Origin of the sequence: Shinella granuli (assembly GCF_004341885.1) — a bacterium.
Lineage (GTDB): Bacteria > Pseudomonadota > Alphaproteobacteria > Rhizobiales > Rhizobiaceae > Shinella > Shinella granuli.
This window is the reverse complement of the sequence record NZ_SLVX01000022.1, coordinates 1-57671: the sequence shown is the minus strand read 5'-3', so window position 1 is coordinate 57671 and position 57671 is coordinate 1. Positions and strand designations below refer to the sequence as shown.

The 57671-nt window shown below is 65.8% G+C and carries 50 protein-coding genes and 1 pseudogene (1 of these 51 running past the window's edge); 22 read left to right on the top strand and 29 right to left on the bottom strand.

Annotation, left to right across the window (positions count from 1 at the left end):
- Together EV665_RS25255 and EV665_RS25250 are read right to left on the bottom strand one after the other, a co-directional pair.
- On the bottom strand, positions 1-204 hold the start of the coding sequence (locus EV665_RS25255) for a pentapeptide repeat-containing protein (protein ID WP_133036214.1). It extends 486 nt beyond the left edge of the window; only the first 204 of its 690 coding nucleotides appear in the window; its start codon is at positions 202-204; its stop codon lies off the left edge, out of view.
- A 217-nt stretch (positions 205-421) separates the two neighbouring features.
- The gene (locus EV665_RS25250) at positions 422-730 is read right to left on the bottom strand and encodes a ribbon-helix-helix domain-containing protein (protein WP_133036166.1); all 309 of its coding nucleotides are present in this window, start codon (positions 728-730) and stop codon (positions 422-424) included.
- Between the two features lie 212 nt (positions 731-942).
- Here EV665_RS25250 and EV665_RS25245 point away from each other — a divergent pair, with 212 nt between their 5' ends.
- From EV665_RS25245 to EV665_RS25230, 4 genes are all read left to right on the top strand, one after another.
- Positions 943-1338 carry a VOC family protein gene (locus EV665_RS25245; protein ID WP_133036165.1) on the top strand — a complete coding sequence of 132 codons (396 nt, stop codon included), beginning with the start codon at positions 943-945 and terminating at the stop codon, positions 1336-1338.
- Positions 1339-1395: 57 nt separating this feature from the next.
- Positions 1396-1926, top strand: a complete 531-nt coding sequence (locus EV665_RS25240; protein ID WP_133036164.1) for a gluconate 2-dehydrogenase subunit 3 family protein — start codon at positions 1396-1398, stop codon at positions 1924-1926.
- A gap of 80 nt (positions 1927-2006) precedes the next feature.
- The gene (locus EV665_RS25235) at positions 2007-3578 is read left to right on the top strand and encodes a GMC family oxidoreductase (RefSeq protein ID WP_133036163.1); all 1572 of its coding nucleotides are present in this window, start codon (positions 2007-2009) and stop codon (positions 3576-3578) included.
- Positions 3579-3698: 120 nt separating this feature from the next.
- The gene (locus tag EV665_RS25230) at positions 3699-4079 is read left to right on the top strand and encodes a c-type cytochrome (RefSeq protein WP_133036162.1); all 381 of its coding nucleotides are present in this window, start codon (positions 3699-3701) and stop codon (positions 4077-4079) included.
- Positions 4080-4198: 119 nt separating this feature from the next.
- On the opposite strand, the gene EV665_RS25225 is transcribed toward EV665_RS25230, so the two are convergent.
- The 14 genes from EV665_RS25225 to EV665_RS25160 all read right to left on the bottom strand — a co-directional run bounded on the left by EV665_RS25225 (position 4199) and on the right by EV665_RS25160 (position 21620).
- Positions 4199-5272 (bottom strand): branched-chain amino acid ABC transporter substrate-binding protein, encoded by a 1074-nt coding sequence (locus EV665_RS25225; protein WP_371328643.1) that lies wholly within the window; start codon positions 5270-5272, stop codon positions 4199-4201.
- A gap of 100 nt (positions 5273-5372) precedes the next feature.
- Positions 5373-5921, bottom strand: coding sequence for an aminomethyltransferase family protein (locus EV665_RS25220; protein WP_133036161.1), 549 nt, complete (start codon positions 5919-5921; stop codon positions 5373-5375).
- Positions 5914-8721, bottom strand: a complete 2808-nt coding sequence (locus tag EV665_RS25215) for a 2Fe-2S iron-sulfur cluster-binding protein (RefSeq protein WP_133036160.1) — start codon at positions 8719-8721, stop codon at positions 5914-5916. The genes EV665_RS25220 and EV665_RS25215 overlap by 8 nt, the downstream gene beginning before the upstream one ends.
- Positions 8702-8986 (bottom strand): sarcosine oxidase subunit delta, encoded by a 285-nt coding sequence (locus EV665_RS25210; RefSeq protein WP_064334589.1) that lies wholly within the window; start codon positions 8984-8986, stop codon positions 8702-8704. The genes EV665_RS25215 and EV665_RS25210 overlap by 20 nt, the downstream gene beginning before the upstream one ends.
- A 9-nt stretch (positions 8987-8995) precedes the next feature.
- Complete coding sequence (locus EV665_RS25205) at positions 8996-10249, bottom strand: sarcosine oxidase subunit beta family protein (protein WP_133036159.1); 1254 nt, start codon at positions 10247-10249, stop codon at positions 8996-8998.
- 235 nt (positions 10250-10484) lie between these two features.
- Entirely contained in the window at positions 10485-11147 is a 663-nt protein-coding gene (locus tag EV665_RS25200) for a TetR/AcrR family transcriptional regulator (RefSeq protein ID WP_245507825.1), read from the bottom strand.
- Between the two features lie 171 nt (positions 11148-11318).
- Positions 11319-12758 carry a CYTH and CHAD domain-containing protein gene (locus tag EV665_RS25195; RefSeq protein WP_133036158.1) on the bottom strand — a complete coding sequence of 480 codons (1440 nt, stop codon included), beginning with the start codon at positions 12756-12758 and terminating at the stop codon, positions 11319-11321.
- A 273-nt stretch (positions 12759-13031) separates the two neighbouring features.
- A complete protein-coding gene (locus EV665_RS25190; protein WP_133036157.1) occupies positions 13032-14468 on the bottom strand; it encodes an NAD-dependent succinate-semialdehyde dehydrogenase in 1437 nt (478 codons plus the stop codon).
- 19 nt (positions 14469-14487) lie between these two features.
- A complete protein-coding gene (locus EV665_RS25185) occupies positions 14488-16440 on the bottom strand; it encodes a 3-hydroxyacyl-CoA dehydrogenase NAD-binding domain-containing protein (protein WP_133036156.1) in 1953 nt (650 codons plus the stop codon).
- Positions 16441-16483: 43 nt separating this feature from the next.
- Entirely contained in the window at positions 16484-17743 is a 1260-nt protein-coding gene (locus EV665_RS25180; protein WP_133036155.1) for a CaiB/BaiF CoA transferase family protein, read from the bottom strand.
- The gene (locus tag EV665_RS25175) at positions 17740-18774 is read right to left on the bottom strand and encodes an ABC transporter ATP-binding protein (RefSeq protein WP_133036154.1); all 1035 of its coding nucleotides are present in this window, start codon (positions 18772-18774) and stop codon (positions 17740-17742) included. Before EV665_RS25175 ends, EV665_RS25180 begins: the two co-directional genes overlap by 4 nt.
- The gene (locus tag EV665_RS25170) at positions 18771-19769 is read right to left on the bottom strand and encodes an ABC transporter ATP-binding protein (protein ID WP_133036153.1); all 999 of its coding nucleotides are present in this window, start codon (positions 19767-19769) and stop codon (positions 18771-18773) included. Before EV665_RS25170 ends, EV665_RS25175 begins: the two co-directional genes overlap by 4 nt.
- The gene (locus EV665_RS25165) at positions 19766-20602 is read right to left on the bottom strand and encodes an ABC transporter permease (protein ID WP_133036152.1); all 837 of its coding nucleotides are present in this window, start codon (positions 20600-20602) and stop codon (positions 19766-19768) included. Before EV665_RS25165 ends, EV665_RS25170 begins: the two co-directional genes overlap by 4 nt.
- Before the next feature lie 4 nt (positions 20603-20606).
- Positions 20607-21620 (bottom strand): ABC transporter permease, encoded by a 1014-nt coding sequence (locus tag EV665_RS25160; RefSeq protein WP_133036151.1) that lies wholly within the window; start codon positions 21618-21620, stop codon positions 20607-20609.
- A gap of 183 nt (positions 21621-21803) precedes the next feature.
- On the opposite strand from EV665_RS25160, the gene EV665_RS25155 reads away from it, so the two are divergent.
- Both EV665_RS25155 and EV665_RS25150 read left to right on the top strand, forming a co-directional pair.
- Positions 21804-22661: an IclR family transcriptional regulator gene (locus EV665_RS25155; RefSeq protein ID WP_133036150.1), complete on the top strand. Its 858-nt coding sequence runs from the start codon at positions 21804-21806 to the stop codon at positions 22659-22661.
- Between the two features lie 23 nt (positions 22662-22684).
- On the top strand, positions 22685-23983 hold the full coding sequence (locus tag EV665_RS25150) for an acetoin dehydrogenase dihydrolipoyllysine-residue acetyltransferase subunit (RefSeq protein WP_133036149.1): 1299 nt from the start codon (positions 22685-22687) through the stop codon (positions 23981-23983).
- A 3-nt stretch (positions 23984-23986) separates the two neighbouring features.
- Here the strand turns inward: EV665_RS25150 and EV665_RS25145 are convergent, their stop codons facing one another.
- From EV665_RS25145 to EV665_RS25135, 3 genes are read right to left on the bottom strand one after another with little or no spacing between them, the layout of a single operon-like run.
- A complete protein-coding gene (locus EV665_RS25145) occupies positions 23987-24646 on the bottom strand; it encodes a class II aldolase/adducin family protein (RefSeq protein ID WP_245507823.1) in 660 nt (219 codons plus the stop codon).
- Entirely contained in the window at positions 24631-25899 is a 1269-nt protein-coding gene (locus EV665_RS25140; RefSeq protein ID WP_133036148.1) for a four-carbon acid sugar kinase family protein, read from the bottom strand. The genes EV665_RS25145 and EV665_RS25140 overlap by 16 nt, the downstream gene beginning before the upstream one ends.
- A gap of 10 nt (positions 25900-25909) precedes the next feature.
- Positions 25910-27049, bottom strand: a complete 1140-nt coding sequence (locus tag EV665_RS25135) for an acyl-CoA dehydrogenase family protein (RefSeq protein ID WP_133036147.1) — start codon at positions 27047-27049, stop codon at positions 25910-25912.
- Between the two features lie 148 nt (positions 27050-27197).
- Between EV665_RS25135 and EV665_RS25130 the strand changes: the two genes are divergently transcribed.
- The 4 genes from EV665_RS25130 (at position 27198) to EV665_RS25115 (ending at position 33375) form a co-directional block, all read left to right on the top strand.
- Positions 27198-29372, top strand: coding sequence for a dehydrogenase E1 component subunit alpha/beta (locus EV665_RS25130; RefSeq protein WP_133036146.1), 2175 nt, complete (start codon positions 27198-27200; stop codon positions 29370-29372).
- Positions 29373-29417: 45 nt separating this feature from the next.
- Entirely contained in the window at positions 29418-31016 is a 1599-nt protein-coding gene (locus tag EV665_RS25125) for an ABC transporter substrate-binding protein (protein WP_133036145.1), read from the top strand.
- 52 nt (positions 31017-31068) lie between these two features.
- Entirely contained in the window at positions 31069-32313 is a 1245-nt protein-coding gene (locus EV665_RS25120) for an aminotransferase class III-fold pyridoxal phosphate-dependent enzyme (RefSeq protein ID WP_133036144.1), read from the top strand.
- 84 nt (positions 32314-32397) lie between these two features.
- Positions 32398-33375: an aminotransferase class IV gene (locus EV665_RS25115; protein WP_133036143.1), complete on the top strand. Its 978-nt coding sequence runs from the start codon at positions 32398-32400 to the stop codon at positions 33373-33375.
- A gap of 36 nt (positions 33376-33411) precedes the next feature.
- Here the strand turns inward: EV665_RS25115 and EV665_RS25110 are convergent, their stop codons facing one another.
- Positions 33412-34494, bottom strand: a complete 1083-nt coding sequence (locus EV665_RS25110) for a sensor histidine kinase (RefSeq protein WP_210234672.1) — start codon at positions 34492-34494, stop codon at positions 33412-33414.
- A 92-nt stretch (positions 34495-34586) separates the two neighbouring features.
- A complete protein-coding gene (locus tag EV665_RS25105; protein WP_133036142.1) occupies positions 34587-35831 on the bottom strand; it encodes an ROK family transcriptional regulator in 1245 nt (414 codons plus the stop codon).
- A gap of 161 nt (positions 35832-35992) precedes the next feature.
- Between EV665_RS25105 and EV665_RS25100 the strand changes: the two genes are divergently transcribed.
- From EV665_RS25100 to repC, 10 genes are all read left to right on the top strand, one after another.
- Entirely contained in the window at positions 35993-37558 is a 1566-nt protein-coding gene (locus tag EV665_RS25100) for an FGGY-family carbohydrate kinase (protein ID WP_245507822.1), read from the top strand.
- A 157-nt stretch (positions 37559-37715) separates the two neighbouring features.
- Positions 37716-38705 (top strand): substrate-binding domain-containing protein, encoded by a 990-nt coding sequence (locus tag EV665_RS25095; protein ID WP_064334568.1) that lies wholly within the window; start codon positions 37716-37718, stop codon positions 38703-38705.
- Positions 38706-38798: 93 nt separating this feature from the next.
- Positions 38799-39785, top strand: a complete 987-nt coding sequence (locus EV665_RS25090; RefSeq protein WP_245507821.1) for an ABC transporter permease — start codon at positions 38799-38801, stop codon at positions 39783-39785.
- A complete protein-coding gene (locus EV665_RS25085; RefSeq protein WP_084438725.1) occupies positions 39785-40552 on the top strand; it encodes an ATP-binding cassette domain-containing protein in 768 nt (255 codons plus the stop codon). Before EV665_RS25090 ends, EV665_RS25085 begins: the two co-directional genes overlap by 1 nt.
- 23 nt (positions 40553-40575) lie before the next feature.
- Positions 40576-41607: a beta/alpha barrel domain-containing protein gene (locus EV665_RS25080; protein WP_064334566.1), complete on the top strand. Its 1032-nt coding sequence runs from the start codon at positions 40576-40578 to the stop codon at positions 41605-41607.
- Positions 41604-42626, top strand: a complete 1023-nt coding sequence (locus tag EV665_RS25075) for a carbohydrate kinase family protein (protein WP_133036139.1) — start codon at positions 41604-41606, stop codon at positions 42624-42626. The genes EV665_RS25080 and EV665_RS25075 overlap by 4 nt, the downstream gene beginning before the upstream one ends.
- 226 nt (positions 42627-42852) lie before the next feature.
- A complete protein-coding gene (locus EV665_RS25070) occupies positions 42853-44106 on the top strand; it encodes an ATP-binding protein (protein WP_133036138.1) in 1254 nt (417 codons plus the stop codon).
- A 251-nt stretch (positions 44107-44357) separates the two neighbouring features.
- A complete protein-coding gene (gene repA, locus EV665_RS25065; protein ID WP_133036137.1) occupies positions 44358-45581 on the top strand; it encodes a plasmid partitioning protein RepA in 1224 nt (407 codons plus the stop codon).
- Positions 45578-46600: a plasmid partitioning protein RepB gene (gene repB, locus EV665_RS25060; RefSeq protein ID WP_133036136.1), complete on the top strand. Its 1023-nt coding sequence runs from the start codon at positions 45578-45580 to the stop codon at positions 46598-46600. The genes repA and repB overlap by 4 nt, the downstream gene beginning before the upstream one ends.
- 199 nt (positions 46601-46799) lie before the next feature.
- Positions 46800-48014: a plasmid replication protein RepC gene (gene repC, locus EV665_RS25055; RefSeq protein ID WP_133036135.1), complete on the top strand. Its 1215-nt coding sequence runs from the start codon at positions 46800-46802 to the stop codon at positions 48012-48014.
- A gap of 112 nt (positions 48015-48126) precedes the next feature.
- Here repC and EV665_RS25050 read toward each other — a convergent pair whose 3' ends face one another.
- From EV665_RS25050 to EV665_RS25020, 7 genes are all read right to left on the bottom strand, one after another.
- A complete protein-coding gene (locus tag EV665_RS25050; protein WP_133036134.1) occupies positions 48127-48444 on the bottom strand; it encodes a hypothetical protein in 318 nt (105 codons plus the stop codon).
- Positions 48445-48720: 276 nt separating this feature from the next.
- Positions 48721-49761, bottom strand: coding sequence for a tyrosine-type recombinase/integrase (locus tag EV665_RS25045; protein WP_245507820.1), 1041 nt, complete (start codon positions 49759-49761; stop codon positions 48721-48723).
- Positions 49762-50460: 699 nt separating this feature from the next.
- Positions 50461-51075 (bottom strand): hypothetical protein, encoded by a 615-nt coding sequence (locus EV665_RS25040; protein WP_133036132.1) that lies wholly within the window; start codon positions 51073-51075, stop codon positions 50461-50463.
- A 70-nt stretch (positions 51076-51145) separates the two neighbouring features.
- Entirely contained in the window at positions 51146-52855 is a 1710-nt protein-coding gene (locus EV665_RS25035) for a flotillin family protein (protein ID WP_064334558.1), read from the bottom strand.
- A gap of 6 nt (positions 52856-52861) precedes the next feature.
- On the bottom strand, positions 52862-53518 hold the full coding sequence (locus tag EV665_RS25030; protein ID WP_133036131.1) for an OB-fold-containig protein: 657 nt from the start codon (positions 53516-53518) through the stop codon (positions 52862-52864).
- Positions 53518-54627, bottom strand: coding sequence for a PspA/IM30 family protein (locus EV665_RS25025; protein WP_064334636.1), 1110 nt, complete (start codon positions 54625-54627; stop codon positions 53518-53520). Before EV665_RS25025 ends, EV665_RS25030 begins: the two co-directional genes overlap by 1 nt.
- 308 nt (positions 54628-54935) lie before the next feature.
- Positions 54936-56015, bottom strand: a complete 1080-nt coding sequence (locus EV665_RS25020; RefSeq protein WP_133036130.1) for an ROK family protein — start codon at positions 56013-56015, stop codon at positions 54936-54938.
- Between the two features lie 112 nt (positions 56016-56127).
- Between EV665_RS25020 and otsB the strand changes: the two genes are divergently transcribed.
- Entirely contained in the window at positions 56128-56940 is an 813-nt protein-coding gene (otsB, locus tag EV665_RS25015) for a trehalose-phosphatase (RefSeq protein WP_133036210.1), read from the top strand.
- A gap of 56 nt (positions 56941-56996) precedes the next feature.
- Complete coding sequence (locus tag EV665_RS25010) at positions 56997-57443, top strand: PPC domain-containing DNA-binding protein (protein ID WP_133036129.1); 447 nt, start codon at positions 56997-56999, stop codon at positions 57441-57443.
- Between the two features lie 129 nt (positions 57444-57572).
- Here EV665_RS25010 and EV665_RS25005 read toward each other — a convergent pair.
- Positions 57573-57671 (bottom strand): annotated as a pseudogene (locus EV665_RS25005) (amino acid ABC transporter ATP-binding protein); the annotation flags it as partial.

The window sequence follows — 57671 nt, the reverse complement described above, 5'->3', positions numbered from 1 at the left end:
CTCGCGCATGTCTGTGTAGCTGAGGTCGGCATCCCGGAAATTCGCACCGGTGAAATTGCTGCCGCCCAGCATCAGGTTCTTCTTGCTGCAGGCGCTCCAATCCACTTCGGGCTCGGGGTCCGCCCGGCAATCCGCGGCATCGGCTTGGCGGAAGGGAAGACCTGCGGCCATCACCAGGCATGCCGCGAAGAAGCCAAGAAGCATACCCTTCTGCAGTCCGCTCACTGATGTAACTCCCGTTGCAAAGGCCATGTCCAATCCGACAGTCCCTTAAATATGGCAATCAGGAGCCGAATGTCATCAGCTAACCGTATATCCGCGCGCCAAATCGGCCACCCGCTTGTGACGGATCGTCAAGCATCTCCAGGCCGGCTGCGTGCGGCGCATCGCGGCGGAGGCATCGATGATGTCGATGGCGGGGCTATTCCGCCGCGACGATATGGAATTGGCGCGCGCCGTCACATTTTCCCGTGCCGGCCATGATGTAGATGAGACAGCTCGTCCTCAGCAGCGAGGCGAAATTCGACACCGAGCCGTTGATCTCAAGCGCCTCGTCATAGAGCGTCGAGAGGAAGCGGGACGTCGACAGGCCCTGGCCTGCGGCCATCTCGTCGATCAGGTCCCAGAACGCGGCTTCGATCTGGATACTGGTCGAATGTCCGCCGATCCGCACGGAACGGTTGACAGGCCGATAGCGTTGCGGGTCCTGGCCCGCAAAGACCTCACACATGGTTTATCCTCCAGTCTTGTTCTTATGGCCGTGATTATGCGGCGGCCCCCGGCTTTGGTCAAATCATCCCAGTGGCGCCGGATCGGCGAAAAATCCTTCGCATGAAACTCCGGAAATGAAAATCTGCGTGCGGTAACGGGCTGCTACCCATGGCCGTGATTCCGGGCGCAAAATCTCCTCACAACGCGAATTGCAGACGGGAGAAGAACAGCGTGGCGAAGTCGATCCACTCCATGATCCGGGTTCTGGACGAGGACCGGTCCGTGGATTTCTACAACAAGGCGTTTGGGCTCGACGTGGCCGACCGGCTCGACTTCGAGACCTTCACGCTCGTCTATATGAGCAATGCCGAAAGCGAATTCGAGCTCGAGCTGACGATCAACAAGGGCCGCAGCGAAGCCTATAATCTGGGCGACGGCTACGGCCATTTCGCCGTCTCCGTCTCCGACCTCGACGGCGAGCACGCCCGCATATCGGCGCTCGGCTTCACGACGGGCAAGATCGTCGAGTTCAATCGCGACGGCGGCCTGCTCGCCCGCTTCTTCTTCGTCACCGATCCTGACGGCTACAAGATCGAGGTCCTGCAACGGCACGGCCGCTTCAAATGAACGGACGGGCGGCCGGAGGAGGGCCGCCCGTTCCAGATGCAACGGGAGGAATGCGACATGACGACCATCTACGAGCAGCGCCCCGGGCTCTCCCGGCGCGAGCTTCTCAAGCGCGGCACGATCGGCGCTGCGCTCATCATCACCGGCAATGCGGTGATCAGTCCCGACAAGGCCTGGGGCCTGGAGACGGCGGCGCTGAAGCCGGACACCATGGCGACCCTCATCAAGCTCGCCCGTGACATCTATCCGCACGATTCCATCGCCGATCGGTTCTATGCCATCGCCGTGAAGGGCCATGACACGAAGGCCGGCACGGATGGTGCGCACAGGGAACTGATCGAGGCGGGCATCGCCGACCTCGATGCGCGCGCCGGCGCGGGCGGCTATCGCGGCCTCGGCTGGGAGGACGACCGCGTCGATATTCTCAAGCAGATCGAGGCGACGCCCTTCTTCCAGGCGGTGCGCGGCGACCTCGTGGTCTCCCTGTATAACCAGAAGGAGCTCTGGCCGCATTTCGGCTACGAGGGCGAATCCTATTCCAAGGGCGGCTACATCGCCCGCGGTTTCGACGACATCGAATGGCTTTGACGGCGATCCGGCAGCCGGCGCCGGAGGAGGCGCGGCTGCAAGGCGTGTAACGCCGATCGCCCATGTTTCGGGAGGAAACCATGGCAGCTCCTTATGATCTCAACGACGACAGCGTGGTCGTCATCATCGGTTCGGGTGCCGGCGGCGGCACGCTCGGCAACGAACTGGCGCAGAAGGGCATCGACGTCGTCGTGCTCGAAGCCGGCGCGCGCATCGAACACGAGGACTTCATCAACGACGAATGGGACAGCTTCGCCCAGCTCGCCTGGCTGGATCACCGCACGACCGGCGGCGGCTGGCGCGTCTCGAAGGACTTTCCCAACCTGCCGGCCTGGATCGTCAAGGCGGTCGGCGGCACGACGACGCACTGGGCAGGCGCCTCGCTGCGCTTCCAGGAGCACGAGTTCAAGACGCTGACGCACTACGGCAAGGTCGAGGGCGCCAACCTGCTCGACTGGCCGCTGACGCTGGCCGAGCTGGAGCCCTATTACGCCAAGGCCGAGGACAAGATGGGCGTGACCCGCACCAACGGCATCGAGGGCCTGCCCGGCAACAACAATTTCAAGATCCTCAAGGCCGGCGCCGACAAGCTCGGCTACAAGGACTGTCACACCGGCAACATGGCGATCAACTCGGCCGATCGCGACGACCGCATGAGCTGTCAGCAGACCGGCTTCTGTTTCCAGGGCTGCAAATGGGGCGCCAAATGGTCGACGCTCTATACCGAGATCCCGAAGGGCGAGGCGACCGGCAAGCTGGAGGTGCGGCCGAATTCCCACGTCGTCAAGATCGAGCATGACGACAGCGGCAAGGTCACGGCCGTCGTCTACGCCGACAAGGACGGCACGCTGCAGAGCCAGAAGGCGCGCATCGTCTGCGTCGCCGGCAATTCCATCGAAAGCCCGCGCCTGCTGCTCAATTCCGCGTCGAGCAAATATCCGGACGGGCTTGCCAACTCTTCCGGCCAGGTCGGCAAGAACTACATGCGCCACACGACCGGTTCGGTCTATGCCGTGTTCGAAAAGCCCGTTCATTTCTACCGCGGCACGACCATGGCCGGCATCATCCGCGACGAGGCCAAACACGATCCGTCGCGCGGCTTCGTCGGCGGCTACGAGCTGGAGACGCTGGCGCTCGGCGTGCCGTTCATGGCGGCCTTCCTCGATCCCGGCGGCTGGGGCCGTTCCTTCGCCTCCGCCATGGACAGCTACGCCAACATGGCGGGTCTGTGGATCGTCGGCGAGGACATGCCGCAGGAACAGAATGCCGTGAAGCTGCATGGCGAATTGAAGGACAAATACGGCATGCCGATCCCCGACGTCTGGTTCACCGACCATGCGAACGATATCGCCATGCGCAACCATGCCTACCAGCAGGGGCAGGCGATCTATGCCGCCGTCGGCGCGACGCGCAGCTTCCCGACGCCGCCCTATCCCTCGACGCACAATCTCGGCACCAACCGCATGAGCGAGAAGCCGCAGGACGGCGTCGTCAACAAATGGGGCCAGACGCACGACATCAAGAACCTGTTCGTCTCCGATGGCAGCCAGTTCACCACGGGGGCAGCGGAAAACCCGACGCTGACGATCGTCACGCTCGCCATCCGCCAGGCCGACTACCTCGCCAGGGAAATGGGCGCCGGCACGATCTGAGCAAAACCGCGATCCTCCCCGGTCGCCCAAGGGTGGCCGGTGATCGCGTGCGGCTGGTGAGGCCGCGCCACCTTTGGCCGGCTTCAGCCGGCCGCTTTTTGCCGTCAATGCGGAGCAAGCATGAAAAGTCTCGCCGTTCTCACCGTTTTGGTGCTTCCCGTCGCCGCAAATGCCGCCGATGGCTCGGCGGAAGCCGGCGCCGCCGTCTTCAAGAAATGCACCGCCTGCCACAACGCCGAGCAGCCCGTGAACAAGGTCGGCCCCCACCTGGTCGGCATCATCGACCGCCCGGCCGCCTCCCTCGGTGACTATGGAAAATACTCCGAGGCGATGAAGGCGGAAGGCGGGAAGGGCCTCAGATGGGACGAGGCGACGCTGGCCGCCTATCTGGCCGGGCCGAAGAAAATGATTCCGAAAACACGCATGGCGTTTTCCGGCCTGAAACCCGACGACGCCGATGACGTCATCGCCTATCTCCGCTCCCTTGCCCCGGCCCGATAGAAGGCCGTGCTCGCCATGCACTGGGCAAACAGGCCCGGTGTGTTGCCGGGCCTGTTTGTTGCAGAGAACGCATCCTCGAAGGATGGCGCCGCCGGACGTGCGCCATCCGACCCGCGCCGTTACTGTGCGATCGGCGCGTAGTTGCCGTTGCTCCAGCGGTTGATGTCGTAGCTGGCGTTCTTCAGGTCGCCCTTTTCGTCGAAGGTGACGGTTCCGACGACGGTGTCGATCGGCTGGCCGTTCTTCAGGGCTTCGGCCACCTTGGTCGGATCGTCCGAGCCGGCGCGCTCGATACCCTGGGCGAAGGCCTGGATCACGGCGTAGGAGAAGAGGGTGAAGCCTTCCGGCTTGAAGCCGCCGGCCTGGATCTTCTCGACGGCTTCCTTCGCTTCGGGCTTGGCCTGCGGATCGGACGGGAAGACGAACATCGTGCCTTCGCCGGCCGGGCCTGCGACCTGCCAGAATTCCGGCGAGGCGATGGAGTCCGGCATGATCAGCTGGAACGAGTAGCCCTGCTCGGCGGCCTGGCGCAGGATGAGGCCAGCTTCCGGGTGGTAGCCGCCGAAGTAGACGACATCGATCTTGGCATCCTTCAGCTTGGTCACCAGCGCGTTGTAGTCCTTCTCGCCGGCATTGATGCCTTCGGCAAGGATCTCCTTGAGGCCGTTTTCATTCATCGTGGCGCGCACGGCATCCGCAACGCCCTGGCCGTAGGCCGTCTTGTCGTGCAGGACCGCGACGTTCTTGCCGGCATATTGCTTGGCGATCCAGGGGCCGATGAAGGCGCCCTGGGCGTCGTCGCGGGTATAGAGGCGCATGATGTTGGTCCAGCCCTTGGCGGCGGCATCGTCCGTCATGACCGGGTTCGAGGAGGCCGGGCTCATCATCAGCGTGCCGTTCTCGGCATAGACCGCCGATGCCGGAATGCTGGAGCCCGAGCAGGCATGGCCATCGACGAACTGGATGCCGCTGGCGGCGATGCGGTTTGCAACCGAAACCGCCTGCTTCGGGTCGCACTGGTCGTCCTCGAACTGCAGCTTGATCTGGCGGCCCAGCACGCCGCCCTTGGCGTTGATGGCGTCGGCGGCGGCCTGCGCACCCTGCTTGAACTGGTCGCCGATCGTGGCGAGCGGCCCGGTCAGCGGGCCGGCAACGGCGAATGTCAGGTCCTCCGCCCGGGCGGCGGTGCTCATGAGCAGGCCGAGGGCCGTGCCGATAATCAGAATGTTTCTCACTGTCTCAACTCCCTTTTTCGCCCGCACCAGCGCGGGTCGTTCCTTCCACAACGAAACGTCATCTTGGGGCGGGTTCACCAATCCCGCCCAGAAGAGGCTGACATTCGAGCCACTCCCACAGATAGGAAGCAAGCCCCCGGTCGACATGTATCCGCAGGGTCCCGGCCTCGGCATGCCCGTAGATCGTCGCCATCATCCCGGCAAACGACATGGCGGCGCAAGGCCCGGGATCGTCCGGGTCCAGCGTCGTTCCCCGTGCCAGGAGATCGCGGATGCCTTCTCCCCTCGCTTCGACGACGCGAAGGGCGGCGCTGACGGTCGTCACGGCCCAGCCCTCGTCGTGCCACCCGTCCGCCAGCTCCGCAGGGGAAACCCCGACAACCAGCAGCCGATCGCGGGCAACGCGCACCGCATAGCGCTCGCCAAGGGCAAGGCCCAGCGCGCCAACATCCCTGCCGAGATCGTATCGGGCAAGAAAGCGGTCGACATCACCGCTGACGAGGCGCTGTGTGAGACCGGTGACGGGGCAGATCGTGATGCCGGGGCCGGAGAGGCGGGCAAGCGCCCAGTCCGGCTCGGGCCGCCATTTCGAGGAAACGTCAAGCATGGAGGCGGCTTCCTTCCTCGTCGAAGGCGCAGGCGGAGATGATGCGGGCGCGCCTGATCTCCCGAAGGTGCTGCAGCTCGATGATGTCGCCCATGCGGGAAAGGCCGCGCTCGATCAGCCCCAGCGCGATCGGCTTCTGCAGCGCGGGGCTGAAATAGCTGGAGGTGACATAGCCGGCGCTGCGCACGCCACGCCCCTCGCGTGCGATGCCGTGCGCACCGGTCGGCAATACGCCCTTGCCGTCGACGGCTTCGAGGCCCACGAACTGTCGCCGGTCCGCGCGTGTAGCATCCTCCGTGATCAGCGACCGGCGACCGATGAACTCGGCCTTCTTGCGCTGCAGCGGCGCGGTGAGGCCGAAATCCATCGGGCGGCTGGTGCCGTCGGTGTCCTTGCCGATGACGATATAGCCTTTTTCGGCGCGCAGGATCATGAGGGCTTCGAGGCCGAGCAACGTCGCACCGAAGGCCTCGCCTTCCCGTCGCAGCCGTGCCCAGAGTGCCGCGGCCCGGTCGGCGGGTACCGAGATCTCGTAGGAGCGGTCGCCCGTGAAGCTGATGCGGGCGATCCGCACCGCGATGCCTTCGAACGTGCTGGCAGCGACGGCCATGTGCGGCAGGGCCGCGTCGTCCAGCGGGATATCGAAGCCGACGGCCTCCATCAGCGCCCGTGCCCGTGGGCCGGTGACGGTCAGCGTCGCCATCTCGGCCGTCGCGTTGTGGATGAAGATGCGCCGCCGGTCGAAGTGGTCCTGCCGCCACTCCTCCAGAAGGGCGTGCACGCCCGCCACATGCGAGGAGGAGCACGAGACGACGAAGCGATTCTCGTCGAGCCGGACCAGCACGCCGTCATCATAGACGTTGCCACCCTCCGTGAGGATGAAACCGTAGCGGCAGCGGCCGGGCGGAAGCGTCGACATGGTGTTGTAATAGATGAAGTCGAGAAACCCTGCGGCATCCGGGCCGATGACCTCGATCTTGCCGAGCGGCGAGCCGTCGAAGAGTGCAACGCCCTCGCGCGCCGCGCGGGCTTCCGCCTGGATGCGTGTGTCCGCGGGGCCGGCGCCATAATAGGCGGGGCGCAGCCAGCCGCCATAGTCGCGGAACACGGCGCCATCGGCGCGATGTTGCTTTTCCAGCGGCAGGCGGCGGAGCGGGCTCATGCGCGTGCCGGAGCGGGCGCCTGCGAAGCAGGCGAACGGGACCGGCGTGAAGGGCGGGCGGTAGGTCGTCGTGCCGACCTCGGGAATGCGGCGGCCGGTGAGTTCCGCCATCAGCGCCAGGCCGTTGACGTTGGAGGTCTTGCCTTGGTCCGTCGCCATGCCGAGCGTCGTATAGCGCTTCAGGTGCTCGACGGAGACGAAGTTTTCCCGCACGGCGAGTTCCACGTCCTTGGCGGTGACGTCGTTCTGGAGGTCGATCCAGACCCGCTCCCTGGTGCCCGGTTCCGGCCAGGCCGCGACGATGCCGAGCGCCCGGCCGGCGCGCTCCGCAAGTTCCGCCGGAAGGCCGAAATCGCCGGCAGCGGCACCCACCACCGTGACGCCCTCGACTGGCCTGCCGGGCACGAAGGCGAGAATATCGTCGCGCCAGTCGAGCTTGCCCTGCGCCTGGCAATAAAGATGCACGGTCGGCGTGAAGCCGCCGGAGGCAAGCACGGCGTCGGCCTCGAGCACGCTGCCGTCGGAAAGCCTGACGGCATGGACGGCACCGCGGCCGCTGGCGGAGAGGATGGTGCGTCCCGCGAGCACGCGAACGCCGGCGGGCGGCGGCGCATCGGCGCGATAATCGACGACGGTGACATCCGCCCCGGCCGCGGCCAGGGCCTCCGCCGTCTCATAGGCAAGGCCGTTGTTCGTCGCGACCACGACCTTGCGCCCCGCGGCGACGCCGAAGCGGCGGAGATAGACGAGCGCGGCTTCCGCCGACATGATGCCCGGCAGGTCATTGTTGCCGAAGGGCAGCGGCCGTTCGATGGCGCCGGTGGCAAGCACGATCGACCCGGCGCGGATCCGCCAGAGGCGATCCGGCGCGCCGTCCCCGCCCTTCTGGTTGAGGCCGGCCAGATGATGGTCGTAGATGCCGAAGGCCGTCGTGCCGGCCAGGACGAGAGCTCCGCCCCCCGCCAGTTCCGCGGCCATGTCCGCCGCCCATTCCGAGCCGGTTTTGCCCTCGATGGTCGCGGCGCGGAAGAGCAGGCTGCCGCCGGCCTGCCGGCCGTCGTCGCAGAGAACCACGCGCTTACCGGCGCGCAGCGCCTTGCGGGCGGCAAGCAGGCCCGCCGGTCCCGCGCCGACCACCAGCACGTCGCAATGGTGGTTCACCTGCTCGGCGAAGGCGGGGCCTTGCGCCGCCGCGTCAAGCGTCCCGAGGCCTGCCATCTGCCGGATGCGCGGCTCGAAGAGGTGCCAGTCCGGAAACATGAAGGTCTTGTAGTAGAAGGCCGCCGGAATGAAGCGTGAGAAGGCATCGAGGAAGGCATGGCGGTCCTTCTGCGCGCTCGGTTCGGCATTCACGCTGCGCACCGCCATGCCGTCGGCGGCGAGCGCCTGCGTGGCCCGGGTGTTCGGCATGCCTCCGGCGATGTCGACAAGGGCGTTCGGCTCTTCGACGCCCGCGCCCCAGAGGCCCCGCGGGCGATGATACTTGAAGCTGCGGCCGAGGACGGAGATGCCGCCGGCCAGGAGCGCCGAGGCTACCGTATCGCCGGCAAAGCCCTCGACCTCGCGCCCGTCGAAGGAAAAGCGCAGCGGCCGCGAACGGTCGATGGCGGAGCCGCCCTCAGTGCGCCATGCCGTCATGACCGTCTCCCTCTCCCGGTGCGAAGGACCGTGCCACGCGGTGATGCACGGTGTCCCGTTCCATGCGGAAGACCTCGCCGCAGGTCATGTGCATCCAGATTTCGTTTGCCGCCCCGCGCGGATTGTTGCGTGCATGGAGGTAATTGCTCCATTCGCCATCCGTCACGGCGCGAAACCCTTCCGGGCGATGGTTGCCGGCATCTCCGCCGAAATGGAATTCGCTCTCGCTTCGCGGGCCGCAGAAGGGGCAGGGAAAGAGCTGCATGGGTGCCTCCTAGTGCGCGATGCCGGAGCCGGCGGCTTCATCGATCAAGCGGCCGCGTGCGAAGCGGTCGAGATCGAAGGGGCGGCTGATGTCGTGGTGCGTGCCCGTCGCCAGCAGGTGGGCGAGCAGCGTGCCGCCGGCCGGAATGGCCTTGAAGCCGCCCGTTCCCCAGCCGCAGTTCAGGAAGAGACCCGGCAGGGGGCTCTCCCCGAGGATGGGCGATGAATCCGGGGTCACGTCGACGATGCCGGCCCATTGCCGCATCAGCCGGAGCTGGCGGAACGACGGGAACATTTCGAGAAGGCCCGAGACGACATCTTCCAGCACCGGCAGGTTGCCGCGTTGCCCGTAGGAGGGAACCCGGTCGAGGGCACCGCCGATGACGAGCTCGCCCTTGTCCGACTGGCTGGCATAGGTGCCGGTTCCGGGGGACAGCACGACCGTGTCGAGCACCGGCTTGATCGGCTCGGAAACGCAGGCCTGCAAGGCATAGGAGGTGATCGGCAGGCGGAAGCCGGCCTTGGCCGCAAGATGCGAGGAATGGCCGGCGACGACCATGCCCGTCCGTTCGGCGCGGATCTCGCCGCGGCTCGTCCTGACGCCCCGGCAGCGCCCGCCCTCGACCAGGAATTCCTCCACCTCGCAGGACTGGATGATGTCGACGCCCAGCCTGTCGGCGGCGCGGGCATAGCCCCACGCGACCGCATCGTGGCGCGCCGTCCCTGCCCTGCCCTGCCAGACACCGCCGAAAACCGGATAGCGCGCCTGCGGCGAGACGTTGAGCAGCGGCAGCACGCGCCGCACGTCTTTCGCATCGAAGAGTTCGGCATCCGTGCCGTTGATCTGCATGGCGTTGACGGTCCGCGCCGCCATTTCCATCTCCGCCTCGCTATGGGCAAGGGTGATGATGCCGCGCTGGGAAAGCATGATGTTGTAGTTGATATCCCGGCCGAGCGTTTCATAGAGGCGCAGCGCAAGGTCGTAGAGCGCCGTGCTTTCCGGAAAGAAATAGTTCGAGCGCACGACGGTCGTGTTGCGGCCGGTATTGCCGCCGCCCAGCCAGCCCTTCTCGATGACAGCGACATTGCGGATATTGTGCGCTCTGGCGAGGTAATAGGCCGTCGCAAGGCCATGTCCGCCGCCGCCGATGATCAGGATGTCGTAGCGCGGCTTCGGTTGCGGCGAGCGCCAGGCCTGCTGCCAGCCCTTCTGGCCCCTGAGGCCCTCCTTGAAGAGCGAGAAGGCGGAGTAATGCCGTGTCATCGCGCGCCGTTGCCGCTTGCGCGGCCGCACGATGACAAGGCTGAGTGCTGCTTCATGTGCCGCCCCATGGCTGAAGACCATCCCCTCCGAGCCGTCTCCGCTCGGCAGGCATTATGCGTATTCTCTCTGGACACTAATGTCCAGAAGATTGCGGCACAATACACGGGAAAACGGACCGCTGGCCGAACGCCGCCTCAAGAACCAAAAACCTGAAGCGTACAAACATGTCCATCGGTCAGCCGTCCGGCTGAACGCGCCGCATCAATGTCTCGAAAGCCTCGACCTCGTCGTCCGATGCCGTGCGGCCCGTGAAACTGAGTAGATAGGGCCGCAGGAAGCGCAGCCGCATTTCGCGGTCGTCGCGCATGCCGAGCGTGTAGTGGCCGATCTGCGTGAAGTAGAGGACGCGCGCGCGGATGAAGGCCTCGTCGTCCGGATAGCCGTAGCGCTGGAACATGCGCGTGACGGCGTCCACGCGCTGATCGTCCGCCTGGTCGACGACGTCGCGCACCGACGCGTCCACCTGCGCCCAGGAGCGGACCGCCGCATCGAGGCGGGGGCTGAAGAGGCTTGGATCCACCCAGCATTCGAAGATGTGGCACACGGCCTTCGTGACCGTCGGCGCGGGGCGGAGCGCCCGTTCGATGATCGGGCTGGTGTTCTTGCGCAGCCAGTGTTCGAGCAGTTCCCCATGCAGTTCCTGCAAATCGGTGAAGAACCAGTAGAAGCTCGAGCGCGACACGGCGAGCGTCTTCGCCATGACCTGGATCTTCACATTGGCGATACCCTCCTCGACAAGCGCTGCAATGCCCGCCTCGATCCAGGCCTCCCGCGTCATGCGGCCGGCTGCCTGTTTTCCGGCAGACGCTTTCGCCCTCGGGGGTCGCGTAGCGCTCACGATGTCTCCTCCTGGCAGGCCTGTCCGACACCCGATGGACGGGCGCCACGTTGAGCAAGGCATGAGGGATATCAAGTTCGGGACAAGAATCCACCCTGACATCGTGCGCGGGCGATGCCGGGTGGCGACGGCGCTGGAGGTTCTCCCGGCATTCGTGTGTCGGTGGGCGGTTCAGCGCCAGAATTTCTTTGTGTCGAGCAGGTCGTCCAACGCGGCCTGCGAGCGCTCGATCAGTTTCGTTTTGTTGCGGGGACTGCGCTCCTGCTCCGACCCTTCCAGGTCGTCCAGACCATATTTCGCTGCGACGTCCGGGCCGGTGACGAGGTCGTTCAAGGCGCCGAGCCGATCCTGCAACTTTTCCATCGCGTCAGAGAAAAGCGCGAAGCGGCGCGCCCCGCGTTTCTCTTCGAACAGCGAGCAGAAGAACTCGGCCGCATAGCGCAGCTTCTTGGCGTCCTTGCGGATCTGGTGCCGTTCGCCGTCGGTCAGCCCGGCGAGGTCCTTGCCGTTCTTCTTCAGCCTCTTGCGCTGTCTGTCGAGGGCATGCGCGGCAAAATCGACCGCGGGCTTGCCGAGGGCGGGTTCTCGGCGGTAGCTCCCCGACTGGAGCCACTCGTTGAAATCGATCATGAGAGCCCGGGCCTGGGGTGACGACAGCGCAGCAAGAGCGGCTTCATGGGCGGCCCTTCGCGCCTCCTGAAGGTTTCCGCGTGCCGCAGGCGACGCCGTCTTTGCCACCAGCACATCGAGATCACGGGCGTCCCCAAGCAGCCCGGCGAGCCAGCGGAACGCATCGGACAATCGTTTTGCCTCATCCCCGAGATGGGCCTTGAACACCGAGAGTGCGGAGCGAAGCCGCCGCAGGGCGACCCGCGCCTGGTGGAGGGCCTCCTCCGCGTTTTGCCGACGAAGCAGGATCGCTTCGTTGAGCCGGAACTGGCGAAAGCAGGATCCGGCGATCACGCGAAACGCATGCCCTGCGGTATCGTCCATGTCGAGGTGGATAGGCTCGGCCTTGATGGCCACGGGCGCTGCGTCGAGAAGGCGGTAACCGCGTTCCGCCCTGGATTGGACGCCAATCGTCACCGGTGCGATCGCTTCGATCTTTCGCGCCAGCCGGAAAACATCGACCAGCTCGCCGTCCTTCAGTACGAGTTCCAGTTCGCAAACGGCAAGCCGCCTTTCCCCCGCGATGAGCTCACCGCGGTCGGCCGAAACCTCGATGCGGGATGTGTTCTCGACCATGGTCCAGGTCTGGCGGAGAACATTGACCTCGAACAGGGGCGAAAGCGCAGGGGCGATGTCTCCAAACCTGGACACCAAGGGGGTCGTTCCGTCGATGACAGGCTGCTCCGACGTCACGGGCATTTCCCACTGCGGCCGGGCAAAGCGGGCCGCCGCCGGACCGGTTGCCTTGACGGTCTGAACGAGCGCGGCACCAGAGCGGCATATGCAGAGCGAAAAGCCCGCCCTCCCGAGGCTGTTCTCAGGGGTGTCGAAATAGGTCGCGTGCTGTTCGAGGGTGCCGGCCGGTTCACCGAACAGTTCCGACGCCGCGAGGGCCTCCAGATCATCGGGTGTGATATCCAGCTTCAGTTCGGTCTCCGACATCCTGGTTCTCCCGCTGTTGCTCGAAATCGGCCGGTGGAAGGCTCACCGCTTCGAAACGGCCCGTGGATCCGGTGGCGCGGAGCAAAGGCACATCAAGATACGGCCACGCGCTCAAGAGGCAAGTCGGTGAAATGGAAAGGAATACGGATGCACCCCCGCGACCTGCGCCGCGGAGGTGCATTCTGGCCAGCAATATGGGCCGGCCTGAACAATCCGGTTTGTCGATGGGAGTCGGATCCTTCCTCCCGTCGGCGGCGCCAAAGTAGCGGCGCGTCAGCCCTTGCGGGTCACCAGCCGGGTATCGAGATAGGCCTGCAGCGCTTCGGATCCTCCCTCCGTGCCGTGGCCCGAATCCTTGATGCCGCCGAAGGGAACTTCGGGCAGGGCCAGGCCAAGATGGTTGATGGAGACCATTCCGGCCTCCACCTCGTTGCCGAGCCGCGTCGCGGTGGCGCTGCTGCGCGTAAAGGCGAAGGCGGCAAGGCCGTAGGGCAGGCGGTTCGCCTCGCTGATCGCCTCGCCGAGATCGCCGAAGCGGTTGACGACCGCGACGGGACCGAAGGGCTCCTCGTTCATGATGCGTGCCGCCACCGGCACGTCGGCCAGCACGGTCGGCTCGAAGAACCACCCTTCATTGCCGATGCGGCGGCCGCCCGTCTTCAGCGTCGCCCCATGCTCGACGGCGTCGCCGATCAGGCTTTCCAGCGCCGGAATGCGGCGGTCGTTCGCCAGCGGTCCCATCTCGATGTCGGCATCGAGGCCATTGCCCACCCGAACCGCCTTCGCCCCTGCCGTGAACCGCTCGGTGAAGGCATCGGCGATCTTCTCCTGCACGAGGAAGCGCGTGGGTGAGACGCAGACCTGCCCGGCATTGCGGAACTTGTTGCCGACCATCAGGTTCACGGCGAGGTCGAGGTCCGCATCCTCGGCAACGATGACCGGCGCATGGCCGCCGAGCTCCATCGTGGCGCGTTTCATATGCGCGCCGGCGAGCGCGGCAAGCTGCTTGCCGACCGGTGTCGATCCGGTGAAGCTAATCTTGCGGATGACCGGGTGCGGGATGAGATATTCCGAAATCTCGGCCGGAACGCCATAGACGAGATTGATGACGCCGGCCGGGATACCCGCATCGGCGAAGGCTTGGATGAGGGCTGCGGGCGATGCCGGAGTTTCCTCCGGGGCCTTGACGATGATCGTGCAGCCGGCGGCAAGCGCTGCGGAAAGCTTGCGGACGACCTGGTTGATGGGGAAGTTCCACGGGGTGAAGGCGGCAACCGGCCCGACGGGACGCTTCAGGGTGATCTGCAGCACATCCGGCGCACGGGAGGGGATGACCTGCCCGTAGGCGCGCTGCGCTTCGCCGGCGAACCACTCGATGACATCGGCGCCGGCGAGCGTCTCCATCCGCGCCTGCGACACCGGCTTGCCCTGTTCCAGCGTCATCATGACGGCGATCTCGTCCGCCCGCTCGCGCAGGATATCGGCGGCGCGGCGCATCAGCCTCGCGCGCTCATGGGCCGATGTGGCGCTCCACTGCGGGAAGGTCCGGTCGACAGCCGCCAGCGCCTCGTCGAGATCGGCACGATCCGCCCAGGCGACGGTGCCGATCGGCTGGGCCGTTGCCGGGTTGAGGACGGGAATGGTCCGGCCGCCGGAGGCCGGGCGCCACATACCGTCGATGAAAAGCAATGTGTCGGGATAGGTCGTCATCGTAAAATCCTCGCTCGTATCATATGGGCTTTGCTTCGGCGCGGCCCATCTGGAACATCGGCCCGCCGCGCGTCCGTGGAAAACCGTAGCCGTGGACCTCGACGAGGTCGATATCGGCAGCGCTTGCCGCAATGCCTTCCTTCAGGATCGCCTGCCCTTCCTGTGCCATCGCGGCCATCAATCTGGCAACGATTGCCTCGCCCGCCATCTCCGTTCGTGGTCCCACGAGCGGCGCGATGATCCGCTCCGCTTCGGCGGAGGGCCGGGGACGGCGGTCACCGGGCGCATAGTCATACCAGCCGCCACCGGTCTTCTGCCCCTTGCGCCCCGCGCGCACGAGAAGGTCGCCAGGCAGAACCGGCACGGGCTCGCCCCGCGCGCGGGCCGCCTCGCGATGGAGGAACGCGATATCGAGGCCCGCCATGTCCTGCATTTCGAACGGCCCCATGGCGAAGCCGAAGCCGCGCATCGCTGCATCCACGGCGGCAATGGGAACGCCACCACGGGCCAGCGCCTCCGCTTCCGCCCGGAACCGGCGGAGGATGCGGTTGCCGATGAACCCGTCGCAGATGCCCGCGCGCACGGGAATCTTGCCGAGGCGGCGGGCAAGGTCGAAGCCTGTCGCCAGCACGTCCGGCGCCGTTTCCGGCGTCGGCACGATCTCCAGGAGTTTCATGATCTGCGCCGGGCTGAAGAAATGCAGGCCCAGAAAACGCTCCGGTCCCGGCAGGCCTTCCGCGATCAGCCGCGGATCGATGTAGGAGGTGTTGGTGGCAAGAATCGCATCCGGCCGGCAGATGTGCCCCAGCGCGGCGAAGACGGCGCGCTTGACCGCGAGATCCTCGAACACGGCTTCGATCACGAGATCGCACCGGTCCACGCCGTCATAGCCGATGCTCGTTTCGAGACGGTTCAACCGCTCCGCCGCCTCATCGCCCGTTATCTGCCCCCGGCGCCGGGACGCCTCGAAGAGGCCCGCGATCGCGTCGCGTGCCCGCGAAACGCCGGCCGTGTCCTGCTCGACAAGCACGACGGAAAGACCGGCATTGAGAAGCGCCGCGGCGATCCCACTGCCCATCGTCCCGCCACCGACGACGCCCGCCGTCGCGACAAGCCTCGGTGCTATCCCGCGGATGTCTGCCGGCCGGAGCGCCGCGCGTTCGGCGAAGAACAGGTGGCGCAGGGCGGCCGTCTCCTCGCTCCCGCGCAACGAAAGGAAAGTCGACCGCTCGCGCGCAAGGCCGGCCTCTGCACCCTGCTCGATCCCGCATTTCAGGGCCTCCAGGGCCTGCAGGGGCGCTGACGCGCCCTTCGTGCGCGATGCGATCCTCTTTTCCGCCTCCGTCCAGACCTCTTGCGCGGGGGCGGATGGCCGACGATCGAGGCTTGGCGGGGGCAAGGTCTTTTCGAGCGCTTCACGCACGAAGGCGATGGCGCCCGGCAGCAGCGGTTCCTCGATCAGCGCATCGACCAGCCCGAGCCGTACCGCCTCCGCGGCGTCCACCGTGTGGTTTTCCGCAACAACCCGGATCGCCTCGGCGACACCGGTCACCCGCGGCAGGCGCTGCGTGCCGCCGGCACCCGGAATGATGCCGAGATTGACCTCCGGCAGGGCGAAACGCGCGGTTCCGGTCGCGACCCGCAGGCGGCATCCGAGCGCAAGTTCAAGGCCTCCGCCGAGCGCCGCACCGCGGATCGCCGCGATCCACGGCTTTTCCGCCCGCTCGATGCGCGCGATGACATCGGGAAGGAACGGCGGTTCCACCGGCCGGTCGAATTCGGCGATATCGGCTCCCGCGACGAAGAGGGTGCCGGCGCCGGTCAGGACGACGGCCCGGATCGCCGGGTCGCCGTCGAGCTCCTGCGCCAAGGCCAGCAGCCGCTCCCGCACGGTCTTGTTGATGGCATTGACCGGCGGATTTGCGATCGTGACGATCGCGATCCCGCCGTCGATATCGACGTTGACGGTCATCTCGTTCCCCGATGTTGCGGGCTCCTATCGTGCAGCCACACGCCTATGCGATCGCGCTTTGGACGGGTTGCGGCGAAGGTGCGCTTCTGACGTCTCGGCAGGCGATGACGCCGGCAAGGGCCAGGCTCTCGATCCGCGCCTCCTCGAAGCCCAGCACATCGCGCAGCACGCCGCGTGTATCCTCGCCGAGGAGCGGCGGCGCCTTCGCATCGGCACTTGCCTGTGCGACAAGCCCGTGAGCGGGGCGGATCAGCGCGACGACGCCGAGCTCCGGGTGTTCAAGACGCTGCACGACGCCCCGTTCCGTCACGCTCGGGCTCTGCAGCGCCTCGGAGACGGACTTCACCTGCCCGGCCGGCACGCTCGCCGCAAGGCAGGCGGCAAGCCAGTGCTCGCAGGTCTCGCCGCCGATGATCGCCGCAAGGAGCGGCAGCAGCTCGTCCCTGTGCAGGGCGCGCTGGTGGGAGGTAACGAACCGCGGGTCGCGGGCAAGGTCGGGCCGGCCGATGACCTTTTCGCAGAAATCGACGAACATGCGGTCGTTGCCGACGGCAAGCGCGAAGGTGCCGTCGCTTGCCTTGAAGATCTGGTAGGGCACGACCGTCGGATGCGCGTTGCCGTAGCGTATCGGCTCCACGCCGGCGTTGAGATATCCCGTTCCGACATTGATCAGGAGGTTGAGCGTGGCATCGAGCAGGGCCACATCGATATACTGCCCCTCGCCCGTATCCCGGCGCTGGTAGAGCGCAGCGAGGATCGACTGGGTGGCGACCATGCCCGCCACCACATCGGTGAAGGCGACGCCGAGCCGGTTGGGTGGGCCGTCCTCCTCGCCCGTGATGGACATCAGGCCGCTTTCCGCCTGCATGATGAAATCGTAGCCCGGCCTGTCGCGCTCTGGACCCGTCTGGCCGTATCCGGAAATCGCGCAGTAGACGATGCCCGGATTGATCTTCCGGATATCCGCGTAGCCGATGCCCAGCCGGTCGACCGTGCCGGCACGGAAATTCTCCACCACGACATCGGCCCTGGCCGCGAGATCGAGCACGATCTGCCGGCCCTCCGGCGTCTTCAGGTCGAGCGCGATGCTCTGCTTGCCGCGGTTGGCGCACAGATAATAGGTGCTGACCCCCTTGAAGTTCGGCACGGACCAGGCGCGCGTATCGTCGCCGCCCTTGATGTTCTCGATCTTCCAGACCTCGGCGCCGAGATCCCCGAGGCTCATGGTCGTCCACGGCCCCGCAAGAACGCGCGTCAGGTCGAGGACGCGAATGCCCTCGAGCGGCAATTTCAATTGCGTCATTCCATTCCTCCAGGCCCGCTCTTCTGACGGGCCGACAAACCGGTCTCCATGGCATTCGGAAAGTGGCAGGCGACCGAATGGCCTTCCTCTCGTTCGTTCAGCGGCGGCTCCACCTCCGCGCAGAGCTTCTGGGCGATGGGGCAGCGCGTGCGGAAGCGACACCCGGATGGCGGATTGAGCGGGCTCGGCAGGTCGCCCTTCAGCACGATGCGCGAGCGACTGCGCTCGAGCGCGGGGTCGGCCAGCGGCACGGCGGACATCAGGGCCTGGGTATAGGGATGCATCGGTGCCCGGTAGAGCCGGCGCTTTTCGGCGATCTCGACGATCTTGCCGAGATACATGACGGCCACCCGGTGCGAGATGTGCTGCACGACGGACAGGTCATGCGCGATGAAGACATAGGCGGTGCCGAAATCCCGCTGGATATCCTTGAGGAGGTTGAGCACGCCCGCCTGCACGGAGACGTCGAGCGCGGAGACCGGCTCGTCGAGCACGAGCAGTTCCGGCTTCAGTGCGAGGGCCCGGGCGATCACCACGCGCTGGCGCTGGCCGCCGGACAGTTCGTGCGGATAGCGCTGGCCGTGCTCCGGGTTGAGGCGGACGAGATCGAGCATCTCGGCGACCCGTTCCTTGCGCTGAACCTGCGAGAGGTCGCTGATGCGCAACGGCTCGGCGATGTTTTCGGCCACCCGCATGCGCGGATGCAGCGATGCATAGGGATCCTGGAAGACCAGCTGGATCTTGCGGCGCAGGGCACGCATCTCCGCGGGGCTCGCCGCGTTGATATCGCGTCCGCGGAACAGGGTCTGCCCGTTGGAGGGCTCGATCAGCCGCAGGATGCAGCGGCCGAGGGTGGACTTGCCGCAGCCGGATTCGCCGACCAGCCCCAGCGTTTCGCCGGGCTTGACGTCGAAGGACACGCCGGTCACCGCGTTGACCTCGGCAATCTCGCGCTCGAAGATCAGGCCGCCGGTGACGGAGAAACGCTTCGAGAGGTCCCTGACGGAGAGGATGGGTTCCGGCCCGGTCATGCAGCGCTCCCGACAGGAAGGGTGGCGAAATGGCAGGCCGCCCGATGATTGCCGTCCGAGCGGACCGGCGGCGGCACATGCCGGCAGATATCCTGCGCCTGCGGACAGCGGGGATGGAAGGCGCATCCGCCGGGCAGTTTGCCGAGGGGCGGCGGCGCGCCGTCGATCGAGAAGAGCCGTTCCTTCTCCTCTGCCATGTTGGGGATCGAGGCGATGAGGCCTCGCGTATAGGGATGGGCCGGCCGCGCGAAGAGATCATCGACGCCGGCCTGTTCGACGACCTCGCCGGAATAGACGACCGCGACCCTGTCGGCATGCCCGGCAAGCACGCCGAGATCGTGGGTGATCAGGATGAGGCCGAGATTGAGCCGCCGTCGCAGGTCCGTCAGGACATCCATGATCTGTGCCTGCACGGTCACGTCGAGGGCGGTCGTCGGCTCGTCGGCGATCAGGAGATCGGGATCGTTGGCGACGGCCATGGCGATCATCACGCGCTGGCGCATGCCGCCGGAAAATTCATGCGGGAACTGGTGGATGCGCCGGTCGGGCTGGGGAATGGCGACGAGGGCGAGCAGTTCGGCGGCGCGGTCCATCGCCGCCCGCTTCGAGACGCCCGCATTGTGCAGCCGGATCGTTTCGGCGATCTGCGCGCCGACCGTCATGACCGGATTGAGCGAGGACAGCGGGTCCTGGAAGATCATGGCGATGCGCGATCCGCGCAGGGCGCGGAGCTGTGCCATGGGCATGCCGACGAGTTCGCGCCCGTTGAACCGGGCCGATCCGCTGACGGAGGCCGTCTTCGGCTGAAGGCCGAGGGCGGAGAGCATGCCGACCGACTTGCCGGAGCCGGATTCACCGACGATGCCCAGCACTTCGCCGTGGTCGACATGCAGGCTGATGCCGCGCACGGCCTCGAAGGATTGCCCGTGGCGGGTGAAGGAGACGCGAAGGTCGCGAACGGCAAAGAGCGGTTCCTGTTGCATGGTGCGCCTCATTTCGACTTCGGATCGAAGTAGTCGTGCAGGCCGTCGCCGATGAAGTTGAAGCCGAGCACGATGGTCAGGATGGCAAGGCCCGGCCCGAGGGCGACCCACCAGGAATAGAACTGCGCCGCGCCGTCTGAGATCATCGAGCCCCATTCCGGTGTCGGCGGCGTGGCGCCGAGGCCGATGAAGCTGAGCGATGCGGCAAGAAGGATCACCTGGCCGAGATCCATCGTCGCGCTGATCAGCACCGGCGTCCAACAGAGCGGCAGGATATGCTTGAAGAGGATGCGCCCCTTGCCGGCGCCCGCCGCGACCGCGGCCTCGACATGCTCGCGCTCGCGGATTTCCAGAACCTGCGCGCGCATGAGGCGGGCATAGACGGGCCACCAGACGATCACCATGGCGACGGTCGCATTTTCAAGACCGGGACCCAGCGAGGCCGCGACGGCCATGGCGAGGAGCATCGGGGGAAAGGAGAGGGTGACGTCGACGAGCCGCATGATCGCCGAACCGAGCAGACCGCCGGCATAACCGGAAATCGCGCCCAGCATGGCCCCGATCGTGACGGAGAGGGCGACCACGACGATGGCGATCGGGATCGAATGCTGCGCGCCGTAGAGGGTCCGGCTGAGGACGTCCCGCCCCAGCGCGTCGGTCCCCAGCCAATGGCTCCAGCTCGGCGCCTGAAGCCGCCGTCCGACCATGTCGAGCGGCGCATAGGGGCTCATCAGCGGCGCGAGCACCGTGACGGCGAGCCAGAAGACCACGATCGCGATCCCGATGGCCAGGGGAATCGACAGCCATACCGGCCGGCGGAAGAGAACGAGGGTCGTCGCGATCATGTTCTCACCCCAGACGGACGCGTGGATTGGCAATGACATAGGCAATGTCGGTGATGAGGTTGGTCAGCAGGAAGACGACGCCCCCGACGATGGTGACCCCGATGATGGCGGGAAAATCGAGGCCGCGCGCCGCCTCCACCGCGTAGGACCCCATGCCCGGCCAGGAGAAGATCGTCTCGGTCAGGACCGCCCCCGTGAGCAGGTAGGCGAAGGAATAGCCGATGACGGTCAGCGTCGGCACGAGCGTGTTGCGCAGCGCATGGCGGACCACGACACGAAGCTCTCCCGCCCCCTTCGCGCGCGCCGTCAGGATGAATTCCCGGTCCAGCACCTCCAGCATATTGGCGCGCACCAGGCGGGATATGGTGCCGGCGACGGCCCAGCCGAGCACGAAGGCGGGCAGGATCAGGTGCCAGAGCGCATCCAGAAAGAGCTTCAAGTTCCCGGCGATCAGGGTGTCGATGGTCATGAAGCCGGTGACGGACGGCGGCGGGGGCGCCCGCGGATCCAGCCGGCCGGGGCCGGGCAGGATGCCCCATTTGACCGAGAAGACGTAAAGCAGCGCCAGTCCCAGCCAGAAGACCGGAATGGACGACCCGAACAGGGCGAAGAAACGCGCCGCATGGTCGATGACCGTGTTGCGGAAATAGGCCGCCAGCACGCCCAGCGTGATGCCGATCGTCGAGCCGATGAGCATCGCGGCAAGGACGAGCTCCATCGTGGCCGGCAGGCGGAAGAACACGTCCTGCGCGACGGGCCGGCGCGTGATGAAGGAGGTGCCCATGTCGCCGGTCAGAAGGTTGCCGACATAGATGACGTAGCGTTCCGGCAGGCTGCGATCGAGCCCCCAGCGCGCCTTCGCGGCGGCCACCGCCACCGGATCGTTCATCTGCCGGTCCGACACGATCGCCGTCAGCGGGTCACCCTTGGTCACGGTCGTGAGCAGGAAGGCGAGCGTCACGATGCCGAGAACAAGGAAGGGCATCGCGACCAGGCGTCGCAGAATGTATCGTGTCACAAATCGCGTCCTTTAACCCGTGTGCCATCCCGTGCCGACCGGCGAATGGGAGATCGATGCAGGCATTATTGACAACAGGCGCAGCGGACGTCAACATAAATGAAATTATATTCCATTTACGGTAGATCGACAGATCGCGAAAATCCGCTATGGCTCCAGCAGCGCTGAAACGAAAGGCAAGACATGCGTAAACGGACCAAACCGGCAGACGGCAGCGAAGGCGTGGAGGGCGGGAATTCGGCCGCTTCGCTGACACGCGGCCTGGAAATCCTGCGGGCCTTCACCGCCGACGACGCCACGCTCGGCAACCAGGATCTCATCGAACGGACGGGCCTGCCGAAAGCAACCGTCTCGCGCCTGACCTCGACGCTCGTCGGCCTCGGTTATCTCCATTACGACGACATGCTCGGCCGCTACAGCATCGGGCCGGCGACGGTTTCGCTCGGCTATTCGGCGCTCAGCTCCAGCGCCGTCATCCATATGGCGAGGCCCCTGATGCAGGAACTGGCGGACCAGACGGGCGCTGCCGTCGCTCTCGGCACGCGCGACGGGCTGGAAATGGTCTATCTCGCCAATTGCCGCTCGATGAGCCCGGTTTCGCTGCGCCTCAATGTCGGATCGCGCCTGCCGATCTACCGCACGGCCATGGGCCTTGCCTATCTTGCGGAAATGCAGCCGGACATTCGTCAATCCGTGATCGAGCAACTGGTCGCGGCCGAGCCTGAAAGGGCCGAGGAACTCGATCGTCTCGTTACGCACGCCATCGAGGATTACCGGCGGGACGGCTTCATCAGCGCCTTCGGTAGCTGGCACAGCTATATCAATGCCGTCGGCGTCGCCTTTCGGCCGACGGATGGTTCGCCCCTCGTCGCGCTCACCTGCGGCGGGATCGTCGACATCCTCTCGCGCAACCATTGCCGGGAATCCGTCGGTCCCGGGCTGCTCCGGCTCACGCGCCGCCTGCGCGCGCGGCTTGCCGGGGAGCCCGATCCGTTCCCGACGTCACAACGACCACCCAACTGGAAAACCTCGGCCGAATAGGCTCAAGCCTCAAGGGATCCCCCATGCCCACCCATGTCGTCTATCCGAAGGTCAGCCTCGAAATGTCGAGCGGCCGCATCGCCCGCTGGCTCGTTTCCGAGGGTGAGACCGTCCGGCAGGGGCAGGTCCTTTTCGAGATCGACAACGACAAGGCCGCCGTCGAGGTCGAATCCCCGGCGACCGGTGTCATTCATGCCCTGGTCGACAGCGAGGTCGAGGTGGATGTCGGGGCGGATGTCGCACGCATCTATGGAGCCGGGGAAACCTACGGTGAGACGGAGCCGCAGGAGACTGCGGCCGGGGAGCCTGCGAATGAAGCAACCCGCGCCATTCTCGTGCCAGGCGTGCGCCGAAGCGGGCGCGGCCCCAATCCCACTCCCCTCGCCCGCCGCATCGCTCGCGAGCATGGCATCGCGCTGGACGGCCTCACCGGCACCGGCCCGGGCGGGCGGATCCAGAAGACCGACGTCGTTGCGAGGATCGGTGACGCCGGCCCGGCCCGCCGGCCCGCAACAGTCGAAAACCCTGCCATTCTGCCTGCGGTCCGAAAAGACGGTAGTCCTGCAACGCTGAATGCGGTCTGGCTGCGCAAGGGCGAAGGCCTGCCCGTCGTGCTCCTCCATGGTTTCAGTGCGGACCTCAACAACTGGCGCGGCATGCTCGCTGCCGCGCGCGCGGACTGGCCGGCGCTGGCCATCGACCTTCCCGCGCACGGGCGCTCGCCGCATGCGGTTCCCGAAGACCTCGACCGGATGGCCGGAAGCATCGAGGCGACCGTTGCCGCGCAACACGATGGTCCGCTCGTTCTGGCCGGCCATTCCTTCGGCGGCGCGCTGGCGGCGCGGCTGGCGAGCCGCGGGCAACTGGATATCCGCGGCCTCTGCCTCGTCTCCCCTGCGGGCCTCGGGCCCCAGATCAACGGCGCCTTTGTCGAGGGCGTGTTGCGCGCACGGCAGCGGGAGAGCCTGAAACCTTGGCTCGACCTCCTGGTTCACGATGCCGCCGTCATCTCGCCCGCCTTCCTGCAGGCGGTGGTGCAGCAGCGCGACGACACGGACCTGACGGCGGCGATGCGTGCCTTTGCCGAGCGGTTCTTCCCGGATGGAACGCAGGCGATCGCCATCCGTGACGACCTTGCCCGCCTGTCCCGGCCGGTGCGGATCGTCTTCGGCCGGCAGGACCGTATCCTGCCGTTCAGCGCCACGGCCGGCCTGCCCGGCAATGTCGGGCTGCATGCCCTCGACGCTTGCGGGCACATGCCGCATCTCGAATATCCGGCGCTGGTGATGCGGATCCTCGGCGAGGTGTGTCGCAGCGGCTGACAGTCAGCGTTTCGCCTGCTGGCCGTAGGTGCCGTAGCGGGCGCGCACATCGGCAAGTTCCGCTTGCGTCAGGAGAACGGGCTCGCCGATCGAACGGGCGAGCACGTATTGCCGCGCCAGCGTTTCCAGCTTCTCCGCGCGTGCCAGCGCCGTCCCGACATCGGGCCCGATGGTAACCGCGCCGTGATTGGCCATCAGGCAGGCGGAATGGGTCGTGCCCATGGCGGCGACCACCGTTTCCGCAAGCGCGGCGCTCCCGAAACAGGCATAGTCCGCACAGGGGATCTCGCTGCCGCCGAAGCCGGCGACCATGTAGTGGAACAGCGGGATCGGCCGGCGCAGCGCGGCAAGGGCGACGCAGTGGTCGGGGTGGGTATGGACGACGGCGCCGGCATTCGTCGTGGCGTAGAGCCGGGCGTGAATGGCCCATTCCGAGGACGGCCGCCAGCCGCCGATCCAGGCGCCGTCGAGATCCATCGCGACGATCTGTTCGGGCGCGAGGGCATCGGGGGCGATGCCCGTCGGCGTGATCAGCATGCCCTCGCCGTGGCGCAGGCTGAAATTGCCGACCGTTCCGCTGTTGAGGCCGAGTGCCACCGATCGCCGGCTCGCCTCGACCAGGGCCGTCCTCGCCGCCGTTTCGTCCATTATCGTCCACTCCATTGGTTCATCGCCTCGACGGCGCTCAGCAGGATGTCGTCGGCGCCCAGCTTGCCGGGTTTGAGATATAGCGAAAGGGGCGTCGGCCCGCAGGATATGCAGAAGCCGGTTCCGAGCGGGCCTTCCGGCAGGGCCCGAACGGCCGCGATGCCGAGCGCATCGACGACCGCGCCCGACGTCTCGCCGCCCGCAACGATAAAGCGTCGAACCCCGCGATCGCGCAAACCCCTCGCGATGGCGCCGAGGATGCGCTCCGCGCGGCGGGCCGCCTCTACACGGCCGAAGGCGGCCTGCACGGCGGCGACACCTTCCGGTCCTGTCGCCGTCGAAATGGCGAGGGGTGCTGCGCCGAGCCGTCGCGAGGCCCAGTCGAGCGCGGCGGAAACCAGCCCCTCCTCCCCGGCGGGATCGAGCAGATCCAGCGTCAATAAGGGATGATTGGCCGAGAAAGCAGCAAGCTGCGCCAGGACGACCGGCCCGACGCTTCCGGCAATGACGGCCGTGGGGCCGTCGACCTGCTGCGGTGAGGGCACCGGATCCGGCTGCATGGCGTGGCCGAGGCGGGTCGCGTAGGCGATGATCAGGGGATCGCTGGCGACGACGACGCGGTTCATCGCCGCCGCGACCTCGGCCGCGGTCTCGACGTCGCCGTCATCGGTGGTGTCCAGGAAGACGTGGCCCACTCCTTCGTCGGCGAAGGCCTCGATGGCAGCAAGGGCCGCGTCGGCGCCGCTGCGAAGGGTGGCATGGTTCAGGAGCGCGATCCGGTGCGGCGTCTGCCGCCCCAGGAAACGGACGAGATCGGGATCGGACATCGGGGTCAGCGGGTCGAAACGTTTGATCGATTCGGAAACGAGGCGGCCGCGATAGAACATGTAGCCCTGGTGGACCGTGGTGCCGAAACGGGGAAAGCCGGCGCTCATCAGCACCGGCCGCATGCCCGCGCGATCGGCGAGATAATCGGCGGCCGGGCCGATATTGCCGTCTTCGGTGGAATCGAACGTGGCGCAGGCCTTGTAGGCGATCCGCCTGCAGCCGGCCCGCAGGAAGGCGTCGGTGAAACGGCCTAGCTCGGCAAGCGCCTCCGCAACGGGCACCGTGCGCGTCCGGGTGCCGGCCATCACCACGGCCGCAGGCGGGATCTTTGCCTCGGGACGGAAGAGCACGGGACAGTGGATGCCGGCGCTCTCCAGATAGCCGGCGACCATGAGGGCGCCGGTAAAGTCATCCGCGACGATTCCAAGAGCTCGCTGCATCGGTCCGGCCTCAGGCGTTCAGCATTTCGCGGGCGATGATGAGCTGCTGGATCTGCGATGTGCCCTCGTAGAGCCGGAACAGCCGGACATCGCGGTAGAAATGCTCGACCGGATAGTCCTGCATGTAGCCGGCGCCGCCATGGATTTGCACCGCGCGGTCGGCGACACGGCCGACCATCTCCGAGCAGAACAGCTTTGCGCTCGCCGCCTGCTGGATGACACGATCGCCCGCATCGAACCGCCGCGCGGCCTCCAGAACCATGGCGCGTCCGGCAAAGGCCTCGGTCGAGCTGTCGGCGAGCATGGCCTGGATGAGCTGGTGCTCCGCGATCGGCTTGCCGAACTGCACCCGCTCGCGCGCGAAGCGCACGGCCTCGTCGCACAGCCGCTCCGCGGCGCCGACGCAGACCGCCGAGATATGCAGTCGGCCGCGGTTGAGCACCTTCATCGCGGTCTTGAAGCCGACGCCCTCCACGCCGCCGATGACGCTGTCGGCCGGGATGCGGCAATTGTCGAAGATGACGTCCGAGGTGCGGGTGCCGCGCTGCCCCATCTTCCTGTCGATCGGGCCAAGGCTGAGGCCGGGGCTGTCCTTCGGCACCAGGAAGGCGGTCACGCCCGCAGGCCCCGGACCGCCGGTGCGCGCCATGACGGTGAAGACGTCGGCCACCGGGGCATTGGTGATGTAGCGTTTCGTGCCGTTAAGGACATAGTGGTCACCGTCTCTCCGCGCCGTGGTCTTCACGGCGCCCGCATCCGAGCCGACGTCCGGCTCGGTCAGGGCGAAGGAGCCGATGACCTCGCCCGTCGCCATGCGTGGCAACCAGTATTGCTTCTGCGCCTCGGTGCCATCGACGATGATGCCCTGCGAGCCGATGCCGTTGTTCGTGCCGATGACGGAGCGGAAGGCGGGAGAGGCATAACCGAGCTCGAAGGCGACGCGCACCTCCTCCTCCATCGTCAGGCCGAGCCCGCCATGCTCCTCCGGGATGGACAGGCCGAAAAGACCGAGTGTGCGCATCTCCGCGATGATTTCGGGCGGGATGGCGTTTTCGTCCTCCACCCGGGCCTCCGCCGGCAGCAGCCGCTCGCGCACGAACCGGCGCACAATCTCAACCAGGGCGTTCAGCACGTTGGCGTCGCGGATCATCGCATGTCTTCCTCTTTGGCGGCGCGTGAAAATTTCTGTTGCATCCAAAGGCTGGCACAGCTTAGTGTGCCATTCAACAGAAATCGGAATTTATTTCCATAAACGAGAACAGAGCCCGACGCGGCTCCCCTGCGACCCGAGGATACGAATGGCACGCCAGATACCGCTCGCCCCTTCCGCGCCCTGGTTCCGGCTGGAGCTGGACGAAGCGGACTGGAGCGGGGAGCAGGCACGAGACCTCGTCCACTGGTACGGCCAGATGCTGCTCATCCGCCGGTTCGAGGAAAAGCTGCTCGATCTGGAGAAGGCGGGCCTCATCCACGGCCCGGCCCATGCCAGCATCGGCCAGGAGGCAGGTGCGGTCGGCGCCATGGCCGCGCTCGGTACAGACGACAAGATCAACGGCACGCACCGCGCCCACCACCAGGTGCTGCTGAAGCTGCTCAATCCCTCGGTTCCCGAAGGCTTCGACATCCGCAAGGATGCCTTCACGCCCGGCATGGACGAGGCGATCTACCGTTTCATGGCCGAGATCATGGGCCTGACCCCCGGCTATTGCGGCGGCCGGGGCGGCTCCATGCACATGCGTTTCGCCGGCGCCGGCGTCGTCGGCACCTCGGCGATCGTCGGCGGCAATCCGCCCCATGCGGCAGGTTATGCGCTCGCCGACAAGATGCTCGGCCGCGACCACATCTCCGTCGCCTTCTTCGGCGACGGCGCGGCCCAGAACGGCGCGAGCTACGAGGCGATGAACATCGCCGCCGCGCAAGGCCTGCCGGTGATCTTCTTCATCGAGAACAACCTCTACGGCGTCTCCACGCATATTTCCGACGTGACGCGCGAGACGCGGCTGTCGTCCCGCGGCGCGATGCTCGGCATCGCCGCGATCGAATGCGACGGCATGGATGTCGTCGCCGTGCATCGGGCCATGGTGGAGGCCCGCCGCATCATCCGCGAGACGGGCGGTCCCGTCGTGATCGAGGCCCTCTGCTACCGCCATTTCCATCAATCCGGATCCCGCAGCGGCAGCGATTTCGGCTATCGCACGAAGGAAGAGGAAGCCGCATGGCGTGAGCGCGACCCCATCGCGCTCGCCGAGGCGCGCCTGGCGGCGCTCGGCCTGCTCTCCCCGGAAGAGTTCGCGCAGATCGATGCGCTGGTGACGGACCGGGTCGCGGCAGCGGCCGGAAAGCTGACCGAACCGGTCCCCGGCGGCAACACGCTGCGTATTCCCGACAGCCTCTGGCCGGATCCGGCGACGCACGACCATGGCATTCTGGGCGACCTTTCCGAGCTTGCCGACAAGCGCTTCCTCGACCACGACGACATGCGCCCCGATGCCGTCGAGAAGGTGAAATTCGTCGCCGCCGCCTCCGAGACGCTGGCCGCCGCGATGGCGCGCGATCCGCGCATCATCGTCATGGGCGAGGACGCCCACCAGATGCGCGGCGGCGTCAGCGGCTTCACCAAGGGCGCGCTGGAACGCTGGCCCGAGCGCGTCCTGCCCATGTCGATCGCCGAGAACGGGTTCACGGGCGTCGCCCTCGGCGCGGCGCTCAACGGCTTGCGGCCGGTGGTCGAGATCATGTTCGGCGATTTCTGTTTCACCGCGGCCGACCAGATCGCCAACGGCGTCGGCAAGGTGCGCCACATGTTCGGCGACGGCTTTCCCGTTCCGATCGTCATGCGCGTGCGCATCTCGCCCCATACCGGCTACGGCTCGCAGCATTCCGGCGATCCGTCGGCCCTTTTCGGCCTGTTTCCCGGCTGGCGCATCGTCACGCCGTCGAACGCCTTCGACTATATCGGCCTCATGAATTCGGCGCTTGCCTGCGACGACCCCGTCGTCGTCTTCGAGCATACCGAACTCTACCAGAAGGAATTCGAGGTGCCGGCCGGCGACCGGGACTTCTTCATCCCCTTCGGCTCGGCGCGCATCGTGCGGCCCGGAAGCGCCTGCACGGTCCTGGCGACCTCCGTCATGGTCCAGAACGCGATCAGGGCGACGGAGGAGGCGGGCATCGATGCCGAGGTCATCGACCTGCGCAACATCGACCACCACGGCATCGACTGGCAGCTCATCGGCCAATCCATCGACAAGACCGGCCGGGTCGTCATTGCCGAGCAGACCGCCCGCAGCCTGTCGATGGGCGGCACCTGGGCCGCCGAGATCCAGGAACGCTTCTTCGACTGTCTCGACCACGAAATCCTGCGCGTGACCGGCGGGCTTGCCGCCCCCACGGTCTCGGCCGCCCTCAATCGCGCAGCGCTTGCGACGGTTGCCGACGTGCGGGACGCCTTGCTTCGAATTGCGGAAAAATAGTGGAACAGGGCATCCGCAGCCCGTCAAACTGGAGGTATCCAACCGATGAAACGACTTCTTCCATCGAAATCCAGACTGGCCTTTCTTTCGCTCGCCCTCTCCGCCACGATGCTGGGCGGGGCCATCCAGCCGGCATCGGCCGAGGAGCGCGCGCTGGTGATCGCCCGTGACATGGACGTCAATTCGCTCGATCCGGCCCGCGCCTGGTGCGACACCTGCCAGATCTACAACACCTCCGTCTACGAGCAGCTCGTGACGCTCGACAAGGACAACAAGGTGCAGCCGCTGATCGCCTCGAGCTGGGAGATCAACCCGGAGCAGACCGAGCTGACCTTCAAGCTCGACCCAGCAGCAAAGTTCTCCGACGGTTCGCCGGTCGAGGCGAAGGATGTGAAATGGTCGTTCGAGCGGTTGAAGAACATCAAGGGTAACGGCGCCTTCATCGCCGACCCCATCAGTTCGATCGACATTCCCGACGCGCAGACGGTCGTCGTCAAGCTCTCCGCGCCGAATTCGGAATTCCTCAACCAGGCGTCCGCGGGCTTCCTCGGCATCATCAACAGCGATGTCGCCGCCGCCAACGGCGCGCTGTCGGATGCGACGGCCGTCGACAAGGACACGTCGGAAAACTGGTTCCTGAGCAATTCCGCCGGCAGCGGGCCTTTCGTCCTCGAATCCTACGAGCCGAACGCGGAGCTGCGCCTGAAGCGCAACGAAAATTACTGGCGCAAGGCCCCTGTCATCCCGCAGGTCGTCTTCCGCCAGGTGAAGGATGCCGTGGCGCAGGCGCAGATGCTGCAGTCCGGCGCGGCCGACATCGCCATGCAGATCGATGCGGAAACCGCCAAGACGCTCGAAGGCAGCAATGTGGTGGTGGACAAGGTGCCGTCCTACAATTTCGTCTATATCGCGCTGTCGCCGGGCGCCAAGGCCAACACCGTCAAATTGACGCCAGAGGTGCGTGAAGCCATCTCGATCGCCATCGACCGGACATCGCTGATCGACTTCACCGTCGGCGGCGCCGGCCGCGCGATCGCAACGCCGATCCCGCTCGGCTTCCCGGGCGGCGACAACCACGAGATCCCCGCCTACGACCCGGACCGTGCCAAGGAACTGCTGGCGGCGGCCGGCGTCGGCGACGGCTTCACGCTGAAGTCGATCTATCCGGACATGAACGTCTACGGCGTCGATTTCTCGCTGATGATGCAGAAGATCCAGCAGGACCTGGCCAAGGTGGGCATCACGGTCGAGCTCTCGCCGGTTCCCTTCGCCAACTGGCGCGAAGCGGCCAATGGCGACCACATTCCGCTGACCGCCGTCTTCTTCGCGCCCGACTTCTTCGGCACCTCGCAATATGTCGACGTCTTCGGCCTGTCGGAAGGCTCTGTCTGGGCCAAGCGCGCGGGGGGCGAAACCGATCCCTCGATCATCAGCACGGAAACCGGCAAGCTGCGCGAACAGGCGCTCGCCGCGCCGGCTGAGGAAGCCGAGAAGCTCTGGTTCGAGGCCGGCGAGCTGATGGCCAAGGCCCGGATCATCATCCCGATGGTCAGCCCCGACCTCATCCTGGCGCACAGCCCGGACGTCAAGGGCGTTCGCTACAGTGCCTGCTGCAACCTGCCGCTGGCCGAAATCACGAACTGACCAAGCTATCGGGAGAGGCGGTGCGCCTCTCCCGCCAAGGAGGACACGCAAGATGACAGCGAAACTGCTGAACAGCCGCGACACGGAACTCGTCGAGCGCGCCCGGCGCGTCGTGCCGAACGGCATGTGGGGCCATATGGCGACCCGGGCGATCGCGCCGGGCTATCCGCAATTCTTCTCGCGCTCGGACGGTTGCCGCGTCTGGGATGCGGACGGCAACGAATATATCGACTTCATGTGCGCCTGGGGGCCGAACGTGCTCGGTTATCGCCACCCCGAGGTGGACGCCGCCGCCCTCGCCCGGATCGATGCGGGCGACGTCGGCAACGGGCCGACCGAAAGCATGGTGGAGCTTGCCGAACTGCTCGTCGATACGCTCGATCACGCCGACTGGACGCTCTTCCAGAAGAACGGCACAGATGCGACGACGGCCTGCGTCACCATCGCGCGCGCGGCCACCGAACGCCGCAAGATCCTCGTCGCCCGTGGCGCCTATCACGGCGCCGTTCCGTGGTGCTCGCCGTCGCTGCTCGGCGTGACGGCGGAGGATCGTGCCCATATCATCGTCTTCGACTATAACGATGCCGCCAGCCTCGATGCCGCGGTCGATGCCGCCGGCGACGATCTCGCGGGCGTCCTGCTGACCGCCTTCCAGCACGATGTCGGCAAGGACCAGCACCTGCCGCAGGCCGCCTTCCTCGCCCATGCGCGCAAAATCTGCGACCGCACGGGCGCCGCCCTCATTCTCGACGACGTGCGCGCAGGCTTCCGCCTCGACGTCCGGGGAAGCTGGGCGCGCTACGGCGTCAAGCCCGACCTTGCGGCCTATTCGAAGGCCATCGCCAATGGCTGGCCGCTTGCTGCCGTGGCGGGCTCGGAACGCTTCCGGGAGGGCGCCGGCAAGGTCTTCGTCACCGGCTCCTTCTGGTACGGCTCGGCCGCCATGGCGGCCGCGGTCAAGACCGTCCGGATCCTCCGCGACAGCGACGCCCTTGCGCATACGGAAACCATGGGCGAGCGTTTCCGGGACGGCCTTTCGGCGATCTCCGCCCGGCACGGCTTCAAGCTGCGGCAGACGGGGCCGGCGCAGATGCCCATGGTGCTCTTCGACGGCGACGAGGAGCTGAAGATCGCCAATGCCTTCTGCCTGGCGGCCCTTCGGCGCGGCATCTACCTGCACCCCAAGCACAACATGTTCCTGTGCGCCGCCCATACGCCCGAGGATATCGACCGGGCGCTCGAGGCCGCGGACGGTGCCTTCGGCGACATCGTCTCCGCGGGCATCCTCGCCGCCTGACGATCGCCGTTCGACACCCTGCGCGCCGTCTTGCAGGCGGCGCGCAACGGCGTGTCATGACATCCCTTTTTGGAGGCAGGCATCATGTCCTATACGGACCACATCTTCACGGAGTATCGCCGGCGCGTGAAAGAACTCGAAGCCAGCGACAATCCGTTCGCCAGGGGCATCGCCTATATTGCGGGGGAATATGTGCCGCTGCACGAGGCGCGCATCCCTATCCTCGACCAGGGTTTCCTGCATTCGGACTTGACCTATGACGTGCCGGCCGTCTGGAATGGCCGGTTCTTCCGGCTGGAGGACCATCTCGACCGCTTCGAGAAGAGCTGCGCCCAGTTGCGCCTCAAGAGCCCGCTGCCGCGCCAGGAAATCCGCGACCGGCTCGTCGAGATGACGGTCAAGAGCGGCATCCGCGATGCCTATGTCATGATGATCGTGACCCGCGGCCTGCGCTTCGTGCGCCAGTATGCGCCCGAGGAGTGCGACAATGTCTGCTATCTCATGGTCATGCCCTATCTCTGGGTCATGGACGAGGCGACGCAGAAGACCGGCGGCAGCGCCGTCATCACCCGCACGGTGCGCCGCGTGCCGCCGGGCGCCATCGATCCGACCGTGAAGAACCTGCAATGGGGCGATTTCACCCGCGGCCTGATGGAGGCGCGCGATCGCGGCGCGATGTATCCGATCCTGACCGATGGCGACGCCAACCTCACGGAAGGCTCCGGCTTCAACGTCATCCTGATCAAGGACGGCAAGCTCTATACACCGAGAAAGGGCGTGCTGGAGGGCGTGACGCGCAAGTCGGTGCTCGCCGTCGCCGAAAAGCTCGGTTATCCCTACACGATCGACGATGTGCCGGTGGAACTCGCCTATCAATGCGACGAGATTCTCTTCGTCACGACCGCCGGCGGCGTCATGCCGATCACCACGCTCGACGATCAGCCGGTCGGCGACGGCAAGGTCGGCCCCATCAGCAAGGCCCTCTGGAAGGGCTACTGGGACGCCCATGCCGACCCGGAGCTGAGCTTCGCGGTCGAAGACTATCGCGCCGGCGGCCGCTGACCCTGCCGTGCCGGGATCCCGGAAGGCCCGCAGGGCTCACCCCGTCCTGAACGGCATGGTGAGCGTTGCCCGGAACCGCCCGGGCGCGACATGGCCCGCGGTCAGGGCGGCGCCGGCGGGGAAATGGGTTTTGACGCGATGGGCGACATTGGCAAGGCCGATGCCGAGGCCCTGGCCGGCTTTGCCTGATGCGGCCGTTGCGACGTCGTTTTCCACAGACACGCAGAGCGTCGGCCCGGTCCTGACCGCGCTGACATGAATTTCGGCCCTGCCGGTCGAGGGGCCGACGCCGTGTTTTACGGCGTTTTCGATCAGGGGCTGCAAGATCAGGCTTGGCACCAGCGCGTCTTGGAGTTCGGCCGGTATGTCGATGCGAACGATCATCCTGTCTGAAAACCGCTCCTTCTCGATGTCCAGATATTCCTTCTGCAGGGCCATCTCGTCGGCAAGCCGCAGTTCGCGCAAGGGATCGAGCTGCAATGTCGCGCGCAGGAAGGCCGAGAGCGACATGATCATCCGCTCGGCCCGCTGCGATGCGCCTTCCTCGACGAGGCCGGTAATCGAGTTCAGGGTGTTGAAGAGAAAATGCGGGTTTATCTGATAGTGCAAGGCGCGCATCTGTGCGGCGAGGGCTTCTTCCCGCGAGGCCATCAGCTTCAGGTCCCGGTCGCGCACGTCGATGTGGTTGAGCAGCGCGACGAAGAGGAACGACCAGCCGAAGAAGATCGACATGCGGTAGCAGACCGCATAGCCGTATTCCGTGAGATCGAGCGGTATGACGGCCGGCAGCATGATCAGGCTGTAGAGGTAGTAGTCAAGCAGCGACATGCCCAGGGAACTGCAGAGGGAAAGGAGCAGGCAGGCGAGAAGCTGCACGCTATAGGATTGCTGCCTGATGCGGCTGAGCAGGCAGGCGAAGAGGATTGCCAGGAGAACGAAAACCACCTCGAGGACAAGCTTGCCCATGAATGGCTTGATCGGATTGTCCCCGATGGAGAACCATGTGGGGCTGCTGATCACGAATTCGGCCGCGGCGTAGATGAGGGCCAGGCGCAAGGTCGTCTCGGGCAGCCGGGCGCCATCCAGAATGCCGATGGAGGGGACGGTGATCTCTTTCATGCGCTACCCTGTTGTTCAGCCCGTGGGCCTGTCCGGCTCAGGTTTAATCGGCCGGAAGGGTTCGGGCGAGCGATTTCGGGTGACGGTCCTTTTCAGGGCGCTTGCCGCCGTACGGCCGCCGGCGTCTGCCTGTGCCGGGCGGTGTCGTAGCGCTCCAGCAGGCGGTCGGCCCTTGCGGGCGCGAAAAGATCGTCCAGCAGCAGATATGCTGCGCCGAAAAGCGCGCCGTCCTCGCGCACGGTGGAGAGCACGATGGAGAGATCGCGCGTGGCGAGCGGCAGACAGCGCTGGTAGACGAGTTCGCGGATGCCCGAGAGCATGAGGTCGCCGCCGCGCGCAAGGGTGCCGCCAATGACGATGAGGCTCGGATTGATGATGCTGACGACGTCGGAGATGACTTCGCCGATCGTGCGGCCGGCGGCGCGCAGCAACATCAGCGCCTCGGGCTTGCGCTGTTCGACGAGGTCGATCACGTCGCGCGCGGTCTCGGCGCGAAAGCCGCGGGCGGAGAGGTCGCGGGCGATCGCCCAGCCGGCGGCGCGCGCTTCCACGCAGCCGAACTTGCCGCAGCGGCAGAGCGGGGCGTCGTCGGAAAGGAACTGGATATGGCCGATATCGCCCGCCGCGCCCTGCGCCCCGCGAAACAGTCGCCCGCCGGCGATCATGCCACTGCCCATGCCCGTGCCGACCTTCACGAAAAGCATGTCGTCGACCGCCGGGAAGCGACGCTTGTGCTCGCAGATCGTCATCAGGTTCACGTCGTTCTCGACATAGACGGGCACGTCGAAACGCGCCTTGAGGCGGCCGATGATGTCGAACTCGTCCCAGCCTGGCAGGACCGAAGGACCGACGACGCAGCCGCGCTTGAAATCGACGGGTGTCGGCAGGCTGAGGCTGATGCCGAGGAAGAAGCCATGGGTCCTTTCGGCTTCCGCCGCCAGGGCGTCGAAGGCGTCGCCGATCTGTGTCAGCGTGGCTTCGGGGCCGCTTGCGACGGAGAAGGGCAGTGTCGTCTGGGCAAGGATCGCCGGTGTCAGGTCCATGGCGGCGAGATGGATGTGCGTCTCGCCGATATTGGCGACGAGGAGAAAGCCGCTCGCCGCGTTGATCGCCAGCACCCGGGTCGGCCGGCCGCCGCTCGGCAGGGTCTTTTCCGTCTCGCGCACCAGGCCGCTGGCGAGCAGCGCGTTGAGCCGCTGTGTCACCGTCACGCGCGAGAGGCCCGAGGCGGCGAGCAGTTCGGCCCGCGAGGCGGCCTCGCCGCCCGCGATCAGCGACAGGATGCCGCCCGCGCCGTCAAGCGTTGTTTTCTCGTGCCCCTCGTCCGCGCGCGCCATGCAAAACTCCCGTTTCCGCACCGGTTTAGCGACAAAGGCGGATGAGATAAAGCGTGGAGTTTTGTGGCGACAGATACTTATGTATGATAATATACATAAGATTGCTATTTATGTATGGATTTGTGTATATGGCGTATGACCCCCCTGCGGAGAGGCGCCCAGTGACCACCTATCTCATCGGACTGGACTACGGATCGGAATCGGCGCGGGGCGTGCTGGTCGAGGTCGAGAGCGGGCGGCAGGTGGCGCATCATGTCCATCCCTACCGATACGGGATCATGACCCGGTCGCTTCCGGACGGAACGCCGCTGCCACCGGATTTCGCGCTGCAGAACGCCGAGGACTATACGGAGGCGGCCTTCGAGATTCTTTCGCGGCTGGGGCGCGGGCGGACCGTCGAGGGGATCGGCCTCGGCTTCACCGCAAGTTCGCCCCTGCCCGCCCGGGCCGATGGCGTGCCGCTCTCGCGTCTTTATCCCGAAGCGCCGCATGCCTATGTCAAGCTGTGGAAGCACAACGCCCAGGCCTATGCCGACACGATCAATGCGCGACCCGGCCCGTTCCTCGCCAATTTCGGTGGGCGGGTTTCCGGGGAATGGCTGCTGGCGAAGGCCGCGCAGATCGCCGCGGAGGCGCCAGCGCTCTGGGCGGAGACGGACCGCTTCATCGAGGGTGGCGACTGGCTCGCCTGGCAGTTGACGGGGCGGGAGGCGCGTGGCCTCGGCTTTGCCGCCTACAAGGCGCAGTTTTCCGCGGCGACCGGTTATCCGCAGGACGTCGTGGCGGATCTCGACCGGCGGCTGGCGACGCCGCTCCCCGTCGGCTCGCCCGCCGGGGCGCTGTCGCCGCAATGGCGCGACCTGACGGGGATCGAGGGAGAGGCGATCGTCGCCGTCGCGGTCATCGATTCCCATGTCATGCTGCCGGCGATCGGCGGCGTGACACCGGGCGCCTTCGTCGGCGCGCTCGGCACGTCGGCAGCCTATCTCTATCTCAGCGACGTCTATCGGCCGCTGCCGCCGGGTATCGAGGGCGTCGCCTTCGACGGCTCCATGCGCCAGCTCTGGTGTTATGAGGCCGGCCAGCCGAGTTTCGGCGACACGCTCGCCTGGTTCGTGCGCACCTTTCCGCGTGGGGCGGATAGGGAGGAGAGTTTTCGCGCCTATAACGCCGAGGCGGCGGAACTTGCGCCCGCGGCGGGGCGGCTCGTCGCGCTCGACTGGCTCGGCGGCAACCGCGTGCCCTATGCGGACGGCGCGCTTTCCGGGCTCCTCGCAGGCCTGACGCGGGAAACGACGGCGGCGGAAATCTACCTTGCCTTGATGGAAAGCCTCTGTTTCGGCGCGCGGGCGATCCACGACCTCTTTCCCGCCGGCGGGCTGCCGGCCGAGCGCGTGCTGATGGCGAGCGGCCTTGCCCGCGCCAATCCGCTGCTGATCCAGATCATGGCCGATGTGCTCGACCATCCCGTGGAGGTGCCTGAAATCGCCAACGCCACCGCGGTGGGCGCGGCGATCCACGGTGCGGTGGCGGCCGGAACCGTCGCCACCTACGCCGAAGGCGCGGAGCGGTTCGGTGCGAGGAGCGTCGGGCAGGTCTCGCCGCGGGCTGCCCACGCGCGGCGCTACCAGGTGGCCTATGACATCTATCGCGACCTTGCGGGCAGGGAACATGTGCGCGCCGCCCTTCGCGCGCTGCGCGGGCTGGAAACCGGTCCCGTCGTGTGACGACAATCTTTTTGGATAAAAATATACAAAAGACATGTAATCGCCATTTGACTTTATCCAAAAGAGATGACCTAATCCCCTTGGCCTTTGAGGAGAGGCCGTGCCCGCCAAAAGAGCCGGAGGGGCTCCGCGGCGCCGTTGGATCTGGGAGGATTTCATGTCGCTTCATCGCATTCGCGCATCCGCATATTCCGCCGTCGGGCTCGCGCTCGGTCTTGCGCTTGGCGCAGGCTCGGCGAGCGCCCAGGAGGTCATCGTCGGCCTCGTCACGAAAACCGAGGTCAACCCGTTCTTCGTCAAGATGCGCCAGGCCGCCGAGGCCCGAGCCGCGGAGAAGGGCGTCAAGCTGATCGCCCGCGCCGGCAAGTTCGACGGCGACAACGAAGGCCAGGTCGCCGCCATCGAGGACCTGATCAGCGCCGGTGCCAAGGGCATCCTCGTCACACCGAACAATTCGTCGGGCATGCTCGATGTCATCAAGAAGGCTCGCGAGGCTGGCGTGCTCGTCATCGCGCTCGACACGGCGACGGACCCGGCAGACGCCGTCGACGCCACCTTTGCCACGGACAATTTCGAGGCCGGCGTGCAGCAGGGCGCCTATGCCCGCAAGGCGATGGGCGACAAGCAGGCGGTCGTCGCCATGCTGGACGGCACGCCCGGCGGCACGGTCGACACCTTCCGCCACGACGGTTACCTCAAGGGCTTCGGCATCGCCGAGGGCGATCCGTCGATCGCGGGCGCGGCCATCACCAACGGCGCGCAGGACAAGGGCCAGGTCGGCATGGAGAACCTGCTTTCCAAGAACGGCGATATCAACGCCGTCTATACGATCAACGAACCGGCCGCGGCCGGCGCCTATGCGGCGCTGAAATCCTTCGGCAAGGAAGCCGATGTTATGCTCACCTCGATCGACGGCGGCTGCGCCGGTGTGCGCGACGTGAAGGACGGCAAGATCGCCGCGACCGTCATGCAGTTCCCCTACAAGATGGCCTCCATGGGTGTCGACGCTGTCGTGGAATATGCAGCCTCCGGCACGAAGCCGAGCGGCTTCGTCAACACCGGCTCCTTCCTGATCACCGACAAGCCCGTCGAGGGCCTGGAATCGAAGGATACCGCCTGGGGTCTCGAAAACTGCTGGGGTGACTGATCCTCTTTCTCCCGGCGGGATCGTGCGCGGCCTTGCGTCGCCGCGGTCCCGACCGGGTGATCGGCCGCGCAAAACCTGATGCACGGGATGCCCATGAACACAGCCACCGTTTCCGACGCCGAGACGCCGCGGAGCCTCACGGCCCGCATCCTGGGAACGCCCTCGGTGGGCCCGCTCCTGGTCCTTCTCGGCTTCTGCGTGATCTTCGCGCTGACCAATCCCCGTTTTCTCGCGACCCACAACCTGTCGATCATTTTGCAGCAGACGGTCATCATCGGCGTTCTGGCGATCGGCCAGACGCTGGTGATCCTGACGGCCGGCATCGACCTTGCCGTCGGGGCGATCTGCGTGCTCGGCACCATCGTCGCCGGCAAGCTGGTCAATCTCGGTTACGACCCCGTGCTGTCCATGGGCTTTGCCATCCTGCTCTGCACGGCTGCGGGCCTTGCGGCAGGGGGCCTCGTTTCCGGCCTCAGGCTCCCGCCCTTCATCGTCACGCTCGGCATTCTCGGCATCCTGACCGCCGCGCTGCGGCTGATCTCCGAAGGGGGCGCCTTTCCGGTGCGCGACCCCTTCCTCGCCTGGATGGGCAACACGATGAAGCTCGGTGGCTTCGTGCTGACCTATGGCGTGCTGATCATGTTCACGCTCTATGCCATTGTCTGGTATCTCCTGAACCAGACGAAATGGGGCCGCCACGTCTACGCCATCGGCAACAATGCCGAGGCCGCCCGCCTCGTCGGCATCCCGGTGCGCCGCCACCTGCTCTCGGTCTACGTGCTGGCCGGCCTCATCTACGGCATCGCGGCCTGGCTTGCGCTCGGGCGCATCCCGAATGCGGACCCGAATGCCATGCAGAGCGCCAATCTCGATTCCATCACCGCCGTGGTGATCGGCGGCACCAGCCTGTTCGGCGGGCGTGGCGGCCTCATCGGCACGCTGATCGGCGCGCTCATCGTCGGCGTTTTGCGCAACGGCCTGACGCTCGCCGGCATCGATCCGCTCTGGCAGGACCTCGTGACCGGCATCCTCGTCATCATCGCCGTGGCGCTCGACCAGATGTCCCGGAGGAGGAGCTGATGGCCGACCATTCCCCGCATGTGGTTCTCGAAGCGCGCAATGTGGTGAAGACCTACGGCCATGTCACCGCGCTCGACGGCGTCGATTTCGAGCTGCGCGCCGGCGAGATCCTCGCCGTCGTCGGCGACAACGGCGCCGGCAAGTCGACACTCATCAAGACGTTGACCGGGGCCGTGCATCCGACCAGCGGCGACATCCTGCTCGATGGCGCGCCGGTGCATTTCAAGGGCCCCCTTGACGCGCGCCACGCCGGCATCGAGACGGTCTACCAGGACCTCGCCGTCGCGCCCGCGCTCGACATTGCCGCCAACCTCTTCCTCGGCCGCGAATTGCGCGCACCGGGCCTGCTTGGCAGTCTCTTCCGCCGCCTCGACAAGAAGCGCATGCGCGAGGAGGCGCGCCGGGCCATGGGCGAACTGAAGTTCCGCCTGCCGGCGATCGACAATCCGGTGGAGTCGTTGTCGGGCGGCCAGCGGCAGGGCGTCGCGGTGGCGCGCGCTGCGCTCTTCGCCCGCAAGCTCGTCATCATGGACGAGCCGACGGCGGCGCTGGGCGTCCGTGAGACCGGCCAGGTGCTGGAGCTGATCCGCTCGATCCGCGACCGCGGCCTGCCGGTCGTCCTGATCAGCCACAACATGCCGAACGTCTTCGACATCGCCGACCGCATCCATATCATGCGCCTCGGCCGGCGCGCGGCCGTGGTCACCCCCAAGACCCATTCCATGAACGACGTCGTCGCCATCATGACCGGCGCGGCGACCGCCTGACCCTGTCCCGAACGGAGCAAGACATGTACCGCCTTGACCAGAAGCTCGCGCGCATCCGCGCCGGAAACTACACCCGCAGCGATTTCATCATCGCCGACGCCAAGGACGGCGACATGGGCCCGTCCATCACCTCCTGCGGCCCGAAGCGGGCGAAGGACGGCAGCTGGTCGCGCCATTACACCCGCCCGGAATTCCTGCAGAACATCCGCGCGGTCGTCGAGCAGGACATCGTCGACATCATGCTCACCTCTGCCTCCAACATGGAGGCGCTGACGGATATGGGTGTCTTCCGGGGAAGCGCCGTCAAGCCGGCGATCCGCGCCAACGACACGACCGACGTCTGGGTCTGCCGCGGCGCGACCTATTCGAAACAGCCCTCGCGTCCTTTCCGCACGGCGTCCCTCTCGCGCGTCGCCACCGGCACGATCGACCCCGCGCCCGGCGCGCCGATCACCGGCACGGATCTCGGCCTCTATTCCATCACCTTCAACAACGACCTCGACCGCGACTACGAGGCGCTGGAGGCGTTCCATTGGTTCCGCGAGGATGCGGCACGCAACAATTTCAAGTATTTCCTCGAGGTCTTCAATCCCAATGTGGAGTGTGGAATCGACCCCGAACTGGTTCCCCACTACGTCAACGACGTGATGATGCGGTGCCTTGCCGGCGTCACCAAGGCGGACCGGCCGCAGTTCCTGAAAATCCCGTTCAACGGCGCAAAGGCGCTGGACGAACTCGCCTCCTACGATCCGAGCGTCATCGTCGGCGTTCTCGGCGGCGGCGCGGGCACGACGCGCGACTGCTTCGAGCTTCTTCACCAGGCCGAGCGGTTTGGCGCGCGCGTCGCGCTGTTCGGGCGCAAGATCAATCTCGCAGAAGACCCGCTGGCGATGGTGCGCTTCATGCGTGAGGTCGCGTCCGGGTCGATCTCCCCGTCGGAGGCGGTGAAGGCCTATCACGCGAGCCTTTCCGGGGACGGGATCAAGCCGCTGCGCGAGCTCTCCGACGACAACGTCGTCACGGAAGCCGTGCTCAAGCCGGAAGAGAGCAGATGACTGGCGGACGGCGGGGCGTTCTCACGGGCGGGACCTGGTGCGCGGACTACAACCGCACGGTCAGCCACTGGCCGGGCGAGGACGGCCTCGCCGAGCTCTTCGAGGAGGAGCGCCATGGCGGCGGTTCGAGCTGCAACCTGGCGCTCGACATCAAGCGCCTCGACCCGTCGATCCCCGTCGAGACGATCGGCCTTGTCGGGGATGACGACGACGGGCGCTACCTGAGGGAGACGGCCATTGCCGCCGGCATCGACGCGCGCCAGATGACCGTGACGCCGGACGCCGCCACACAGTTTTGCGACGCCTATGTCTCGCTGCGCTCGCATCGGCGCACCCACATCTTCCATGCCGGAACGGGCGCGCTTTTGACGCCCGATCATTTCGACTTTTCCGGAACGCGCATGCGCTACCTGCATCTCGGCCTGCCGGGCGTGCACCGCATTCTCGACGCGCCCTGGCGGGACGAGCCGAACGGCTGGGTGGCGGTGCTGAAGAAGGCGCGCGCGGCGGGCCTTCAGACAAACCTGGAACTGGCGAGCATCGACCGCGGCCTGATGGCCCGGCTCGTCGCGCCCTGCCTGCCGCATCTCGATTTCCTTATTGTCAACGACATGGAGATCGGCGCGATCGCCGGCGTCGAGACTATCGTGGACGGTGCGTCCGACAAGGATGCCTGCCTGCGCGCCGCGCGCGCGGTCTTGGAGCGCGGCGCGCTGAAGCTGGTCACCGTGCATTGCCCCGCCTTCGCCATCGCCATCACCCGTGCGGGAGAAAGCGCGATCCTACCCTCCATCGCCATTCCCGAGGCGGAGATCAAGGGCGCGAACGGGGCGGGCGACGCCTTCGCCGCCGGCATGCTCTACGGCCTCCACGAGGGATGGCCCCTCGCCCAGTGCCTCGAACTCGCCCATGCCGCCGCCGCCGTCTCGTTGCGCAGCGTGTCGACGACCGGTGCCATGCTGTTCTGGCGCGACTGCCTTTCGCTCGCCCGGCAATGGGGACCGCGTAGCGGCGGCTGAGCATGTCACTCTTCCAGGATGCCTGCGCTCCAGGTAGGATCGCTATCGCTGCGGACCGTTTTGTCGAGGTGGTCGCACGGGAGGGTGGACATTCCGTACGCCAAGGCCGCGCAGGGCCGCCATTTCGTGTCGGAGAGCGGGTGCGGTCAAGTTTGGACGCATTTGGATTTAAAAATGGACGGGAATAGACTTTAAATCAGACGGATTATCCGTTAAGAACGGCCGCATGACCTCGCCCCCCCTGCCCCGCCTCCATATCGAACGCAAGGTTCGCCAGAACGTCGAAACCGCCTTGGCCGATACGCGCGTGGTGCTGATCGCCGGTCCTCGCCAGGCCGGCAAGACGACATTGGCGCGCATGTTTGCCAGTGACGACCGACCGTTCATGACATTGGACGACGCCGGCACGCTCAGTGCCGCGAAGTCAGATCCGATCGGCTTCATACGCGGCATCAGGCGGGCTGTCATCGATGAGGTGCAGCGCGCGCCCGACCTGATGCTGGCGATCAAGGAGAGTGTCGACCGGGATGAGGAACCGGGCCGGTTCCTGCTGACGGGCTCGGCCAATCTGGCGACGATGCCGGCCATTGCCGATTCCCTGGCCGGGCGCATGGCCGTCATCTCCCTTTTCCCGTTCGCCCAGTCCGAAATCCTCTCCACCCCTGGCCGCTTGCTCGATCGTCTCTTTGATGGCGAGGAGCCGGCCACCGGCGATGAGGCCGTCTTTGGCGGTGGCCTGGTGGACGTGGTCTTGAAGGGCGGCTTTCCGGAAGTCCTGCGTCGGTCGACCGCACCGCGCCGAACCGCGTGGCTTGAGGACTATGTGGCGCTTATCCTGGATCGCGACGTGCGCGATATCGCAAATATCGATCAACTCGATCGACTGCCGCGCCTTTTGAACGTGCTCGCCGAGCATGCCGGGCAACTGGTCAACCATAGCAGCTTCGGCGCGGCGCTCGGCCTGTCGAGTGTCACGGCCCAGAAATATGTCGCGATTCTCGAGCGGCTGTTTCTCGTAAGAACGCTTTCGCCCTGGTCGAACAATCGCCTCAGCCGGCTGATCAAGACGCCGAAACTGCATTTCGTCGATACCGGGCTGCTCGCGGCACTGCGGGAAGACGAGGCGGAGCGGCTTGCCCGGGATCGGACGCGGTTCGGCCCCCTGCTCGAAAGCTTCGTCGTCTCGGAGATCCTGAAACTTGCCTCCTGGTCCGAGCGGCGCCTTGCATTCTCGCATTATCGAACCAAGGACCAGGATGAGGTCGATGTGATCATCGAGGATCGTCGGGGCCGCATTATCGGCATCGAGGTGAAGGCTTCCGCGACGGTGAAGCCGGACGATTTCCGCGGATTGCGCCAGCTCCAGGACGCCGTGGGCGACCGGTTCGTCCGCGGGCTGGTCCTGCACGATCATGATCGCATCACCCCCTTCGGGGAGAAATTGCAGGCCGTACCGATTTCGGTCCTGTGGACCATGTAGATCTGGCCGCACGAAGAAAGATCGCCGGCGGCTGCATGCAATTGAAAATGCCGGCTTTTGCCCTGCTGGTCGGCACGGAAACTGCCGCGAGATCATCAGCGCGGCATTGGAAAAACGGCGTGGTTGCGGATGTCCGGCTGTTCCTATTAACCTTTTGTTAACCCTAAACTTCTGGACGGTCCGGGAGAATCGTGTTCTATCTTTGGCGGGCAATGGCCGGCAAACCGGCTTAAGGCCGCCAAGAGGAAGACATGGCGATAGCAAATCGAGTAGACCCAATTGTTGGCACCAAGGAAGACGCAGGCGGCAAGATCATGCGCCATGCGGGGCTTCTGTCGGCGCAATTGCAGCAGCTCAGAACGCGCATGTATCCTCCGAAATCGGAGAAGACCCTTCGTTCGTTTTTGACCAACGAGGTGTCGAAGCTCACCTCCATACCTGATTCCACCTTGAAGCTCATGTCCATCGAAGGACGCGGGCCGGTCCCGAGCAGGCTGGAGAACAACCACCGCGTCTATACGCTGGCCCAGATCAATGAGCTTCGCGCGCTGTTCGCAAAGCAGAAGCCGGCCGAGGCCTTGCGGTTTCTTCCCCGCCGCCGCGCCGGCGAGCATCTCCAGGTCATCGCGATCGCGAACTTCAAGGGTGGCAGTGCGAAAACGACGACCTGCGTGCACCTTTCCCACTATCTGGCGCTCCAGGGATACCGCGTTCTCGCGCTCGACCTCGATCCGCAGGCATCCTTGTCCGCCATGTTCGGTTTCCAGCCGGAGGTGGATGTCGGTTCGAACGAGACGATCTATGCGGCCCTGCGCTACGACGACACCGAGCGGCGCCCGATCCGCGAGGTCATTCGCAAGACCTATTTCGAAGGGATCGACCTCGTTCCCGGCAATCTGGAGGTCATGGAATATGAGCATGAGACGCCTCGCGTCCTGGCGAACAAGTCGGGTTCCGGCGCGATTTTCTTCGAAAGGCTGAAGCTCGCCCTTTCGGAGGTCGAGGCAGATTATGACGTCGTCATCCTGGACACGCCGCCCTCGCTCGGCTTCCTGACCCTGAGCGCCATTTATGCAGCCACCAGCATGATCATCACCGTGCACCCGGCCATGCTGGATGTCGCATCGATGAGCCAGTTCCTGCTGATGATGGGCGACCTCATCAGCGTCCTGAACGAAAGCGGCGCCCAACTGGATCAGGATTTCATCCGCTATCTCGTCACCCGTCATGATCCGAACGACGCGCCGCAGTCGCAGGTCGTCGCGATGCTGCGGCACATGTTCGGCACGGACGTGCTTCTTCCGACCGCGATCGAAAGCACGGCGGTCGAAGCGGCCGGCCTTGCGAAACGCTCGATATATGAACTCGAAATGGGCCAGATCGGGCGGGACACCCACAAGCGTGCGCGCGAAGCGGTCGATGGCGTCAACGAGGCGATCGTCCGGCTGATCAATAATAGCTGGGGGCGGACATGAGCAAATCATCCCGCAAATCGATCGTCGCCAGCTTCGGCCTGCTGTCGGCGGAACTGGAGAACAAGCTTGCGGACGTGGAACAGCCGGCCCCAGCGGTTCCGACGCAGCGCGTCGGTGCTGGCGTCATCGGCGCCGCCCACCGTGCGATCGACGATATCCGCTCGGAGCGGGACCGGCTGAAGGCGCTTGTGGAGGCGGGTGGCGGATCCGTTCGGGAGCTGGATGCCGCGCTGATCGACCCCTCCCCCTACCCCGACCGATTGCCGGACGACGACGCGACCAGCTTCGAGGCGTTCAAGCGCTCGATCGAGAGCGAGGGACAACAGGTTCCCATCCAGGTTCGCAAGCACCCCTCCTCCGCTGGCCGCTACCAGATCGTCTACGGTCATCGCCGCTGGCGTGCCGCCAAGCAGCTCGGCAAACCCGTCCGCGCGATCGAAGTGGAGATATCGGATCTCGATCTGGTTCTCGCGCAGGGCATCGAGAATGCCAGCCGTCAGGATTTGACGTGGATCGAGCGCGCTCTCTTCGCATCGCGCATGGATGAGGCAGGGATAAAGGCGCGCCACATCTATGCGGCGCTTTCGATCGAGGACGCCGAGCTTGCAAGGATGCGCAGCGTCTACCGCGCGCTTCCGGCCGATATCATCGAGGCCATCGGACGGGCGCCGAAGGTCGGCAGGCCGCGCTGGCTCGACCTTGCCAAAATCGTGACGGGTGACGGTCAATCCCTCGACACCATCAGGGCGGTCCTGTCGAGCAAGGCCGGTGAAGCCCAGTCATCCGATCAGCGATTTCAGCGGATTCTCGATGCGGTGAAACCGGCCGCATCGGGAAAAACCGCCGCGGTGACCGCGCTTGCCGATGGGAACGGCCGGAAGCTCGGCGCGATGACGGCCTCGGCGAAGGAAGTGCGGATTTCTGCGGAAGGCGCCCTTGGCGCCGCGTTCCTGAAATTCGTGGAGGCCGAATTGCCGGGCCTTGCCGATCGATTTTCCCGCCTGCGGGATGATGAGTGACAATCCTGACAGCTGTCAGGGTTTCGGATGACAGGAAAGGAAGCGCAGCAAAAGAAAAAGGCCCCCAAAACGTTGCCGTCGTGGAAGCCCCTCTCTGATTTAGCACCTCGAGAATCGCATTTCCACGAATCGTAGTCAAGAGTCCTTGGCGTCATTTTGGGCGAGCGGATTTCTTTTGCCTTTTGCAAGGTGAAAGAAAATGCAGAGTGGATATGTGACGACGCCCTTCGGGCGGCGGCCGATGTCGCTTGCGCTTGTGCAGCGGCAATTGGCGACGGCTGGAATCAAGCCGGGCAAGACAGCGGATAAATGGAAGGTCTTTCGGGACGCTTCGGAGGCGAGGGGATTGCTGGGCCTGCAGGACAGAAGCCTGGCGGTGCTGGATGCGCTTTTGAGTTTCTATCCGGACAATGAACTGCGTCAGGACGCGCAGCTCATCGTCTTTCCATCGAATGCGCAATTGGCCTTGCGTGCACATGGCATCGCGGGCGCCACGCTCCGGCGGCATCTCGGCCTGCTCGTCGATGCGGGCCTGATCGTGCGCAAGGACAGCGCAAACGGTAAGCGTTATGCGCGCAAGGACAAAGCGGGTAGTATCGAAACGGCGTTCGGCTTCGATCTTTCGCCGCTGCTTTCCCGTGCCGAAGAGCTAGCGATGCTCGCCCAGAAGGTCGTCGCGGACCGCCTGGCTTTCCGCCGAGCGAAGGAGAACCTGACGATCTGCCGGCGCGACGTCCGCAAGCTGATTTCCGCCGCCATGGAGGAGGGCGCTCCGGGCGATTGGGAGGCGATCGAAGCGATCTATATCGGCGTTCTCGCGAGGCTCCCGCGCACTCCGGCGCAGAGCGATGTCCATGCAGCCCTCGATGAAATGGAGCTTCTCCGCGGCGAGATCATCAACATCCTGGAAATGCAACAGAATACAGAGAAAACCAGCACCAATGATGCTCATGTTGAGCGTCACATACAGAATTCAAAACCCGAATCCATCCATGAACTTGAACCTCGCTCTGAAAAAGAGCAGGGGGCGAAGGCCGGGGGAAGCGATGAGGCGCCGAGCACGCCGCTCCGCAATTTCCCGCTTGGCATGGTCCTGAATGCATGCCCCGACATTGCGATGTACGGCCCCGGTGGCAAGATCGGTGGATGGAAGGACCTGATGTCGGCCGCCGTGGTGGTGCGGTCCATGCTCGGCATTAGCCCCTCTGCCTACCAGGAAGCTTGCGAGGTGATGGGGGCGGAGAACGCGGCCGTGGCGGTGGCCTGCATTCTCGAACGGGCAGGGCACATCAACTCCCCGGGAGGCTATCTTCGGGATTTGACGCGTCGGGCGGAACGGGGAGAGTTTTCCCTTGGGCCGGTTCTTATGGCGCTTCTTCGGGGGCAGAGCGGGGGGAACAGAAAGGCCGGGTGATGGCCGGAGATCGGAAAACCCTGCCAACTGTCAGGGTTTTGAAATACGGCATATCGCACCCGCATCCTCTTCCTTTGGCTCCACGACCCGATGCCAACCGCTGCCCTTGTTCCTATTTCGAGTGGCGTGGATTGCCGAGTTCCACGTCGAGGCGATTGTATGTGGCCTGGACCATGTCGATATCGTTGAGGTGGCTGGCAACGGCCAGTTCGATCACGACATTGGCGACCGCTGCATCCACCCTGAGGCGATCGGCCGAACGATGTGCGTGGACAAGCGCATCCAGCGCCTCGTCATCGCCGCCAAGGGCGAAATGAAGATCCAGCGCGCTCCTGAGAAACGGGGCGCAGCGATCAGAGGGCAATTGCGAGGAGAGATCACCTTCCTCTTGCGTTGCCAGCGTGACCGCCTTGTTCTGCAGTTCGCTCATTGTGATGTCCTGTTGCCGCTGCGTTCCGTGCCGAGTTCCCGAGAATCTATCCTGACAAACCTCGCCCGAGCCTTGCGCGCAATCCTGGAGATGCCGGTGAGAAAAAGCATTCGTCTCTTTCATCGTGCAGGCGGATGGAATGGCAAGATTTTTACTCGGAGAGATGACCTCAACATTCGAAGCACCGCTGCGAACCTGTGCAGGCGATCTTGAAGCATGTCGCTTGGTGTGACGTGCGAAAATCACAGGGCGAAGGCGCAAGGCGTCAAGCGTGTCTTAGAGACCCGCGGCCTTTGTAAGATTGACGCGGAAGCGATCGCGGCGGCGCTGGTAGCGGCGGGTCATTTCGGCCGAGGCGTGGCCGAGTTGCTTCTGCACATGGCGCTCGTCGACTTCGGCCGAGGAGGCGAGGCCGGCGCGAAGCGAATGGCCGGCGAATTTCTGTGCCCGCTCGGCTTCCGACAGGTCGCCGCGCACCCCGGCGGCCAGCGCCGCCTTCTTGACGAGGCGCGCCACCTCCTGGTCGTTGAGCCGGTCCGGACCGACATCCTTGCCCTGGCCGGTGACACGGCGGAACAGCGGACCCCGGGCGATCTTCGCGAAGCGGATCCAGGTTTCGAGCGCGGTGACGGGGCAGGTGGCGTCGGACGAACCGCGGCCGATCTCCACCTCGCGCCAGCCGGTCTTGCCGCGCAGCGTCACCAGAACGCCCTTGTCGAAGATCTCGATCCAGCCGCGCCCGTCCTCGCTCTGGTCGCGCCCCAGATCGAGGCCGGTGATCTCCGAGCGGCGCAGGCCTCCGGCAAAGCCGACGAGCAGCATGGCCCGGTCGCGCAGGCCACGCAGCGTGCCGCGGTCGAGCGTTTCCAGCATGGCGATGAGGTCTTCGGGAAGCAGGGCCTCCTTCTGGCGCGGCGGGGCGGCATGCCGGTTGCGGATGCCGGCCATGACGGTGGCGATGGCGCGATCCTTGCGGTCGAGCTTCGTGCCGCGCTGCGCGCAGTTCCAACCGATTGCCGCAAGGCGGCGCTCGATCGTGGAGACGGTGTTGGGCTTGCCGCCACGCTCGGCCGTGCCGGAGGCGCAGGCGGTGATATAGAGGCCGACGACCTCAGGATCGGGGGGAAGGGCAGCCAGGTTCTGGCGCCGGCACCAGGCGGAAAAATGCTTCCAGTCGGAGGCGTAGGCTTTTCGCGTGTTGACGGAGCTCGCCGCCTCGACATACCCGCGGGCGCGATCCGTGAGATCCTGCAGGTGGGTCGGCAGGCGGGGAGGCACGGATGCCGCAACGGCGGTGGCGGACTTGCCTTCGGCCATCGCTGCGTCCTGCGGCTTCGCGGAGGAATGCGGGGGGTAATTGTCGGCGTTTTCGTCGTCGAATCGGTCCATTTCCCTATAATGAACAAAACGACCGATAAGGCAATCTTATCCGGCATCCTCCGGCCTGCACAATCTGTGCGGTTCTGACTTCGGTATGGACTGAAACTGCACTTCTGGCGTTTATTTTAACGTATGGAGGCACTCCCTCCATGCCTATCCGCACATTGACGGCCGCCGGCGGGGCTCTGTTGTGCGGGCAGAGTGCATCTGCCGTCGTAAGGATAGCTGTTTGGCCTCGGCTCAGCCATCCGGTGCTCTGGCTATCGCGGAGTGCGCGATGGACAGGCTATTTGTCCAGCGGCATCGCTATCCATCCCGCGTTGTACGCCCTTTGGACGTCTCCAATGCTGACGGTATTGTCGAGAAAACAGTGGCATGCAATCCCTGTTCTTTCCGGTTCGGCTGGTAATGTTCAGCCGCATGCCCACGCTGATCGGATATGTCCCTTGCATACTCTTGCTGGTGCCCACCGATCCTCCGGAAGCCGAATTGCGGGCGGGCGGTGCGGCGTGCGTAAGGCATTGGCGGAGGAATTGGCAAGAAGGTTCCGTCACCGGTCCTCGCTACGTGAGACCGGCCGCGCCCTTGCTTGCGTTTACCAGACCCATGGGCCGTGCGAAAACCGGCCCCACAGGTTCACGGCGCAGGCCGGGGCAGGCGCACTTGCGTCAGCGCCTTGACCCTGCCGGGCCTGAGCGCTTTTAGCTGCGTCAGCAGGTCCTTGGCGGCGGCGTTGCCGTAGGCGCGCCGGCTGATGCCGAAGAGCATGACGCCGGGCTTGCCGCCGGCATCGCTGTAGCGGGCATAGCGGTAGGCGTTCCATTCGACGATATACTGCCCGTCGGTATCCTTGCTGCTGACGATGAAGTCGAGCAGCGCCTCGCCGGCCGCCTCGTTCTGGATGACGTCCATGTTGACGAGCGGGTCTGTCGCCTTGCGCTGGTTCAGCATCGCCACCTGGGCGCGGACAGCATCCATGACGGTGATGCCGCTTGTGACGGTTTCGACCAGGATCATCTGGTCGTATCGCTCGGCGCGCTGCCCGTCCGGAAGATATTCCTGCTTGATGTAGGTTGCGGAGGGCTGTGCGCTCCAGGCGAGCCTGTAGGCGTCACCCTCGAAATCGATCGGGCCCGGTATGCCGAGCACATCGGTGGCCTGGGCAAGGGCGGATGTCGCGGTAAGCACGAGCGCGACAAGCGCGGTACCGAGATGGCGGGCGGGGCGGCTGATCGAACGGGTGGCTGCCATGATCTGTCTCCTTCCGTCAAAAGCGGCAAGGCCGCCGGGTTCATCCGGCGGCCTCGTTTTCTTCAGGCGCTCAATCGGCGTCCCCGGTTCTTGCCTTGGCGCCTTCGGCGGGCACCCTTGCCGCCGCGTTGCCGACGGAGGCGGCGAGCAGGGCCTGCGTCGGGTCGGCACCCTTGAAGCCGGCCTGTGCGAGGATCTCGTCGAGGATGGGTTTCTGGGCCGTGAAGCTGAGAAGCTGGCTGCTGAGGTCGCCGACGGCATGTCCCGCCCCATCGCCGCCATTGCTGCCGTTGCCCGCCAGCGCACCGGCGAGGCCGCCGGCGCTGAAGATGCGGATGTCGGAGATCTTCTCGATCGGCTTCATCGCCTGCTCCAGCGCCTGCGGGATGATGGCGACGCGGGCGCGGGCGAGCTCGAACTCGATGATGCTGGCCGAAAGGGCGTTGCGGGCTTCGTTGAGCGCACGCTCGGCCTGGGCTTCGGCCTGGCCGAGCTCGATGACGCCTGTCGCCTTGATCTTGGCGGCTTCCGCATCAGCCTGCGCCTGGATCTTCGTTGCGGCGGCGAGGTTTTCGGCCGCCTGGCGCTCGGCCTCGGCCTTGACGGTGATGGCGGTCGCCTCCTGTTCGGCGGCCTTGCGCGCATCGAGCACCGCGATGCGCTTGGCGCGCTCGGCGATCTCGACTTCCCGTGCCGTCGTCACCTGTTCCTCGGCGGTGATGGCGGCGGCCTTCGCCTCGTCGGCCTTGGCGCGGGCGGCCTGTTCCTGCTCGCTCTTCTCGGCGACGGCGATGGCGGCGTCGATGCGGGCGGTCTCCGTCACGCGGCGGGCTTCCGCCTCGCGCTCGGCAATGCCGCGTTCGGCATCGATCCGGGCAGTCTCGCGGGCCTGGCGCGCCTGGGAGTCGCGCTCGGCAATGCCCTTTTCGGTGTCGAGCCGGGCGGTTTCCTCGCTGAGACGGGCGAGCTGTTCGGCCCTGGCCGCTTCCGCGCGCGTCTCTGCGGTCTTGTTGGCGATGTCGCGTTCCTGCGTCAGCTCGGCGTCGCGCTGCTCGCGCTCGATGGTGAGGCGGCGTAGCGCGGCTTCGCGGTCCTTGGTGGCGATCTCCACCTCGTTGTCGCGGACGATCTGGTTGCGCTCGCGCTTGCGCTCCTCGGTGATCTTGGTGAGCGCGGTGAGGCCCTCGGCGTCAAAACTGTTGTTCGGGTTGAAATGCTTGATGTCCGTCTGGTCGAGGCGGGTCAGCGATACCGATTCCAGTTCGAGGCCGTTCGATTGCAGGTCATGCGCGACGGCGGCCTGCACGGATTTGACGAATTCGGCGCGCTGCTCCTGCAGGTCGCGCAGCGACATGGTGGCGGCCACCGAGCGCAGGCCGTCGACGAACTTCGCCTCGACGAGCGTCTTCAGCGCATCCGCGTCGTTCGTGCGGTCGCCGAGCGTCTGGGCGGCGAGGGCGATGTTCTCCGAATCCGGCTTCACGCGGACGTAGAACTCCGCGGTGATGTCGGCGCGCATGCGGTCCTTGGTGATCAGCGATTCGTTTTCGGCGCGCTTGACCTCTAGCCGCAGCGTGCTGAGCGACACCCAGGAATAGGAGTGGAAGATCGGCAGGATGACCGATCCGCCGTCGAGCACGACCTTCTTGCCGCCGAGACCGGTGCGCACATAGGCCTTGTCGCGTGTGGCGCGGGTGTAGAGCGAGGTCATGATGATGCCGATGACGACGATCGCCGTCACGATGACCCCGGCGATGATTCCTACCGAGAGGAAGTCCATGATCGTTTACCCTCCGTTGTTGGGATAGTGGCCGTCTTCGAGCACCGCCGGGGCGGGAATGGCCTGGAAGAGGCCGTCCTTGCCGTCGACGATGAGCACGGACGCGCCCGTCTCGATCACATGCCCCGGCACGGCCCGGGCACGCAGCGTGTGGATGTTGTCGTAGCGGTCCTTGATGCGCACCGTGCCGGGATGGCCCTGGTCGAGCGGCCCGAGCGTCACCGTTCCGACGAGGCCGATGAAATCGGCCTGTTCCTGCACGCTCGTCTCGTCGCGCGGGATGATCCGCGCCAGCCCGCGCGATGACCAGCGGGTGACGGGGATGGCGACGGCGAGCGCGCCGGTGACGGCGGCGTAGAGCGGCAGCGGCTCGCGGAACTGCGTGATGACCGCCTGCAGCGCAAAGCCGGCTGCCGAGAAGGCGGAGAGCAGGATGACGGCAAGCACCAGGATCGGCACGCCGCCGGCATTGAGCCAGGACATCCACCCGCCGAGAAGGCCGGATTCCGCATCACCCGGCCCGTTGAAGTCGAGGCCGTCGTCGATCAGCCCGGAGGCGGACGCGCCGAGCAGCACCGAGACCAGTTCGACGATGCCGAGGCCCGCCACCGTCAGGAGCGCGATCCAGAAGGGAGCGGTCCCCGGGTGGACGATGGATTCCATCAGCGCTCACCCTGCCTAAAGGCGGCAAGGCGTGCCTCGATCGCCTTCTGGCGCTGCAGGCGGCCCAGTTCCTCGACCTCCGCCGTTCCTTCCATGGCCGGCTTGGAAGGAACGCCGGTGACACGCTCGACGGCTTCGAGCGCATCGGCAAGGCGTCGGTCGTTGCGCTGGGACGGGGTGGCGGCCGTCGGGGCAGCGCGCTCGGCGCGCCGTGCATCCTCCAGCCGCTTCATCGCGTCGGCGCGGGCCGAGGCGATGCTGCGCAGCGTCGCCTCGGCATCGGCGATCTCGCCGGCATTCTCCAGGATGGCCTTGGACAACGCGTCGCGCTGGGCCTCAAGGTCGATCTGGACGCCGGTGGCGGCGCGGGCGAGGTCTTCGCGGCCGTTTTCCAGCCCGACCTTGATCTTCTCGTCGAGGTCGCGGATCTCCGCGTCGAGGTCGTCGGCCTTGGCCTTCAGCCGGTGGCCGGCGGCCATGGCGACGCCGAGCGCCGCGCGGGCTTCCTCGGCGATCGCGCCGATCTCGCGGACGGCCTGCTGCGCCACGGCGACCGGGTTCGACGCCTCGGCGGCATCGACCGCCGTGTTGACGACGCCGGCGATGACGCGCCCGAGGCGGGCGAGGATACCTTCGTTGGACATGGAAGCCTCCTTCTTCGAATGGATGCCGGCCTGGATGCCGGCATAGAGACAGATGGACGACCCGGCAAAGACGAGCCGCGCTTCGGCAAAATCCGCCCAGCCCTCGCGATAGCCGCTTGCCGCGTAGGGCAGCACGATGCGGCCGTCGAGCGTCGCGATGCTCACGCTGTCCGGGCCCTTGACCGCGAAGAGCTTGGAGTCGAGCGGAATATCCGCGACGACCTCTCCCGGCGTGCGGCGGCCGTGGTCGCGCAGCGCGAGCGTGACAAGGCGGGCGGGAAGCCCCGTCGTCGCGCGGATCTCCTCATAGGCCGCCTGGTGCAGCGCCACGACATTGGCGCCCTTTGTCCGGTCCAGGATCGCCATGGCCTGCTGGTAGGCCGCCAGCGTCTCGGACAGCGCACGGCGCATGTCCGGCGTGGGTTGAAGGATGAGCCTGAGACTGGATGTGAACTTCGTTGCCATGATGAAATATATAAAGCACTTCATTAGTGCTTTCAAGGCCGAATTTGCTGCGACTGTCTGTTCAACGGATGAGGTGGACAGACTCTTCGCTTCATATGGCGTTGTTTTTCGCAGAGCGTGTTCCTGCACGGGAGAGGCAGGGCGCTTCTTGCGGCATTGTGAGCCATCTGCAAGGCGCGCCTGGTCCTTCACTCATCGGGAGCGAAGATGACGGATCGTGCCGTCGACATCATTGTTTGTGCACGTAGCGCTTCAGCCGGGATTACCGGTGGACCGGGTTGCCGGCTTTGCGATCCAGCTTCGGCCGGTCACGTTTCCTTGCGGGCGAAGCTGGCATTGCCGAGGCCGGTACCGATCGTCACGGCGGCCCAGCGCGTTACATCCGCCATGCGCGGCACTTCCGACAGGCCCTGCACGACGGCATCGTTGTGCATGATGATGAAGGTCGGCTGACCGGCGATCTCGGGAATTGCCTTGCGCAAGGCCTCGGGAAGATTGAAATGCGTGCTTTCCCAATTGCCGCCCGGCAGGTTCTGGCCACCCCGTGCGATCGAGCCGTCGGGGGCGATGATGCCCGGGCAGCCGATGCCGATGACCGGTGCCAGCGCGAGCTTGGCCTTCTTTGCCTTGGCGACGAGGGCTTCGATCATCCGCACGAGATATTCGATGGTGGCCGTGCGGCGGGGTTCGTCTTCGGCATGGCGCCATAGCTCCGACTTCCAGACCTTGGCCCTGGAAAAATCCGGCTTGTCGTCGAGGTTGAGCTTGACGAGGCCTGCGCGGATGTTGGTGCCGCCGATATCGACGGCGAGGATCGCATCGTGGCCCTTCAGCATCCACGAGGGAATGAGGTGCACCGCGCCGAGCAGCCCGGCCTCGTCCGGATGATGGGCGATCGGCATGATTTCCACCTTCAGCCCCTCGGCCTTGAGCCGGATCTGGGCGCGGGCGATCGCCATCAGGCCGGCCCGGCTGTCCTTGAAGCCGCCGCCGACCACGATCCGCTCCGTGCCTTTCCAGGCCTCCTCCTTGAGATAGCGCGCAAGAACGCCCGCAAGACCGGTTGCAAAGTCGTCGATCGCCGCAAGCACCAGGGATGCGGCCTCCGTTTCCCCTTCCTTGAGCAGCGCGTCGATCTCCTTCTTGGAAAGATCGTCCGTCGGCACGTCGCCCAGCGGATCCGCGCCGCCCGCGCGAACCCGTTTCCGCCATGCCTCGATGGCGTCGCGGAAGGCGGACTTGTTGGCCTGGTCGCCGATGAAGCCGTCCTTGTCGCTCAGTTCGAGATTGTAGCTGGTCACCGCGACGGCGGGCAGATCATCCGCGCCGTGAATGACGGGGGCGCTGTTGTCTTCGGTCTGTCGCGGCTTCTTCTTCTGCTTGCCCATGTCGGCTCCTCTGCCCGGTGCGAGGGCACAATGCGCCGGGGAAAAACTTGTTCCGGCAGGGACTTCGACGTCAGCCCTTGCCGCCCGGCGATCGCGATCTACTTGCTTGCCGATGAACGAACTGGAGAAATTGCAGCCGTCGGATGCCGCAACCCGTCATCTCGTCCGCCGCCTTGCCGACGAACCGGAGCGCTGGGCGCTTTTCCTCGATATCGACGGAACGCTGCTCGATCTCGCGGCGACGCCGGATGCCATCCAGGTCCCCCTGTCGCTTCCGGGGAACCTTGATGCGGTTTCCGCCCGCCTCGGCGGCGCGCTGGCGCTGGTCACCGGACGAAGTCTTCCTTTCGCCGATGGACTGTTCGCCCCCTTCCGCTTTCCCATCGCCGGCCTGCACGGCGCGGAATTCAGGGGCGCGGACGGTGCGACCTCGGTTGTCTCGGCGACGCCGGCCTTTGCCGCACTGAAACAGCGCCTCGTGGAGCAGACGGCCTGGATGGACGGCGTGCTGATCGAGGACAAGGGCGCTGCCGTCGCCGCGCATTACCGGCTGGCGCCCGCTTATGACACGACGCTTGAAAAGATCATGCGCGACTTTGCCGAGGAGGCTGGCCCCGCCTGGGTGCTGCAGCCCGGCAAGATGGTCTTCGAGATCCGCCCCTCCCGCGCCGACAAAGGAGAGGCCGTCGCACGCTATCTGGAACAGCCCGCCTTCGCAGGACGCCTGCCGATCGCGATCGGCGACGACCTGACGGATGAGACCATGTTCGCGCTCGCCAATGCCCGCGGCGGCCAGTCGATCCGCGTCGGTTCGCTCACGACCGCCACCTGCGCCCTTGCCAAGGCGTCGTCACCGTCGGCCATCCGCTCGGCGCTGGCGACGATTGCCGTGGCCGGTGGCCGGAAAGCGACGGCCGCCTCCTGACCGGGCGGAACAGAAGAGCGCTTCGGATCTTTTCCCTTCATCACGGGAGATAGACGATGAAGCACAAACTTCTGGCAAGCGACGCGGGCGAGCGCACGTTCATCCTCGTTCTCGATACGGGCGACGAGGCCTTCAAGTGCATCACCGATTTTGTGGAGAGGGAGGGTATAACCGCAGCCTCGATCATGGCCATCGGTGCCTTTCGTGCGGCGACGATCGCCTTCTTCGAGTTCGAGACGAAGAACTACAGGAAGATCCCCGTCGAAGTGCAATCGGAAGTCCTCAGCATGATCGGCGACGTGGCGGTGGACGACGAAGGCAAGCCGAGCGTGCATCTGCATGTCGTGCTCGGTTTTTCGGATGGAAGCACCAAGGGCGGCCATTTCCTCGAAGGCCATGTGCGTCCGACCCTGGAGGTCGTGCTGCGGGAGACGCCGTCCGAGTTGAGGCGCCGGCATCGCCCCGATCTCGGCATCGCGTTGATCGACGGGCTCTGCTCATGAGATTCAAGGATCCCGCCGATAGCGCCCTGGCGTCGGTCCGGTGCGCACGACCAGCGGCAGCTATCGCACCCATGGCATCGAATCCAGGCGGCAGGCAGCGCCGGAGCATCTCTCCGGCGAAACCGTGTTTCAATGCAGGATCTGGCTGAGGAAGAGCCTGGTGCGCTCGTGCTGCGGGTTGTCGAAGAACTCGGCCGGCGAGTTCTGCTCGACGATCTGGCCCTGGTC

Bases quoted from the DNA above. Each gene is read 5' to 3' on its own strand.
- EV665_RS25250 (WP_133036166.1), bottom strand. From the start codon at position 730: ATGTGTGAGGTCTTTGCGGGCCAGGACCCGCAACGCTATCGGCCTGTC.
- EV665_RS25240 (WP_133036164.1), top strand. From the start codon at position 1,396: ATGACGACCATCTACGAGCAGCGCCCCGGGCTCTCCCGGCGCGAGCTT.
- EV665_RS25235 (WP_133036163.1), top strand. From the start codon at position 2,007: ATGGCAGCTCCTTATGATCTCAACGACGACAGCGTGGTCGTCATCATC.
- EV665_RS25230 (WP_133036162.1), top strand. From the start codon at position 3,699: ATGAAAAGTCTCGCCGTTCTCACCGTTTTGGTGCTTCCCGTCGCCGCA.
- EV665_RS25225 (WP_371328643.1), bottom strand. From the start codon at position 5,272: ATGAGCACCGCCGCCCGGGCGGAGGACCTGACATTCGCCGTTGCCGGC.
- EV665_RS25220 (WP_133036161.1), bottom strand. From the start codon at position 5,921: ATGCTTGACGTTTCCTCGAAATGGCGGCCCGAGCCGGACTGGGCGCTT.
- EV665_RS25215 (WP_133036160.1), bottom strand. From the start codon at position 8,721: ATGACGGCATGGCGCACTGAGGGCGGCTCCGCCATCGACCGTTCGCGG.
- EV665_RS25210 (WP_064334589.1), bottom strand. From the start codon at position 8,986: ATGCAGCTCTTTCCCTGCCCCTTCTGCGGCCCGCGAAGCGAGAGCGAA.
- EV665_RS25205 (WP_133036159.1), bottom strand. From the start codon at position 10,249: ATGACACGGCATTACTCCGCCTTCTCGCTCTTCAAGGAGGGCCTCAGG.
- EV665_RS25195 (WP_133036158.1), bottom strand. From the start codon at position 12,758: ATGTCGGAGACCGAACTGAAGCTGGATATCACACCCGATGATCTGGAG.
- EV665_RS25190 (WP_133036157.1), bottom strand. From the start codon at position 14,468: ATGACGACCTATCCCGACACATTGCTTTTCATCGACGGTATGTGGCGC.
- EV665_RS25185 (WP_133036156.1), bottom strand. From the start codon at position 16,440: ATGACCGTCAACGTCGATATCGACGGCGGGATCGCGATCGTCACGATC.
- EV665_RS25180 (WP_133036155.1), bottom strand. From the start codon at position 17,743: ATGACGCAATTGAAATTGCCGCTCGAGGGCATTCGCGTCCTCGACCTG.
- EV665_RS25175 (WP_133036154.1), bottom strand. From the start codon at position 18,774: ATGACCGGGCCGGAACCCATCCTCTCCGTCAGGGACCTCTCGAAGCGT.
- EV665_RS25170 (WP_133036153.1), bottom strand. From the start codon at position 19,769: ATGAGGCGCACCATGCAACAGGAACCGCTCTTTGCCGTTCGCGACCTT.
- EV665_RS25165 (WP_133036152.1), bottom strand. From the start codon at position 20,602: ATGATCGCGACGACCCTCGTTCTCTTCCGCCGGCCGGTATGGCTGTCG.
- EV665_RS25155 (WP_133036150.1), top strand. From the start codon at position 21,804: ATGCGTAAACGGACCAAACCGGCAGACGGCAGCGAAGGCGTGGAGGGC.
- EV665_RS25150 (WP_133036149.1), top strand. From the start codon at position 22,685: ATGCCCACCCATGTCGTCTATCCGAAGGTCAGCCTCGAAATGTCGAGC.
- EV665_RS25145 (WP_245507823.1), bottom strand. From the start codon at position 24,646: ATGGAGTGGACGATAATGGACGAAACGGCGGCGAGGACGGCCCTGGTC.
- EV665_RS25140 (WP_133036148.1), bottom strand. From the start codon at position 25,899: ATGCAGCGAGCTCTTGGAATCGTCGCGGATGACTTTACCGGCGCCCTC.
- EV665_RS25135 (WP_133036147.1), bottom strand. From the start codon at position 27,049: ATGATCCGCGACGCCAACGTGCTGAACGCCCTGGTTGAGATTGTGCGC.
- EV665_RS25130 (WP_133036146.1), top strand. From the start codon at position 27,198: ATGGCACGCCAGATACCGCTCGCCCCTTCCGCGCCCTGGTTCCGGCTG.
- EV665_RS25125 (WP_133036145.1), top strand. From the start codon at position 29,418: ATGAAACGACTTCTTCCATCGAAATCCAGACTGGCCTTTCTTTCGCTC.
- EV665_RS25120 (WP_133036144.1), top strand. From the start codon at position 31,069: ATGACAGCGAAACTGCTGAACAGCCGCGACACGGAACTCGTCGAGCGC.
- EV665_RS25115 (WP_133036143.1), top strand. From the start codon at position 32,398: ATGTCCTATACGGACCACATCTTCACGGAGTATCGCCGGCGCGTGAAA.
- EV665_RS25110 (WP_210234672.1), bottom strand. From the start codon at position 34,494: ATGAAAGAGATCACCGTCCCCTCCATCGGCATTCTGGATGGCGCCCGG.
- EV665_RS25105 (WP_133036142.1), bottom strand. From the start codon at position 35,831: ATGGCGCGCGCGGACGAGGGGCACGAGAAAACAACGCTTGACGGCGCG.
- EV665_RS25095 (WP_064334568.1), top strand. From the start codon at position 37,716: ATGTCGCTTCATCGCATTCGCGCATCCGCATATTCCGCCGTCGGGCTC.
- EV665_RS25090 (WP_245507821.1), top strand. From the start codon at position 38,799: ATGAACACAGCCACCGTTTCCGACGCCGAGACGCCGCGGAGCCTCACG.
- EV665_RS25085 (WP_084438725.1), top strand. From the start codon at position 39,785: ATGGCCGACCATTCCCCGCATGTGGTTCTCGAAGCGCGCAATGTGGTG.
- EV665_RS25080 (WP_064334566.1), top strand. From the start codon at position 40,576: ATGTACCGCCTTGACCAGAAGCTCGCGCGCATCCGCGCCGGAAACTAC.
- EV665_RS25075 (WP_133036139.1), top strand. From the start codon at position 41,604: ATGACTGGCGGACGGCGGGGCGTTCTCACGGGCGGGACCTGGTGCGCG.
- EV665_RS25070 (WP_133036138.1), top strand. From the start codon at position 42,853: ATGACCTCGCCCCCCCTGCCCCGCCTCCATATCGAACGCAAGGTTCGC.
- repA (WP_133036137.1), top strand. From the start codon at position 44,358: ATGGCGATAGCAAATCGAGTAGACCCAATTGTTGGCACCAAGGAAGAC.
- repB (WP_133036136.1), top strand. From the start codon at position 45,578: ATGAGCAAATCATCCCGCAAATCGATCGTCGCCAGCTTCGGCCTGCTG.
- repC (WP_133036135.1), top strand. From the start codon at position 46,800: ATGCAGAGTGGATATGTGACGACGCCCTTCGGGCGGCGGCCGATGTCG.
- EV665_RS25050 (WP_133036134.1), bottom strand. From the start codon at position 48,444: ATGAGCGAACTGCAGAACAAGGCGGTCACGCTGGCAACGCAAGAGGAA.
- EV665_RS25045 (WP_245507820.1), bottom strand. From the start codon at position 49,761: ATGGCCGAAGGCAAGTCCGCCACCGCCGTTGCGGCATCCGTGCCTCCC.
- EV665_RS25040 (WP_133036132.1), bottom strand. From the start codon at position 51,075: ATGGCAGCCACCCGTTCGATCAGCCGCCCCGCCCGCCATCTCGGTACC.
- EV665_RS25035 (WP_064334558.1), bottom strand. From the start codon at position 52,855: ATGGACTTCCTCTCGGTAGGAATCATCGCCGGGGTCATCGTGACGGCG.
- EV665_RS25030 (WP_133036131.1), bottom strand. From the start codon at position 53,518: ATGGAATCCATCGTCCACCCGGGGACCGCTCCCTTCTGGATCGCGCTC.
- EV665_RS25025 (WP_064334636.1), bottom strand. From the start codon at position 54,627: ATGGCAACGAAGTTCACATCCAGTCTCAGGCTCATCCTTCAACCCACG.
- EV665_RS25020 (WP_133036130.1), bottom strand. From the start codon at position 56,015: ATGGGCAAGCAGAAGAAGAAGCCGCGACAGACCGAAGACAACAGCGCC.
- otsB (WP_133036210.1), top strand. From the start codon at position 56,128: ATGAACGAACTGGAGAAATTGCAGCCGTCGGATGCCGCAACCCGTCAT.
- EV665_RS25010 (WP_133036129.1), top strand. From the start codon at position 56,997: ATGAAGCACAAACTTCTGGCAAGCGACGCGGGCGAGCGCACGTTCATC.